Annotated in this window: 58 protein-coding genes (1 of these 58 running past the window's edge); 37 read left to right on the forward strand and 21 right to left on the reverse strand. The window is 59.9% G+C overall.

Features of this window, described 5'->3' with window-relative positions; all coding sequences use genetic code 11:
- Window positions 1-930 precede the first annotated feature (930 nt).
- Together FY528_RS09095 and FY528_RS09100 are read right to left on the reverse strand one after the other, a co-directional pair.
- The gene (locus FY528_RS09095) at window positions 931-1,350 is read right to left on the reverse strand and encodes a hypothetical protein (RefSeq protein WP_149070688.1); all 420 of its coding nucleotides are present in this window, start codon (window positions 1,348-1,350) and stop codon (window positions 931-933) included.
- A gap of 222 nt (window positions 1,351-1,572) precedes the next feature.
- Window positions 1,573-3,057, reverse strand: coding sequence for a serine hydrolase (locus FY528_RS09100; RefSeq protein WP_262383956.1), 1,485 nt, complete (start codon window positions 3,055-3,057; stop codon window positions 1,573-1,575).
- Window positions 3,058-3,494: 437 nt separating this feature from the next.
- Between FY528_RS09100 and FY528_RS09105 the strand changes: the two genes are divergently transcribed.
- Window positions 3,495-3,893: a hypothetical protein gene (locus FY528_RS09105; RefSeq protein ID WP_149070689.1), complete on the forward strand. Its 399-nt coding sequence runs from the start codon at window positions 3,495-3,497 to the stop codon at window positions 3,891-3,893.
- 73 nt (window positions 3,894-3,966) lie between these two features.
- On the opposite strand, the gene FY528_RS09110 is transcribed toward FY528_RS09105, so the two are convergent.
- Both FY528_RS09110 and FY528_RS09115 read right to left on the reverse strand, forming a co-directional pair.
- The gene (locus tag FY528_RS09110; RefSeq protein WP_149070690.1) at window positions 3,967-4,473 is read right to left on the reverse strand and encodes a DinB family protein; all 507 of its coding nucleotides are present in this window, start codon (window positions 4,471-4,473) and stop codon (window positions 3,967-3,969) included.
- An 18-nt stretch (window positions 4,474-4,491) separates the two neighbouring features.
- Window positions 4,492-5,736: a tetratricopeptide repeat protein gene (locus tag FY528_RS09115; RefSeq protein ID WP_149070691.1), complete on the reverse strand. Its 1,245-nt coding sequence runs from the start codon at window positions 5,734-5,736 to the stop codon at window positions 4,492-4,494.
- A gap of 192 nt (window positions 5,737-5,928) precedes the next feature.
- Between FY528_RS09115 and FY528_RS09120 the strand changes: the two genes are divergently transcribed.
- Window positions 5,929-7,467, forward strand: coding sequence for an aldehyde dehydrogenase family protein (locus FY528_RS09120; protein ID WP_149070692.1), 1,539 nt, complete (start codon window positions 5,929-5,931; stop codon window positions 7,465-7,467).
- 126 nt (window positions 7,468-7,593) lie between these two features.
- Here the strand turns inward: FY528_RS09120 and FY528_RS09125 are convergent, their stop codons facing one another.
- Window positions 7,594-8,643, reverse strand: a complete 1,050-nt coding sequence (locus tag FY528_RS09125) for a CUB domain-containing protein (protein ID WP_149070693.1) — start codon at window positions 8,641-8,643, stop codon at window positions 7,594-7,596.
- Window positions 8,644-8,974: 331 nt separating this feature from the next.
- On the opposite strand from FY528_RS09125, the gene FY528_RS09130 reads away from it, so the two are divergent.
- From FY528_RS09130 to FY528_RS09145, 4 genes are all read left to right on the forward strand, one after another.
- Window positions 8,975-9,463 carry a hypothetical protein gene (locus tag FY528_RS09130; protein WP_149070694.1) on the forward strand — a complete coding sequence of 163 codons (489 nt, stop codon included), beginning with the start codon at window positions 8,975-8,977 and terminating at the stop codon, window positions 9,461-9,463.
- A 57-nt stretch (window positions 9,464-9,520) separates the two neighbouring features.
- Window positions 9,521-10,720, forward strand: a complete 1,200-nt coding sequence (locus FY528_RS09135) for a pyridoxal phosphate-dependent aminotransferase (RefSeq protein ID WP_149070695.1) — start codon at window positions 9,521-9,523, stop codon at window positions 10,718-10,720.
- A gap of 110 nt (window positions 10,721-10,830) precedes the next feature.
- Entirely contained in the window at window positions 10,831-11,487 is a 657-nt protein-coding gene (locus tag FY528_RS09140; protein ID WP_149070696.1) for a cytochrome b/b6 domain-containing protein, read from the forward strand.
- 195 nt (window positions 11,488-11,682) lie between these two features.
- Entirely contained in the window at window positions 11,683-12,192 is a 510-nt protein-coding gene (locus tag FY528_RS09145) for a hypothetical protein (RefSeq protein WP_149070697.1), read from the forward strand.
- Between the two features lie 82 nt (window positions 12,193-12,274).
- Here the strand turns inward: FY528_RS09145 and FY528_RS09150 are convergent, their stop codons facing one another.
- Entirely contained in the window at window positions 12,275-13,321 is a 1,047-nt protein-coding gene (locus FY528_RS09150) for an NAD(P)-dependent alcohol dehydrogenase (RefSeq protein WP_149070698.1), read from the reverse strand.
- Window positions 13,322-13,438: 117 nt separating this feature from the next.
- Between FY528_RS09150 and FY528_RS09155 the strand changes: the two genes are divergently transcribed.
- Window positions 13,439-14,986: a glycosyltransferase family 39 protein gene (locus tag FY528_RS09155; protein WP_149070699.1), complete on the forward strand. Its 1,548-nt coding sequence runs from the start codon at window positions 13,439-13,441 to the stop codon at window positions 14,984-14,986.
- A gap of 4 nt (window positions 14,987-14,990) precedes the next feature.
- On the opposite strand, the gene FY528_RS09160 is transcribed toward FY528_RS09155, so the two are convergent.
- Both FY528_RS09160 and FY528_RS09165 read right to left on the reverse strand, forming a co-directional pair.
- The gene (locus FY528_RS09160) at window positions 14,991-15,719 is read right to left on the reverse strand and encodes a DUF1990 domain-containing protein (protein WP_149070700.1); all 729 of its coding nucleotides are present in this window, start codon (window positions 15,717-15,719) and stop codon (window positions 14,991-14,993) included.
- Window positions 15,703-16,281, reverse strand: a complete 579-nt coding sequence (locus FY528_RS09165) for a DUF1990 family protein (protein ID WP_149070701.1) — start codon at window positions 16,279-16,281, stop codon at window positions 15,703-15,705. Before FY528_RS09165 ends, FY528_RS09160 begins: the two co-directional genes overlap by 17 nt.
- Before the next feature lie 220 nt (window positions 16,282-16,501).
- Between FY528_RS09165 and nfi the strand changes: the two genes are divergently transcribed.
- The gene (nfi, locus tag FY528_RS09170; protein ID WP_149070702.1) at window positions 16,502-17,188 is read left to right on the forward strand and encodes a deoxyribonuclease V; all 687 of its coding nucleotides are present in this window, start codon (window positions 16,502-16,504) and stop codon (window positions 17,186-17,188) included.
- 293 nt (window positions 17,189-17,481) lie between these two features.
- Window positions 17,482-17,877 (forward strand): hypothetical protein, encoded by a 396-nt coding sequence (locus FY528_RS09175; RefSeq protein WP_149070703.1) that lies wholly within the window; start codon window positions 17,482-17,484, stop codon window positions 17,875-17,877.
- Here FY528_RS09175 and FY528_RS09180 read toward each other — a convergent pair.
- Window positions 17,854-18,771: a glutamate--tRNA ligase family protein gene (locus FY528_RS09180; protein WP_149070704.1), complete on the reverse strand. Its 918-nt coding sequence runs from the start codon at window positions 18,769-18,771 to the stop codon at window positions 17,854-17,856. The two genes, FY528_RS09175 and FY528_RS09180, sit on opposite strands and share 24 nt — an antisense overlap.
- Window positions 18,772-18,888: 117 nt before the next feature.
- Between FY528_RS09180 and FY528_RS09185 the strand changes: the two genes are divergently transcribed.
- From FY528_RS09185 to FY528_RS09210, 6 genes are all read left to right on the forward strand, one after another.
- Window positions 18,889-20,208 (forward strand): serine hydrolase domain-containing protein, encoded by a 1,320-nt coding sequence (locus tag FY528_RS09185; RefSeq protein WP_149070705.1) that lies wholly within the window; start codon window positions 18,889-18,891, stop codon window positions 20,206-20,208.
- A gap of 208 nt (window positions 20,209-20,416) precedes the next feature.
- Window positions 20,417-21,130, forward strand: coding sequence for a pirin family protein (locus FY528_RS09190; RefSeq protein WP_149070706.1), 714 nt, complete (start codon window positions 20,417-20,419; stop codon window positions 21,128-21,130).
- A 114-nt stretch (window positions 21,131-21,244) separates the two neighbouring features.
- Window positions 21,245-21,823, forward strand: coding sequence for a nitroreductase family protein (locus FY528_RS09195; RefSeq protein ID WP_149070707.1), 579 nt, complete (start codon window positions 21,245-21,247; stop codon window positions 21,821-21,823).
- Window positions 21,824-21,828: 5 nt separating this feature from the next.
- Window positions 21,829-22,539, forward strand: a complete 711-nt coding sequence (locus FY528_RS09200) for a pirin family protein (RefSeq protein ID WP_149070708.1) — start codon at window positions 21,829-21,831, stop codon at window positions 22,537-22,539.
- Between the two features lie 520 nt (window positions 22,540-23,059).
- Complete coding sequence (locus tag FY528_RS09205; protein WP_149070709.1) at window positions 23,060-23,608, forward strand: hypothetical protein; 549 nt, start codon at window positions 23,060-23,062, stop codon at window positions 23,606-23,608.
- A gap of 295 nt (window positions 23,609-23,903) precedes the next feature.
- On the forward strand, window positions 23,904-26,033 hold the full coding sequence (locus tag FY528_RS09210; RefSeq protein ID WP_149070710.1) for a prolyl oligopeptidase family serine peptidase: 2,130 nt from the start codon (window positions 23,904-23,906) through the stop codon (window positions 26,031-26,033).
- A gap of 86 nt (window positions 26,034-26,119) precedes the next feature.
- Here the strand turns inward: FY528_RS09210 and FY528_RS09215 are convergent, their stop codons facing one another.
- The 4 genes from FY528_RS09215 to FY528_RS09230 form a co-directional block, all read right to left on the reverse strand.
- A complete protein-coding gene (locus tag FY528_RS09215; RefSeq protein WP_149070711.1) occupies window positions 26,120-26,755 on the reverse strand; it encodes an HAD family hydrolase in 636 nt (211 codons plus the stop codon).
- Window positions 26,756-26,836: 81 nt separating this feature from the next.
- Complete coding sequence (locus FY528_RS09220) at window positions 26,837-27,883, reverse strand: methyltransferase domain-containing protein (protein WP_149070712.1); 1,047 nt, start codon at window positions 27,881-27,883, stop codon at window positions 26,837-26,839.
- Between the two features lie 103 nt (window positions 27,884-27,986).
- Window positions 27,987-28,364 carry a DUF3037 domain-containing protein gene (locus FY528_RS09225; protein ID WP_149070713.1) on the reverse strand — a complete coding sequence of 126 codons (378 nt, stop codon included), beginning with the start codon at window positions 28,362-28,364 and terminating at the stop codon, window positions 27,987-27,989.
- A complete protein-coding gene (locus tag FY528_RS09230) occupies window positions 28,351-29,142 on the reverse strand; it encodes a HipA family kinase (protein WP_149070714.1) in 792 nt (263 codons plus the stop codon). The genes FY528_RS09225 and FY528_RS09230 overlap by 14 nt, the downstream gene beginning before the upstream one ends.
- A gap of 123 nt (window positions 29,143-29,265) precedes the next feature.
- Between FY528_RS09230 and FY528_RS09235 the strand changes: the two genes are divergently transcribed.
- Window positions 29,266-30,219: a 1-phosphofructokinase family hexose kinase gene (locus FY528_RS09235; protein WP_149070715.1), complete on the forward strand. Its 954-nt coding sequence runs from the start codon at window positions 29,266-29,268 to the stop codon at window positions 30,217-30,219.
- A gap of 172 nt (window positions 30,220-30,391) precedes the next feature.
- Here FY528_RS09235 and FY528_RS09240 read toward each other — a convergent pair whose 3' ends face one another.
- Entirely contained in the window at window positions 30,392-31,126 is a 735-nt protein-coding gene (locus FY528_RS09240) for a DUF72 domain-containing protein (protein ID WP_149070716.1), read from the reverse strand.
- Window positions 31,127-31,393: 267 nt separating this feature from the next.
- On the opposite strand from FY528_RS09240, the gene FY528_RS09245 reads away from it, so the two are divergent.
- Entirely contained in the window at window positions 31,394-32,317 is a 924-nt protein-coding gene (locus FY528_RS09245; protein ID WP_149070717.1) for a manganese catalase family protein, read from the forward strand.
- Between the two features lie 106 nt (window positions 32,318-32,423).
- On the opposite strand, the gene FY528_RS09250 is transcribed toward FY528_RS09245, so the two are convergent.
- From FY528_RS09250 to FY528_RS09260, 3 genes are read right to left on the reverse strand one after another with little or no spacing between them, the layout of a single operon-like run.
- Window positions 32,424-33,155 carry a DUF72 domain-containing protein gene (locus FY528_RS09250; protein WP_197748839.1) on the reverse strand — a complete coding sequence of 244 codons (732 nt, stop codon included), beginning with the start codon at window positions 33,153-33,155 and terminating at the stop codon, window positions 32,424-32,426.
- An 18-nt stretch (window positions 33,156-33,173) separates the two neighbouring features.
- On the reverse strand, window positions 33,174-33,677 hold the full coding sequence (locus FY528_RS09255; protein ID WP_149070718.1) for a DUF2243 domain-containing protein: 504 nt from the start codon (window positions 33,675-33,677) through the stop codon (window positions 33,174-33,176).
- Window positions 33,670-33,903 carry a hypothetical protein gene (locus FY528_RS09260; RefSeq protein ID WP_149070719.1) on the reverse strand — a complete coding sequence of 78 codons (234 nt, stop codon included), beginning with the start codon at window positions 33,901-33,903 and terminating at the stop codon, window positions 33,670-33,672. The genes FY528_RS09255 and FY528_RS09260 overlap by 8 nt, the downstream gene beginning before the upstream one ends.
- Window positions 33,904-34,239: 336 nt before the next feature.
- Here FY528_RS09260 and FY528_RS09265 point away from each other — a divergent pair, with 336 nt between their 5' ends.
- The 13 genes from FY528_RS09265 to FY528_RS09320 all read left to right on the forward strand — a co-directional run bounded on the left by FY528_RS09265 (window position 34,240) and on the right by FY528_RS09320 (window position 45,656).
- Window positions 34,240-34,815: a hypothetical protein gene (locus FY528_RS09265; RefSeq protein ID WP_149070720.1), complete on the forward strand. Its 576-nt coding sequence runs from the start codon at window positions 34,240-34,242 to the stop codon at window positions 34,813-34,815.
- 52 nt (window positions 34,816-34,867) lie between these two features.
- A complete protein-coding gene (locus FY528_RS09270; protein WP_149070721.1) occupies window positions 34,868-35,416 on the forward strand; it encodes a hypothetical protein in 549 nt (182 codons plus the stop codon).
- A 246-nt stretch (window positions 35,417-35,662) separates the two neighbouring features.
- Window positions 35,663-36,412, forward strand: a complete 750-nt coding sequence (gene bla, locus FY528_RS09275; RefSeq protein ID WP_373281613.1) for a subclass B1 metallo-beta-lactamase — start codon at window positions 35,663-35,665, stop codon at window positions 36,410-36,412.
- 158 nt (window positions 36,413-36,570) lie between these two features.
- Window positions 36,571-37,509 carry a DUF808 domain-containing protein gene (locus tag FY528_RS09280; RefSeq protein ID WP_149070723.1) on the forward strand — a complete coding sequence of 313 codons (939 nt, stop codon included), beginning with the start codon at window positions 36,571-36,573 and terminating at the stop codon, window positions 37,507-37,509.
- Between the two features lie 672 nt (window positions 37,510-38,181).
- Window positions 38,182-38,877: a hypothetical protein gene (locus FY528_RS09285; RefSeq protein WP_149070724.1), complete on the forward strand. Its 696-nt coding sequence runs from the start codon at window positions 38,182-38,184 to the stop codon at window positions 38,875-38,877.
- 118 nt (window positions 38,878-38,995) lie between these two features.
- Window positions 38,996-39,235 carry a hypothetical protein gene (locus FY528_RS09290; RefSeq protein WP_149070725.1) on the forward strand — a complete coding sequence of 80 codons (240 nt, stop codon included), beginning with the start codon at window positions 38,996-38,998 and terminating at the stop codon, window positions 39,233-39,235.
- Window positions 39,232-39,690: a type II toxin-antitoxin system VapC family toxin gene (locus FY528_RS09295; protein WP_149070726.1), complete on the forward strand. Its 459-nt coding sequence runs from the start codon at window positions 39,232-39,234 to the stop codon at window positions 39,688-39,690. The genes FY528_RS09290 and FY528_RS09295 overlap by 4 nt, the downstream gene beginning before the upstream one ends.
- A 110-nt stretch (window positions 39,691-39,800) precedes the next feature.
- Window positions 39,801-40,574 (forward strand): hypothetical protein, encoded by a 774-nt coding sequence (locus tag FY528_RS09300; protein WP_149070727.1) that lies wholly within the window; start codon window positions 39,801-39,803, stop codon window positions 40,572-40,574.
- A gap of 124 nt (window positions 40,575-40,698) precedes the next feature.
- Complete coding sequence (locus tag FY528_RS21225; protein WP_187632060.1) at window positions 40,699-40,863, forward strand: hypothetical protein; 165 nt, start codon at window positions 40,699-40,701, stop codon at window positions 40,861-40,863.
- Window positions 40,853-41,425 carry a hypothetical protein gene (locus FY528_RS09305; RefSeq protein WP_149070728.1) on the forward strand — a complete coding sequence of 191 codons (573 nt, stop codon included), beginning with the start codon at window positions 40,853-40,855 and terminating at the stop codon, window positions 41,423-41,425. Before FY528_RS21225 ends, FY528_RS09305 begins: the two co-directional genes overlap by 11 nt.
- Before the next feature lie 139 nt (window positions 41,426-41,564).
- Window positions 41,565-44,180, forward strand: a complete 2,616-nt coding sequence (clpB, locus tag FY528_RS09310; protein WP_149070729.1) for an ATP-dependent chaperone ClpB — start codon at window positions 41,565-41,567, stop codon at window positions 44,178-44,180.
- 235 nt (window positions 44,181-44,415) lie between these two features.
- Complete coding sequence (locus FY528_RS09315) at window positions 44,416-44,607, forward strand: hypothetical protein (RefSeq protein WP_149070730.1); 192 nt, start codon at window positions 44,416-44,418, stop codon at window positions 44,605-44,607.
- A 263-nt stretch (window positions 44,608-44,870) separates the two neighbouring features.
- The gene (locus FY528_RS09320; protein ID WP_149070731.1) at window positions 44,871-45,656 is read left to right on the forward strand and encodes a hypothetical protein; all 786 of its coding nucleotides are present in this window, start codon (window positions 44,871-44,873) and stop codon (window positions 45,654-45,656) included.
- A 200-nt stretch (window positions 45,657-45,856) separates the two neighbouring features.
- On the opposite strand, the gene FY528_RS09325 is transcribed toward FY528_RS09320, so the two are convergent.
- The 4 genes from FY528_RS09325 to FY528_RS09340 form a co-directional block, all read right to left on the reverse strand.
- Window positions 45,857-46,840, reverse strand: a complete 984-nt coding sequence (locus tag FY528_RS09325) for an L-threonylcarbamoyladenylate synthase (RefSeq protein ID WP_149070732.1) — start codon at window positions 46,838-46,840, stop codon at window positions 45,857-45,859.
- A 143-nt stretch (window positions 46,841-46,983) separates the two neighbouring features.
- The gene (locus FY528_RS09330) at window positions 46,984-47,352 is read right to left on the reverse strand and encodes a hypothetical protein (RefSeq protein ID WP_187632061.1); all 369 of its coding nucleotides are present in this window, start codon (window positions 47,350-47,352) and stop codon (window positions 46,984-46,986) included.
- 147 nt (window positions 47,353-47,499) lie between these two features.
- The gene (locus FY528_RS09335; protein ID WP_149070734.1) at window positions 47,500-47,904 is read right to left on the reverse strand and encodes a hypothetical protein; all 405 of its coding nucleotides are present in this window, start codon (window positions 47,902-47,904) and stop codon (window positions 47,500-47,502) included.
- A 177-nt stretch (window positions 47,905-48,081) separates the two neighbouring features.
- Window positions 48,082-48,975 (reverse strand): hypothetical protein, encoded by an 894-nt coding sequence (locus tag FY528_RS09340; protein ID WP_187632062.1) that lies wholly within the window; start codon window positions 48,973-48,975, stop codon window positions 48,082-48,084.
- Window positions 48,976-49,082: 107 nt separating this feature from the next.
- Here FY528_RS09340 and FY528_RS09345 point away from each other — a divergent pair, with 107 nt between their 5' ends.
- The 7 genes from FY528_RS09345 to FY528_RS09375 form a co-directional block, all read left to right on the forward strand.
- Entirely contained in the window at window positions 49,083-49,688 is a 606-nt protein-coding gene (locus tag FY528_RS09345) for a HupE/UreJ family protein (protein ID WP_149070736.1), read from the forward strand.
- Between the two features lie 350 nt (window positions 49,689-50,038).
- Window positions 50,039-52,396, forward strand: a complete 2,358-nt coding sequence (locus FY528_RS09350) for a M1 family metallopeptidase (protein WP_149070737.1) — start codon at window positions 50,039-50,041, stop codon at window positions 52,394-52,396.
- A gap of 80 nt (window positions 52,397-52,476) precedes the next feature.
- Window positions 52,477-53,220 (forward strand): substrate-binding domain-containing protein, encoded by a 744-nt coding sequence (locus tag FY528_RS21430; RefSeq protein WP_149070738.1) that lies wholly within the window; start codon window positions 52,477-52,479, stop codon window positions 53,218-53,220.
- A gap of 54 nt (window positions 53,221-53,274) precedes the next feature.
- Window positions 53,275-53,649 (forward strand): PH domain-containing protein, encoded by a 375-nt coding sequence (locus tag FY528_RS09360; RefSeq protein WP_149070739.1) that lies wholly within the window; start codon window positions 53,275-53,277, stop codon window positions 53,647-53,649.
- A gap of 76 nt (window positions 53,650-53,725) precedes the next feature.
- Window positions 53,726-54,379: a beta/alpha barrel domain-containing protein gene (locus FY528_RS09365; RefSeq protein ID WP_149070740.1), complete on the forward strand. Its 654-nt coding sequence runs from the start codon at window positions 53,726-53,728 to the stop codon at window positions 54,377-54,379.
- Between the two features lie 86 nt (window positions 54,380-54,465).
- The gene (locus tag FY528_RS09370) at window positions 54,466-54,867 is read left to right on the forward strand and encodes a hypothetical protein (protein WP_149070741.1); all 402 of its coding nucleotides are present in this window, start codon (window positions 54,466-54,468) and stop codon (window positions 54,865-54,867) included.
- Between the two features lie 106 nt (window positions 54,868-54,973).
- A protein-coding gene (locus FY528_RS09375; protein WP_149070742.1) for an urease accessory protein UreD crosses the window boundary here: on the forward strand, window positions 54,974-55,010 show its 5' portion. It continues 821 nt past the right edge of the window; the window shows 37 of its 858 coding nt (coding positions 1-37); it begins with the start codon at window positions 54,974-54,976; its stop codon lies beyond the right edge, outside the window.

A 55,010-nucleotide genomic window follows, 5' to 3' on the forward strand; every position in this document is an offset into this window, starting at 1 on the left:
ACCCTAGAAGAAGGCGGGGATTGTCATATTAGGCAGGCTCGAACGCCTGATATAAGGAAGAATCTTACTCCGCCTTCTTCCTTCTCAGCAACCCAAGGTAAAGGGCAATGCGAACATAGGATAGGAGGAGGTGGTGGAGGTAGCACAGGTGGCAGCTGCATAAACAACTGCTCTGTAATACGCCAAACAAGTATAGGTGCGGCTGAAATGAGATTGGGCCTAGAACTTGTTGCTATGTGTGGCCCTGCTGTATACGAAGCGTTTAAACTTGGAGGCTGTTTTGGAGGGCCATTAGGTGCTGCTGGGGCTACTGTATGTACTGCCGCTCTTTGCGGTGGAGTTACATATTACTTGTATGTACAAGAGATAACAAAAGTCGAAGCTGAATATCGGAATTGCCTGATATCATGCCCAAAATAATATATTCGTATATGCATAGCATCACAAGAGCCAACTTGCATAGAGTAGCAAAAATCTTAAAACTCATCGGGCTAATAGGTGTTGCCAATTTATTAGCTAACACCAATTTTATTTCTCATGACTATATTTATCTATTGCCGATATTTATAGGCTATATTCTGGATGCAATAATTGCTGATAATAACAAATTTTTTTATTTAGCGCTATCAATACTTATGCTGCTAGGATATATGGCTATCATTTTTATGTATAAGATTTATTAACCAACATATTCAATACAAACAGACCCAACAAACCAGCTGCATTTTGCCCTATCTGGCGCGAGTTTAGCGCAGCGTAACTCGTGCCGACGCATGACGTGGAGGCTGTACCTCGACTGCCGCAACGCGGCAAAACCAGTAACCGCACCGTCCGGAAGGCCTTGTTCTGGCGGGCAAGTTGAAAACTCGCGTCATGTGTCGGCACGAGTTACGCTCCGCTAAACTCGCGCCAGTACCTGAAGTACCCGCCTCACCCCGGCCGGTTGGCAATAGCCGCCAGCCCGGCCAGCGTACTGGCGACGAACCGGCGGGTACTATCCGTAACCGGGGTCAGGCGAGTAAGTACCTTTTGCCAGCTTTCGAGCTGCTCCTCGGGCGTGAGAGCGTAGCGCCAGCGGGGCTGCCCATCTTCCCATTCCAAGTCCATCCGCACGCCCTCGCGGGCCCAGATGTAGTTGAGCACTATCTCGTCGGTCGGCCGGTGCAGCACGCTGGTGCCATCATCGCCCACGGCTACGAAAAGAAAGGCGCCGTGGTAGTAGCACAACACCCGGTAGCCTTCTTTATCGGAAGACGACAGGCCGTAGAGGCCGTAGCCGCCGGATCTGAAACGCTCCAGCAGCAAGCTTTTGCATTCGGCAACGGTAATGGGAAGCTCAGATATGGGCATCGGTAGAACGAGTAGCTGTGGGCAACTGGGCACATCTGTAAAGACATTAAAACCTCGTTTCCGTCATGCTGATCGGAGTCGAAGCATCTCTACCGCTTCGTTGCCACGTTATTGATTAGCCAGAGGTAAAGATGCTTCGACAAGCTCAGCAGGACATTTTCCGGGGGCGCACTTATTCCACTGGTGCCACAGTTATCCGGAGTCGCCCCTGGAAAGAGTTGGCTACAGGGTTTTCTTCAGGTACGCGGCGGCAGCGGTGTTCTTGGGATTCAGGGCTAGGGCGCGCTTGTAGTTTTTAGCAGCTAGGTCCTTCTGGCCCAGTTCGGCGTAGGTTTCGGCCAGGCTGTCGTAGGTATTGGTGCTCTGCGGGTACAGGCTTACGTTCAGCTTGAACACCTCCAGGGCCTCCTTAGCCAGCTGCTGGCGGAGGAGAAAGTAACCCCAGCCATTCACATCATCCTCGGGCAGTTGATAGGTGGGGTTCTGTTTTTGCTTTTGCTTTACGAGGGTTGCTGCCTGGGCAAAGCCGCGCTGGCGCAGCTCGGTATGCAGAGCGCGAATAGTGGGTGGCAAGCCAAAGCCCGCCACAGCTTTCATATCGGGCAGGTAGTAGCCTGCCAGCTCATCCACGAAACCATCCGGGTTGGCACCCTGCAGGTTGGTCAGCACCACAATGGTCAGGTCGTCTTCGGGGTACATAAACACGGCGGAGCGGCCGCCGCCCACCGGGGCTATGGCCGGATGTTCGGGGCGTAATACCACGGGGCTGCCGAGGGCGTAGCCATTCAGGAAGCGGCTAAAGCCGCGCGGTTGGCCGTTGTTGAGCAGGCCGGGCGTCCAGAGCGTGGTGAGGCTGGCGGGCTGCAGGAGCTTGCCTTGTTGCAGCGCTACGGTCCAGCGGGCTACTTCCTCGGCCGTAGAGCTCATGCCGGCGGCCGTGCGCAAGGAAGGCGCAAACACCTCAAACACGTTCCGCAGTTCTTTGGAGCGCCCCATTACCCCATTCACACTATGGAAAAACGTATAGCCCCGGGCCGCGTGCGGCAGCACGTCGTGGGCGTCGCCGGTAGTAGTCTGGGGCATGCCTACCACGTTCAGCTGACGCTCCTGAATGAATTGGGTGAAGGGCTGCCCGCTTAGCTTGGTCAGTAGCTGGCCCAGAAGCAGGTAGCTGGTTTGGTTGTAGGCAAACTTCTCTCCGGGCTGGAAGTCCATGGGCTGGGCCTGCACTTTCGTCCAGGCCGCCTGCTCATCATCTTCAGTTACCATAGCATCGTTGGCCATGATGTCGGGCAGGCCGGAGGTGTGCGTCAGCAGTTGACGCACCGTAGCAGGCTGCCAGGCCGCGGGCAGCCCCGGGAGGTAGCGCGAAATGGGAGCGGCCAAATCTACTTTGCCGGCTTCTACCAGCTGCATCACGGCCACGCCCACAAAGGCTTTGGTGATGGAGTTGATGGGAAAGCGCGTGCGGCTGGTTACCGGAATCGAGTCCTGGATATTGGCCAGCCCATACTGGGCCGACTTGATGATTTTGCCCTGCCGCACCACCGCCAGCTGCAGGCCGGGAATGCGCAGCTGCCGCATTTTGGCCGCCAGAAAAAGGTCCACGCTGTCGGGCGCCGTGGCGGCGTTGGCCGGGAAACAGCTAGCCAGGCATAGGAGCATTCCCAGCAGGTGGGAAAAGAGAATACGGTTCTTGTTTTTCATAGCAGAAAGAGAGGAAGAGGCAGCGCTACCAAGCAAAGTTGAGCGGTAGATGCGCCAAGTTCCTATATAGTTGGCTACAGATAAGCTTTCTTCCATGTTTTCCAGGAATTATGCACCTAGCCTATTGATAATCAGCTCGTCTTTCTACCTGTTGCAGGGCGCTGAATAGTGGTCAAGGACCAGGCCGATTGCCCTCCTGCACGTCACATTCTTTCCTGATCAGGATTCGTTTTTCCGCCCTATCTCTTCGCTGGCACTGGATTTTCATCCGACAGGGTCGGAAGACCGCTTTGTCCCGGGCAGGGCGTAATCCTGACATAGCCCTAAGTAGATGTCACAAATTCAGGCGGTTCTGCCTTTCCTTTCGTTCCTGTATAAGGTAGACTTGCTCCTGCCGATACCGCCGGGCGTTGGCTTCCCCCTTACCCCTGCTCCCCATGCGCACCGTATCCTTCACCGCCGCCCCTCGCTTTCCACAACCTGCCGCCCTCTCCCTGGTCCTAAAAGACAGCTACCTGAAAGCCCTGGGCTTCGAACCGCTGCGCACCGACCTGCCCGTGCACCAGCTGGCCTCGGCGCAGCCGCTGAGCTACGTGGCCACTACCGATGTGCGCTACCGGCACCCGCACCGCGCTGCCGATGGCACCAGCCTTTACGTCTATGCCTGGCTGCACGAATCGGGGTACCTACTGGCTACCAGCGCCAGCATCAACGACGAAGACCAGATCTTGGTCGAGCTGCCCTCCAACGACTTCCGGCAGCTGCAGCGCCATACGCTTGAGTTCTACGCGTGCCGCGGCGGCGTAGAAACGCCTGCCAAGCCCCAGGCCGCCTAGCCTCGCCCGCCAACAGCCGCCGGCCCCACCAGTACTGCTCTACAATCGGGCGGGCATTGGTGGGGCCGGCTGTTTAGCCCTGTACTATGCGGGCCGTTACCAATAGCTGGCCCACGTGGCGGGTGGTGTGCTCGGCCGCATGCGTGAGCAAGCCGACCACGGTGCTCGGAAGCTGGGCGCGGCCTACGGGTCGGTAGTCCGTAAGGCTCTGCTCGGGTGTGCTCCGCAGCTGTTCTAAAAAGGCCGCTACCTGATGGTGAAAGTGCTGCAGGAGCGCGGCCGTGCTGCCTGGGGTGGTGGGCACGTCGTTTTCGGCAGCCAGATACGCCAGCTGGTCCGGTGTTAACGTTTCCCGCCGGGCATAGGTAGCCAGCCTATCGAGCACGCCCGCCAAGTGCCGCAGGTGAAAGCCTACCGACGCTACACCCGCTGGCTGAACCGCGAGCAGGTGGTCGGGGAAAGCGGCCAGGGCGGCATCGAGTTCTTCTTGGGCTTGCAGGAGGGCGTGGGCTATAGGCTGCAAAAGAGCCGGCACATCGGGTAGCGGCCCCCGCAGCCATACTTCGGGCAAAGCTGACATAATGAGTAATTAGGCTTATTACTTGCCCCGGCTGGCTTTCAGGTAGGCCTGGGCTTCCCGAAACAGCTCGGAGCGGCGCTCCGCCGACTCGTGCAGCACCTGATAGTAGCTGCGGGCCGTTTTCTTGTCGCCTTCCTTGGCCGCCATCCGGGCCAGGTAGGCGTTGGCCAGCAGGTAGAAGCCGCTTTCCGTTTCACCGGTGGTTTCAGCAAACACGATGCTGCGCTGGTAGTAGTCCTGGGCCGCCGTGGGGTTGTGTTCCATGAACTGGGCAATGTAGCCGAGGAAGAAGCTGGCGTAGCGCCCACTGATGGACTCGTAGCCCGGCATGCCCTTGTTCAGCTTTTCCAGGATCTGCCGGCTCACGCGCTGGCACTCCACAAAGTCCCCCTGGTTGTAGCACACCAGGGCGTAGTAGCGCTGGAAGTACGCATTGTCGGGGTAGCTGTTGGCCAGCTCCCGAGCCACTTGCAGGCTGGCTTTGGGGTTTTTCTCTTCCGTGTAGAGCAGCCGCATCAGAAAGAACTTGGCCTCGGTGCTGGTGTAGAACCCGTTGCGGGCCACGGTGCGCAGCTGCTGCATACCTAGCTGGCGGTTTCCCTTGGGAAAAAACAGCAGCACCGGTCGCAGCAAGGGGTAGTTCTCGGAAATCCAGACGGCGTAGTAGTTGATAAGCCCCTGCCCGAACAGGAAGTCGGCGCTGAGGCCGTTGGCTTCCTTACTCTTATCGAGGTAGTCGAGGGCGTACTTGCTGTTGAGGGTAGCTTTGCGCCAGTTTTTACGCTCGGCGTGCAGGCGCGCCTCGAAGCCATAGGCGGCAGCCAGGAAAAAGCTGGCTTCGTAGTTTTTGTTGTCCTGGTCGTAGAGCCGTTCCCCGTGCACAATGGCCGTGTCGAGGTAGGCCAGCATCAGCTTGTCGTACTGCTTGTTCTGAAAGTTGCTGGGCATGATTTTCCAGCACGTGCTCAGGCCCAGCAGAAAGTAGGGCATGGGGTGGTTGGGGTAGCGGCGGCGCAGGGAGCGAAACTGCCGCTCGGCCTTGTCGAACTTGAAGTTGTAGAGGTTTTCCACCGCCCCGCCCAGCTCAATCTGGATGTCTTTGTCCAGCAAAAGCCACCCTTTCGTGTCCACGGCGCTGGGCGCAATTTCTACGTCTCCGAGCTCAATATTGCGAATGGGCGGCAGTGAGTCGGGCTGCTGGGCCCGCACTAGTCCGGGCAAACCCAGGCATAGAAATAGTAAAACCAGGAAATAACGGTGCATAGAGAGGCGGAGGAAGCCGCGAAAGATACCGCGAAAATAGCGTTTTATGCTGGCCGTCAGCATAGGCAGCCTATGTATACGGGCCGATAGACATTGTAGGGCGTCTCAAAAAAGGGCGGGTTTATCCGTTGCAAAGTCCTACTTTGACGCCCACTAAAACGCCTTCTCTTCCGTTCCAACAGTTAAACTCCTATGTCCAAAATTGTTTCTCCGCAGGTAGAATTCGGTTTTCTGCTGCAGCAAATGAAAGCCGCAACGCCCGAAGTATTCTCACCGGACGGCAAATTCCTGAACCTGCTCGAAGGCCGCTGGCAGGAGTTTGGTACCCCGCGCGAGTTCACCTCCCCCATCGATGGTTCCCAGCTGGGCTGGATGCCCATGCTCAACCGCGACGCCGCCCTGCGGGCCGTGCACGCCGCCAAACAGGAGGCCAGCGCCTGGGCCGCTACCGACCTGGATGAGCGCAAGCGCCGGGTGCAGGACTGCCTCGACCAGCTGCGCCCCCAGGTAGACCTGATTGGCAAGCTGCTGATGTGGGAAATCGGCAAAACCTACAAGCTGGGCTTCACTGACATTGACCGTGCTATTGAGGGCGTGCAGTGGTACGTCGATAATATCGAAGGCATGCTGGGCCAGCGCAAGCCCCTGGGCCTGGTCAGCAACATTGCCTCCTGGAACTACCCTATGTCGGTGCTGCTGCACGCGGTGCTGGTGCAGGCCCTGTGCGGCAACGCTGTTATTGCCAAAACGCCCACCGACGGCGGCTTTATTTCCCTGAGTCTGGCCTTTGCCATTGCCCGCCGCTGCGGCCTGCCCGTGACCTTGGTGAGCGGCCCCGGTGGGGAGCTGAGCGACGTGCTGGTGAAAAACGATGCCATCGACTGCCTGAGCTTTGTGGGCGGGCGCTACAACGGCCGCAACATTGCCGACGCCCTGGCCCAACACCAGAAGCGCTACATGCTGGAAATGGAAGGCGTAAACACCTACGGCATCTGGGACTACTCCGACTGGAATGCCCTGGGCGACCAGCTCAAGAAAGGCTACGACTACGGCAAGCAGCGCTGCACGGCCTACGTGCGCTTCGTGGTGCAGCGCAGCCTGTTTCCGCAGTTTCTGGAAACCTACTGGGAAGCCATCCGCAGCCTGAAAGTGGGCAACCCCACGCTGGTAGACCACCCCGACGACAAGCTGCCCGACCTGGCGTTTGGCCCCGTCATCAACCGCCAGCAGGCCGAAGACCTGGACCGCCTCTACGCCGATGCCCTCAAAACCGGCGCAACGCCCATCTTCCAGGGCAAGCTCGATGACGCGCTGTTCCTGCCCGACCAGGACCGCTCGGCCTACCGCGCCCCCCGGGCCCTGGTCAACCTGCCGCGCCAGAGTGAGCTGTACTTCAAGGAGCCCTTCGGCCCCATCGACAGCATCGTGCTCGTAGACCGCGTGGAAGAGCTGGTGGGCGAAATGAACATTTCCAACGGGGCCCTGGTAGCCGCCGTCGCCTCCGACGATGAGAAGTGGGCCGCCCGCACGGCCCGCGAGGTGCGCGCCTTCAAAGTAGGCATCAACAAGCTCCGCTCCCGCGGCGACCGGGAAGAGGTATTCGGCGGGCTGGGCGAGTCGTGGAAAGGCGCCTTTGTGGGCGGCAAGCTGCTGTTAGAAGCTGTAACGGAGGGCCCCGCTCCCGTGCTCGGCAACTACGAAGAGGCCACGCTGCTGCCCGAGAAGCCGTAAGCAACTCTGACTTCCCAATTCCCGTTCCGGGTTTTGCGTTACCTCCACGGGGCGCGAAACCCGGAACGGCTTTTTAGAAGACTACCGGTCGTAACCAGCCATTGCTGGCATTGCAGCCTGAGCGCGCTAGTTCACGCGTATCCAGTGCAGCCGAAACGAGGACGCGCTGCTGCGGGCGTTGCGCACGTAGAAGCGGGTGATGTTGTTACTGAGGTGTTCGTAGCTGTGCGAGACGTACTCACCGCCGCCGCCGCCAGTCTGGTCCACCACAATCATCAGCGTAGGCTGGTAGCCCAGGTTGTGGGTCCAGTCGAAGGTGCCGATGGCGCCGGCCGGAATGCTCACCAAGTTGGAGCTGTAGGTATCCTGGCGCACCGAGCCGTTGACGTGCAGGCGGGTTTGGGGCGAGGCGGTGCCAATGCCCACGTTGCCGTTGTTGCTGACGCGCAGGCCCTCGTTGCCCCCATCGTTGGAGAGCCAGCGGCCATTCAAACGCAGGTTTTGAGTGGCAGTGTGGTTGCCCAGGTTGTCGCCCGGCAGCACGACGGAGCCCCCATCGGTCAGGCTCAGGGTGGAGCCCTGCAGGCTGAGCTGCTGGGTGAGGGCGGCGGTGTTTTGCAAGCTACCATCGGGGAAGCGCACCCCGCCCTGGCTGCTGTAGATGGTGCCGGCCACCTGCAGCTTTTCCAAGGGCTGCGTGGTGCCTACTCCCACGTTGCCGGTGTAGGTACTGGCCGGCACCGGCACGCAGCTCAGCGTAGCGGCAAAGCCCGCGCGCTCCACGCTGGCGTCGCTGGTAAAGCGTAGCGTGAGAGCCCCGAGCACGTTGGTGGCCGTGTAGGTCTGGTTCAGGCCCTCAAGGCCGCTTAGCCGGGCCAGCAAGGGAGTGCTGGTGCTGATGCCATCGTAGATTTCGAGGAAGTCGTAGTCTTTTTCGGTCTGAAATAGGGTGAAATTCAGGCTGACGCGGCCGGTTGCGGCCGTTGGCCGCAGCGTGAGCGTGCTGTTCTGACTAGCGCCGTAGCCATTGATTGTCCCACCAGCGTCGTATACAGTGCCGGCGCAGCCGGTGGAAGTGCTGGTGGCAGTTCCAGCCGACATCAGGATGGTTTGGGCCCGAAGCACGGCGGGCCGGCCGAGCACAAGCAGGGTCAGGATGAGGTATAAGTGTTTCATAGCGGGTAGTTGGAGCGGTTGATGGAGCTAAAATAAGACCTACGCTGGTAAATCCGCGACGGCGCCCGACGCGGCCGTCAGCGCAGGGGCGCTCTGGTCTCCGTTACCCTTCGTTCAACTCGAAGAGCGCGGTCCGCCTGCGTTGCCTGCCATTTACGTAGCGCATAGCAGCGTAGCGTGCCTGAGCGCATAGCCCCAGCCAGGGACCTTATTCCGGGGGCTCCTTTCTCAGCCAGCCCGAGTTGCAACCTTCGGCGGAGGGAATGACTCTCCACTGAGAACGGGCCGGGAGGCCCGGCCATCCCCTGCTCTTTTTCCACCCTTTATTCTTATGCGTTATTCGTTAGCAGCCAGCATGTTGCTGATGGCCGGCCTGTTGTCGGGCTGCTGCTGGGACTGCATCGGCAACGACGGCAACGAGTACCTGTCCCTGGCTTTCTCCACGGATTCGCTGAGCGGCAAGGGCTTCCGGCGCGCCGAGTTGCGCTCCGTGTACGTGGTGCGGTACTCCGATCAGGCGCTGGCCAATCCGCTCGACACGCTCCGCCAACCCACTACCCTGTCGCTCTACTGGCCCCAGGGCATGCTTTCCCTGCTGCCCGTGTCTACCACCGAGGCCGCCGCTTCTGCCAACTGGGCTTTCCCGCAGAGCTACCGCGTAGCCGTGCCCGCCGCCAGCAAGACCTACGACATCAACGCCCTGGAAGTAGATGTTTCGGAAAGCGAATGCGGCTGCACCCAGGCCACGCTGCAGCGTTTTGAGCTGAACGGGAAGCCTACGGAGCCGGGGTTGAGCAAGGTGGTTATCCTGGAGAAATAGTAGAAACGCCCTTTATTGGTTTGGGCGCGCAACCAAACGGGGTGTACATTTAGCCCCATGTTGCAAGCTTCTCAGCGCGGCCGGGCTATGCCACTTTCGCCCTACCGCCGCCTTTCGCCCTATGCTGATGCCGCCAAGGCCCGCGGCCTGCATGTCTACCACCTCAACATCGGCCAGCCCGATATTGAAACGCCTCCGGCCATGATGGCGGCGGTTCAGCAAGCGGATATCCGGGTGCTGGAGTACAGCCACGGCGCGGGTACGCTCAGCTACCGCCAGAAGCTGGCGACCTACTACCAGCGGGCCGATATTGCCGTCACGCCCGACGAAATCATCGTGACCACCGGGGGCTCAGAGGCCATTCTGTTTGCCCTGCTCAGCTGCCTGAACCCCGGCGACGAAGTGCTGGTACCCGAGCCGTACTACGGCGCCTACACTGCCTTTTCCATCGCCGCGGGCGTCACGCTGGTCCCCGTGCTTTCCTACATTGAAACGGGGTTTGCGCTGCCGTCCCTGGCGGAGCTGGAAGCCCACCTCACCGAGCGCACCCGCGCCGTGCTTATCTGCAACCCCAACAACCCCACCGGCTACGTGTACAGCCGCACGGAGCTGGAGCAGCTCCTCGACCTGTGCCAGCGCCACCAGCTGTTTCTGCTGTCGGATGAGGCCTACCGGGAGTTTTGCTACGACGCGCCCTACGTAAGTGCCCTGCACCTGGGCCCGGCCGCCCACGAGTACGTGGTGTTGCTGGATACCATTTCCAAGCGCTACAGCGCCTGCGGAGCCCGCCTGGGCGCCCTGGTCACCAAAAACCAGACGATTCGGGACGCCGCGTTCCGGTTCGCGCAGATGCGCATCAGCCCGCCCGGCCTGGCTCAGCTCATGGGCGAAGCCGCCGCCGACCTGCCCGAGTCGTACTTCGACCACACCAAAGCCGAGTACCAGGCCCGCCGCGACCGGCTGGTGGAGCGCCTGCGCGCTATGCCCGGCGTAGTGTGTCCGCGTCCGGGAGGTGCGTTCTACGTGCTGTGCCGCCTGCCGGTAGACGATGCCGCCCGCTTTTCCCAGTGGCTGCTGGAAGATTTCAACCACGAGGGCCAGACACTGATGATGTCGCCGGCCGTGGGCTTCTACGCTACCCCGGGCGCAGGCATCGATGAAGTTCGGCTGGCCTACGTGCTCAACCTCCAGGCCCTGGATGCGGCCATGGATTGCCTGGAGCACGGCCTGCGCGTGTATCCTGGTCGACGCAATTAAGCCCTCAAGCGGTTCTTTGCCGATTCTCGCGGAGTAAGTCGTAGCTTTTGCCCACGATTTCTTCCGGGTTTATTTCCTGCCTTACGCCCTACGCTCATCTTGCTTCCTTTATGCCTCAGACAACTGAAACCACGCCCGTAAAAAAGTACTCCGCCGGGCTGCGCATCTGGCACTGGTCCAACTACCTCGTGATTTCGGGGCTGCTCAGCACCATTCTGTTTCTGCGCGTCATCATCAACATGCGGGGGCTGTTCCCGAAAATGCAGCAGGTGCTACAGGAGCAGGGTATTTCGGCCACCGAGCAGCAGCTGCGCGGAGTAGGCCGTCTGGTAAGTCACCGTATCTGGGGCTGGCACATCTACCTGGGCGTGGCGCTGGCTGTACTGCTGGGGTGGCGCATCATAGCGGAGCTGGTGGCACCGGCCATGCAGCGGTTCAGGGCGCGACTCCAACGCGCTGCCCAGGCGCCGGCCGAGGGCACTGGTTTCCGGCTTCGCAAGTCGACAGCGGTGAAGTACTCGTACCTGATTTTCTACCTACTGCTTACCGTGATGGTGGTTACCGGCCTGCTGCTCGTGTATGCCGACGACGTGGAAGCCCTGCACAAGCTGGAGCATGATATCAAGGAAATCCACAACGTGAACATGTACCTGATTCTGGCCTTCATTGTGGTGCATATTGTAGGCGTCGTCTGGGCCGAGCTGCACAAGGACCGCGGCATCACCTCCGACATGCTCCACGGCGGCACCCTAGCCGACAAGGAGTAGCTTGGCCGTACTTAACGCTGGTAGTTCCTGCGTATCTTAAACCCGTTGAAGCGCTTCGGCTGTTTCAACGGGTTTTTCTTTCGCTGTCTTCTAATCTAGCAGGCCCTGGGCTATGCTTACCCACAACCGTAGCGGCACTGTTCTTGCCCAGGCGGCGGGGTCGTTTTGTTTACGTTTCGTTTGTGTGTTTGCTGTATGCGTACCTCCTGGCTGTTAACGGGCTTTCTGAGCTTTTGCGGAATAAGCTTACTGGCGAGCAGCACCCCAGCTGCCCGTCCCCCGCAGTACCTCACCCTGCGCCGCAACGGCGCGGCCCTGCCTACGGACTCTATCAGTTCCCGCTTCGAGGTTTCGCCGAATGAAAGCCGGGTGCTTACCCTTACCATTGTACCCGCCGAGGCCCCCGACGACCCTGGCCTGACCATTATGGTGGATGAGTTTAAGCCGGTGCCGGCCGTGTATCGGTTCAAGGAAATCCTCAGTGGCCATATCCGCGAGGCTTCCTACCGGGTTGGCAATGTGGCCGCCGAATCCAAGGCCTGCGCCCTCAACGATGGCGAAGTGCGCGTAACGGCCGTGGATACGGCTCATCATTTGTTAACGGGCACCTACCGGGCGGTGCTTTGCCAAACCAACGTAGCCCGCGCGGCGGCGCGGCGCCTGGTGCTAGAGGGCACCTTTGCTTTTCCTTACGAGGTGCGGTAGCCCGCAGCATCCATTCGATAAACTCAAAGCGGCCCACTCCCTCAGGGAATGGGCCGCTTTCTTGTTGCCTAATAGCAACTGGTTACTTCAGCGTGGCCAAGTCGATAACGAAGCGGTACTTCACGTCACTCTTCAGCATCCGCTCGTAGGCCTCGTTGATGTAGCTCATCGGAATGACTTCCACGTCCGAAACAATGTTGTGCTGGGCGCAGAAGTCGAGCATTTCCTGGGTTTCCTGGATGCCGCCGATGAGGGAGCCGGCAATGCGGCGGCGCTTGCCAATGAGCTGGAAGGCGTGCAGCTGCGGGGCTTCCGGGGGCACGCCGAGCAGGATCATGGTACCGTCGCGGCGCAGCAGGCTCACGTACTGGCTCAGGTCCAGCGGAGCCGACACGGTGTTCAGGATGAAGTCGAAGTAGTTGCTGACGCTTTTGAGGGCGGATTTGTCTTTCGTCACTACAAACTTATGCGCCCCCAGCGCCCGGGCATCGGCTTCCTTGTCGGGGGAGGTGCTGAGCACGGTTACCTCGGCACCCATGGCGGCGGCCAGCTTCACGGCCATGTGGCCCAGCCCGCCCAGGCCCATGACGCCCACCCGGTGTCCCGGTCCAACCTTCCACTGACGCAGCGGCGAGTAGGTGGTGATGCCGGCGCACAGCAGCGGAGCCACCCCGGCCAGGGGCAGCGTATCGGGCACGCGTAGGGTATAGGCCTCGTCCACCACAATCTGGGTGGAGTAGCCACCGTACGTGGGTGCGCCCGTGCCCCGCTCGCGGCCGCCGTAAGTGCCTACCATGCCCACCTCGCAGTACTGCTCCAGGCCCTCCTGGCAGCTGGGGCAGGTACGGCAGGAATCTACCATGCAGCCTACGCCAGCTAAGTCGCCTACCCGGAAGTTTTTCACGTGGGCGCCCACCTGCGTTACGCGGCCTACAATTTCGTGGCCGGGCACCATGGGGAAGATGGAGCCGCCCCACTCGTCGCGCACCTGGTGCAGGTCAGAGTGGCAGACTCCACAAAACAGGATTTCAATCTGCACGTCGTGGGCGCCCACTTCACGCCGCTCGAACTGGAACGGCGCCAGGGGGCTGCTGGCCGCGGGGGCGGCGTATGCTTTGGTTGTACTCATCATAGAAAGGCTCAAAAAACGAACTGTAATAACTCCGATGCGGGGGGAAGGTTGTGCGGCCGGGTCGCTTATCTTGCTGCCCCTTACTCCCGAGGTCGTTATTCCCTAATTCTACCAATGCCCTCTTCTCCCCCTAAGTCCCCGTTCTACGGGGGCTGGCTGCTCGGGCTAGCTGCGCTTCGCCTCGCCGCTCAGTCTTTGCTCATTCACCCGGCCTACCAGTTACACCGCGACGAGTATCTGCACCTGGACCAGGCCAACCATTTGGCCTGGGGCTACATCTCCCTGCCCCCGCTTACCTCGTGGGTGGCGTGGCTGGTGCAGGCCCTGGGCGGGGGCGAGTACTGGGTGCATTTTTTTCCGGCTTTCTTCGGGGTGCTGACGCTGGTGCTGGTATGGGCGCTGGTGCACGAGCTGGGTGGGGGCTTCTACGCCAAGCTGCTGGCCGCCGGGGCCGTCCTGCTCTCGGCCTTGCTGCGCATCAACCTGCTGTTTCAGCCCAACTCGTTTGATGTCTTGGCCTGGACGGCGGCCACCTATTGCCTGGTGCGCTACCTGCACACCACGCGCCTGGCCTGGATGCTGGCCCTAGGAGCCGTGCTGGGCCTGGGCATGCTTAACAAGTACAACGTCGTGTTTTGGGCGGCCGGCATGCTGCCGGCCTTGCTGCTGTCGGAGCACCGCCAGCGGGTGTTTGGGCGGCGGGCCATCTACCTGGCGGCGGGGCTGGCGTTGCTGATTTTCCTGCCGAACCTGCTCTGGCAGGTGCAGCACCATTTCCCGGTGGTGTGGCACATGCAAGAGCTGAAGCGCACCCAACTGGTGAATGTAGAGGCTTCGGATTTCCTGAAAAGCCAGCTGCTGTTTTTCCTGAATAGCTTCTGGCTGCTGGTTGCGGCTGGCGTGGGCCTGGCCCGCTGGCCCGCGCTGCGGCCTTACCGGTTTCTGGGCTGGAGCGTGCTCCTGACGCTGGCTATTTTTCTGGGGCTGCACGCCAAAGACTACTACGCCATTGGGCTGTATCCGCCGCTGCTGGCGGTAGGCGCCGTGTATATGGAACACCTGCTGCGGGCCGGGCGCTGGCGCTACCTACGGCCGGTGCTGCCGCTGGTGCAGCTGCTGCTCATTGTGCCCATGCTGCGGGTAGGGTTTCCGCTGCAGCCGCCCGCCGCCCTGCAGGCCCGGGCCGCCGACTTTGAGGCGCTGGGTTTGCTGCGCTGGGAAGACGGGCAGAACCACCCCCTGCCCCAGGACTTTGCCGATATGCTGGGCTGGCGCGAAATGACGGACAAGGCCGTAGCCGCCTACCAGCTCCTCCCCGATTCCCTCCGGGCGCATACCCTGGTGCTCTGCGACAACTACGGCCAGACGGGCGCCCTCAACTACTACAGCCGCGGCAGGCTCCCCCTGGCCGTTTCGTTTAATGCCGATTACGTGTACTGGTTTCCGGATCTGAGCACCATCCGGGCCTTTGTGCTGGTAACCGAGGATGGGGGCCCCGATAAAGAAGATGAGCAGCATTTCCAGCGGGTACAGCGCCTGACGACCGTTGAGGAGCCCCTGGCCCGGGAGCATGGCACCCAAATCAACCTCCTGACGGGACCAGACCAAGCCATTATCCAAAAGCTAAAGCTGCGCCTGCAGGACCGGCAGCAACTGCGGTAGGGCTTTACTGGGCTTTGTCTAGCTGCTCCTGGGCGGCTTTGCTTTCGGAGGCTGCCTGCACGGGCGTGGCGGGCGCCGTCGGCGTGGTTTGGCCGGTGCGCATGATTTCGGCTACCTGCTCCTGCAGGCGGCGCATAGACTCGCGGGCGAAGCGCTTTTGCAGCATCCGGCCAAAGAGCTTAAAGCCAATCCAGTAGAATGGGTTGCGGATCTGGCCCACCTGGGAAAAGGCGTGAATCCGGAACAGGACGCGCCCGGTGGCCAGCAACTTATGGATGGTGAAGTCAATCTGCCCCCGCTCGAAGTGCCCTTCCAGGGTGCGGTAGTTGTAGCCCCACACCTGCTCCTCCCCATCGGGTGAAGCGCGCCGCTCATCCGTAACCCCGCCCACGCGCACGCCAAACCAGAACGAGAAGCCCAGAAACTGCGCCCGCAGCACCATCAGCCGCTTTTCCAGGGGCTGATCCGGCACGAAGATGCCCGTAATCAGGTTGGGGGGGGGGAAGGAGTAGCGCCGCAGTACCTCCTGGGCGGCGGCCCAGCTGCCGTGTGGCGCGGGCGGGCCGGGGGCCTCCTGAGGAAGTTCTACCTCGTAGTCGTCGATGCGCCAGCCGTTTTCGGCGGTGTACTCACTCACGCGGGTGAGGTCGAAGTTCACCGCCGAGTTTTCATAGGCCTGAAGCCGGGCTTGCTGCTGCTCCCACAGCGCCGGTGCCTTAGATGGTGCGCTCATGGTGGTCGGTGTGCTGCCCGTTTCCGTCCTGTTCCACTGTTTCTACCTGCACAGGCCCGGTGGGGGTGCCGCCGCTGGCCTCCGCCGCGCGCTGGCAGAACGTCACCCAGGTTTGCTCCTGCACTTGCTTACCTACCCCGATGGTACTGTAGGCAAAAGCCACCAGCCCGTCGCGGGAGCGGGCCCAGGAGTGAATTTCAAAACGCAGCGTATCAGGTTTGGTGGGCAGGTTGCGGGCCGAGAACCGGATGCGGCCGGCCTCGGGGTGCCCTTCCAAGGTAATCAGCTCAAAGTGTTGATCAGCTACTTCCGTCACGCGTACTTCGCCATTCCAGGGACCCAGAATCTTGATGTGAAATTCGTCGCCGACGGCCAGACTGTGCGCCTCCCCTTTTTCCTTGTGGAAATCAGCCAGCAGATCGGGCGAAAACTTCTCTAGGTCGCATTTAATGTCGTGAAACAGCTCCTTAGCTGATTTCTTGGAGTGCTCGATATCAATAAAATAGCGCCGCTCTATGTGCGGGCCGGCACCGGTATGGGCAGGTTGTTCGGGTTTGGGCATAGCAGCCCGCCGGAGGCAGCATAGGAGCAACCCGGCAGGATGTGTCTTAACGCAGAGAAACCCAGCCGGGTTAGGCAATGGGTGAGTCGGTAGCTGGGGGACTAGGCGAAGAGCCGGATCAGTAGATCAGGGAATGACCTGCCAGATGGATAAAGGTGTCAGCCCCGCCGTATAACGCTCATTTACTCATTCGCTCATCTCCCCCTACCCTCTTTCATCCATGGCCTATTACCGTCCTTACCACCCGCCCGCCGACCCAATTATAGTCCGTGACCTCACGCGCCAGCAGGACGAGCTGCGCACCCACGTACAGCTGCAGCCGCTGGCCGCCGAGCCTACGCTTGTAGCTGGCTGCGACTCTTCATTTCCCACCCCCGAAACGGTGCTGTCCGTTTTTGTGGTTTTGCGGTTTCCTTCTTTGGAGGTTGTGGAGAAAGTGTACCACACCAGCCCCGTGACGCTGCCTTACATACCGGGGCTGCTGGCTTTCCGCGAAGCGCCTAACTTGCTGCTGGCCTACGAAAAGCTGCAGCACCGGCCCGACGTGATTATGGTGGATGGGCACGGCATTGCGCACCCGCGCCGTATGGGCATTGCCGCGCACCTGGGCGTGATGCTCAACCGCCCAACGTTTGGCGTTGCCAAGCAAAAGCTGACCGGCGTGTACCAGGAGCCCGCCCTCCAGAAAGGCAGCATCACGCCCTTGACCGATAAAAGTGGGGAGCTGCTGGGCGAGGTTATTCGCAGCAAGGACAAGGTGAACCCGCTGTTTGTGTCGCCGGGCCACCTCTGCGACCAGGCCACGGCCACGCGCCTCACGCTGGCCTGCCTGCGCGGCTATAAGCTGCCCGAGCCCACGCGCCTGGCCGATCATTGGGCTGAGGAATTCAAAAAGGAGCTGCGCTGATGAAGACCCTGGCTTTCATCCTGGGTGGCTTGGTTCTTCTCGGTGGCGCTGGATGTCACTCAGACACTCATACCCAACAAGCTGTTGAGGCTCCGGCGACGCTTCCGGCACCCTCCAAGGCCTCTACTTCCGTTCCGCCTCCGAAGAACAATACGCCGCCCGCTGCTGCCGACACCTCTTTTCTGGCCAGCTGGAAGCAGTTCAACCAAGCCCTAAAGCAGCAGGATACCGTCGCACTTCAGACCCTGATTGATCCAACCGCGGGGCTCTGGATTCTTGAGCAGCCCGGGGCCATGCCGCTTCTCTCCCGTGTTTCCCGCGTCACGGCCTTTCGGCGCGAGTACCAGCAGTTGCCACTTCTCTCAATAGCCCGGCAGCTCATGGACTGCCCTGCTCCCGTTTCCGTGGCGCAATTTCCCCGGTTCGACTGCGGTGCCCAGGGCGAAGGCCGCAGTGGCTTTGCGCAGGAAGGCTGTTTTGCTGGCCCCGGAGCGGCCTTCCAAACGCTGGACGTGTGGCCCTACGCGACGTTACGAGGCGGAACGGCCGCACAAGGCAAAGCCGCCCAACAACGGGTGCTGCGCACCGTTTTGCAAACCAATACGGGCTTTCGGTTTCACTTTGGCCGCGGGGCTGATGGCCGCTGGCGGCTGCTTTACCTGGATTTACGCGTTCCGTGCAGTGCTTAGCGCCGACTGCAGGCTAATCAGCGACGAAGCCGCTGCTACTGGCAACCCCAGCAGCTGAGCCACCACCCGGTATACCACCACTGGCCCGCCGGCCTCGGCCATGATACCCCGCTGGCTTGAGGCTTGCGTTGATTTGGAGAGCTTGACCCCATCGGCGCCAGAAATGAGGGTATGATGCCCAAATTGCACCCGGCGAAAGGCCTCCATCCCGGGCAGGTACTGCGCTAGCCACAGTTGGGCGGCTGTGCTTGGCAGCAAGTCCAGCCCGCGCACAATCAGCGTTACGCCCAGGCGCACATCGTCTATTATCGACGCTAGCTGGTACGCGGGCCAGCCGTCCTTCTTGCGGATGACAAAATCGCCCAGCTCCCGGGCCAGGCCTACTTGCACGGGCCCCTGCCATAAGTCATCGAAACAAACCAGCGTCTCCTCCGGAACCCGGACGCGCCAGGCCACGTCCGCGACGGCGGCTTCCACCTGGGCACCCCGGCAAGTACCAGGGTAGCGGCCATCTGTGGACGTGCGGGCCAACCCGGTGCGGGAGCAGCGGCACGCATACACCATTGTGGGGTTTGCAGCCAATGTCGCTTGCAACACGGCAGTGTAGTCACTTAAATAATGGCGCTGGGAATAGTGCTGCTCAAAATCGTCGAGGCCGGTGGGGCCAAAGTCGTAGTCGAGGCCCAGCCAGTCGATGGTGCGGAAGATATTTTCCAGGTACTGCGGCCGCACCCGGGCCCGGTCCAGGTCGTCGATGCGCAGGTGCAGGGTGCCGCCGGCCTGCCGCACCAGCAGCCAGGTAAGGGTGAAGTTCACGGCGTTGCCTAGGTGCAGAAATCCGCTGGGCGTAGGGGCCAGGCGCGAAACAACGGAAGCAGGCAACGGTGAAAGCATAACTCAAGCCCGCAAATATACTACGGACCAGGCGGCGGAAATCCGCTGAAATATTGGCGTTAAACTATTCTTCCGCCTTGCCGTCCAAGCCCCCGCCTGTAACTTCCCGGTCTGCTTATGAGATACGCGCTACTCTACCTGTTGCTATTGATAGGGGCTTCTTTTGCTCATGCCCAGCAGCCCCTTTATTTCCCACCGCTTGCGGGGGCGACCTGGGCTACGACTTCCCCGCAAAGCCTGGGCTGGTGCCAGCCCCGCCTCGACTCGCTCCTGAATTTTCTGGGGCGCAAGGGCACCAAGTCGTTTATCATCCTCAAAGACGGCCGCGTGGTTGTAGAGCAGTACTACGGCACCTACACGCAGGATTCGGTCTGGTACTGGGCTTCGGCCAGCAAGGCCCTGACGGCTACGCTGGTGGGCATAGCGCACCAGCAAGGCTTGGTGAGTTTGGACGACAGCGTATCCCGCTACCTCGGCCGCGCCTGGACGTCGACTACCTCCGCTCAGGAGCGCCAGATTACCGTGCGCCACCTGCTAACCATGACTTCCGGCTTAGACGATACCCCGCCACTACCCTGCGACAACGAGACTACTGACCCGGCCTGCCTGCTTTATCTGGCGCCGGCCGGCAGCCGCTGGGCCTATCATACCGGGGCATACCGCCGGCTGCTGGACGTGTTAGCCAAAGCCAGCAGCCTACCCATCAACCAGTACACCAGCCAAAAGCTGACGGAGCGGATTGGGATGCGGGGCCTGTGGGTGAATGGGGTGTACTACAGCCGCGCCCGCGACATGGCCCGCTTTGGGCTGCTCACCTTGGCAAATGGCCAGTGGAATAGCCTGCCGGTGCTTACCGATGCTGCTTACCGCCAGCAGATGCTGACGCCTTCCCAGGCGTTTAACCAGGCGTACGGTTACCTCTGGTGGCTAAACGGCCAAACCTCTTATAAACTCCCCGGCCCCCAGCAAACCGTTTTGCCAGGGGCGCTTATTCCGTCTGCTCCCGCCGACCTGGTAGCCGCCCTCGGCAAAAACGACCAGAAAATCTACGTGGTGCCCAGTCTGGGGCTGGTGGTTGTGCGCCAGGGAAATTCGGCCGGCAACCCCCGTTTGGCGCTTTCTTCCTTCGATACCGAACTGTGGCGCTATATATCGGCCCTGAACTGTACGGCCACGGCCAGCACCCCGCCGGCTGCGGCACCTGGCTGGCACCTGGCGCCCAACCCAGCTACCGGCACTACGCTTGTCCGCTGGACTACGCCCCCACCTGCTGGCAGCTACCTGCAGCTTTGCACCTTGCTGGGCCAGGAGTTGCGCCGCGTTCCTGCTAGCTCCGCTACCCTATCCCTGCAAGACGTTGCGCCCGGCCTCTACATCGTCGGCTGCTTTGGGCCCGATGGCCGTAGTCTGGGCAGGCAGCGCCTACTGGTGCAATAGCTGCTTCGAAGGGTATTGCCTTTTCCTAATAAATCTTATGCGCCCACTTGCTTGTTGGTTTGGCTTGTCCAGTCGATTATAGCAGTTAGTCATTCTCTTTTCTAAATATTATTTCAGGTGAAAAGGAAACATTTTTTCGAAACCTATGTATGTACATATATTCGCATTCAGTTCACCCCGAACTGATGTTGGAATTTGTACTACTCCCATGAAAACGGTTCTTCACGCGGCTTCCAGCCGCGGCCACGCCAGCCACGGTTGGCTTAATTCTTACCACTCGTTCAGCTTTGCGGGCTACCAGAATCCCGAGCGGGTGCACTTCGGGGCTTTGCGCGTGCTCAACGACGACACCGTGGCAGCGGGCATGGGCTTCGGCACCCACCCGCACGACAACATGGAAATCATCAGCATTCCGTTGGAGGGCACCCTGGAGCACAAAGACAGCGCCGGCAACCACGGCATCATCCGCCAGGGCGACGTGCAGGTGATGAGTGCCGGGACGGACATTGCGCACAGCGAGAAAAACCACAGCCACACCGAGCAGGTGAAGTTTCTCCAGATCTGGGTGTTCCCCAACAAGCGCAACGTAACGCCCCGCTACGACCAACAGACTTTTCAGGCGGCCGACCGCGCCAATCAGTTTCAGCAAATCCTGTCGCCCGCACCCGATGATGCCGGCGTCTGGATTCACCAGGATGCGTGGTTTCACCTCGCCGATTTCTCGGCTGGCCACTCGGCCGAGTATGCCCTGAAAAAAACCGGCAACGGGGTGTACGTGTTCGTGCTGGAAGGCGACGTGACGGTAAACGGCCAGACTCTGCACTCCCGCGACGGACTGGGCGTTTGGGACACCGATATCCTGGCTTTCCAGGCTGACTCGGCCGCCCGCCTCCTGCTCATGGAAGTTCCCATGAATTTCTAATTCATTTTCCCCTCGGCCACGCTGCTTGCGTATGCGTGGTCAAGCGGGTCTTTTCTATTTCTTACTCGCCAGCCCCGGCTGCCTGTGCGCCGCTGGCCTTTGCCTTGTCTTGCCATGAAACACGCCCTCACCACCTACCCTGTCCAGGAAACCATTCGGAAGCGGTGGAGCCCACGCGCTTTTGCCAGCTACCCGGTAGCGCCCGAAACCCTGCAACAAGTATTTGAGGCTGCCTCCTGGGCCGCCAGCGCCATGAACGCCCAGCCCTGGCGCTACATCTATGCCCACCACGCCGACCAGGAAACCTTTCAGAAGATGGTTGACTGCCTGCTGCCCGGCAACCAGCCCTGGGCCAAGCACGCGCCGGTGCTGATTCTGGCGCTGGCGCAGACCCAGTTCGACAATGGCAACCCCAACCCGGCTGCCCTGCACGATTTAGGCATGGCCAATGCCAACCTGATGCTGGAAGCTACGGCCCTGGGCCTGCATGGCCACTTCATGGGAGGCTTTGACCCGGCGAAAACCAAGGCTACCTTCGAGCTGCCCGACGCCCTACAGCCCGTGGCCTTCCTGGCCCTTGGCTACCTTGGCGCGGCGGAGCAGCTGGAAGAGCCTTTCCGCAGCCGCGAACAGGCTCCGCGGCTGCGCAAATCCGTAGCCGAAGTAGCCTTCCACAAAGAGCTAGCAGCCTGATTACCATGAACCACCGCATCATCCGGGCCGCCGAACGGGGGCTGAAAGACATTGGCTGGCTGCAAAGCAACTTCACGTTTTCCTTCAGCAGCTACGCTAACCCCGAACGGAGCGGGTTCGGCTTGTTGCGGGTGTTCAATGATGATTTCGTGCAGAAAGGTGGGGGCTTCGGCCTGCATGCGCACCAGAACATGGAAATCATTTCGGTGCTGCTGGCCGGGCGCATGAATCACAAGGATTCTTTAGGCTACTCGGAGGTAATTGAGCCGGGTGGCGTGCAGATTATGAGTGCCGGCAGCGGCCTGCGCCATGAGGAATACAACGTGGGCGACGACGAAGTAAACTTCCTGCAGATCTGGATTGAGCCCAAGCTAGGCAACATCACCCCGCGCTACCAGCGGCGGCAGTTTCCGGAAGAGAAGCGCCGCAACCAGCTGGTCACCATCGTCAGCAACGAGGAGGGCACGGCGCATTGCTGGATCAATCAGAACGCGCGCCTATCTCTCGGCTACTTCGAGGCCGGCCATGAACTACGCTATGACCTCAAGCCGCTGAATAAAGCAGTATTCATTTTCGTAATCGACGGCAGCGTGCAAGTAAACGGGCAGTCGGTGGACAAGCGTGACAGTATCGGCCTATGGAATACCGATACTGTGGCTGTGAAATGCCTAACGGAAGCGCGCTTTATTGTGATTGAAGCGCCCATTAATCACTAAGTTGAGGACGCGGCAGAGGCCGGCCATAGTATAGATAAGTAGTACGCTGCCTTGGTCTCATCGCCAAGGCAGCTTTTTTGCCCCGTTAGTAACAACTTGCCCCCTTCCGCACCGTTTGAGGACGTGTTTATCCGCTTGCCTCCGCTTCCGCCTTCTACCAAAGTCCATTTCGTCTCATTGCGTGACTGAAGATGGAGGGTCTTACATAAAACCTTAGGTACCAGAAGCATTTGGATAGTAAGCCCGATTTGCTCCTTTGACTAGCAGTTCATCCTGCTATAGTACCAGATGGGTTTAATATCTGAAGCAATCTAATACCTCTTATAAGCATACACTGGCAACAAACTGAATATTAGCGTGATATAATATAAACATTCGCTAATTCCATGTTAATATTTCTATATATGTCCGCTAGCGCGTTATTTTAAAAAATATTTTTCGAAATTACAACCCCATTTTTAGGATCACGTTATAATCCATATCATGCCAATCAGGGCATTTCACTATACATCTTACCATCATGAAAGCTTTACCCTTTTTCCCGACCACTCTTGCGCTCGGCGCATCCCTGTTTTTCGCCAGCTGCTCCAAAGAGTCCGACAACATACAGCCCCTTGCCGCTACCCAGGAAAGTTCTATTCGTGGTGGAAACGGCAATGGTAGCACAAATGGTAACGGAGCCATTGGCGAAGCCCGTCCTCTCCCCTGCGACACGTATAACTACCACATGGTTTACAATGGCAACGGGAATGGCACCTGGATCCAAGACGTGGTGCGCACCGAATACATGACACGTAAGCTATTGAACCTCAACTATGAGGTATTCATGCAACAAACTAAGTACACCATTACTCCCTCCGGAAAGGAAACTTCTGTATGGGAAGGCACTTTGACAGAAAAAGCTGATATTCCGACCGCACAAACTACTTTCCTCTCGGAAGCGTGGTCAGAATGCGGCAAGCACTACGCGTCAGAGTGCAAAAAATTTGCTAATGGCAAGATTATGCTCACCCTGGTACATGACCCTGCAAACCAAGCGTCAGCTTCAAGCCAGGGCCAGGGTAACTAGGTCAGTATCAGCCTAACCAAGGTGCCACTAGGCAGTGTAGAAAAATCCTATATTTCAAAGTATAGGATCTTTCTACACTGCCTAGTGGCGCTTTTTTGTACGATACTGCTAGTTGGGCAGCTGGCACGCAACCCACGGAAGAATATACCCGCTGGCTGCTTTTACAAAGAGTACCGGTCTTGGGACAACCTGATTATGGTCAGGCAACAGGTAGATGTTTTCGGCTTGAAGGAGGAGAATCTGCGGAATGCGCCATAATTTGAGCATCCATCCCTTTCACCCGTCCACCTACTCCATGAAACACGTTAGTACGGCGCTGGCGGCGCTGCTGGCCGGCACCTCAGCCCTGGCTCAAAACGCCATTAAGCCCCTTTCTTACCCTCAGACGCGCAAGGTCGACACCGTCAACACCTACTTCGGCACGAAGGTGGCCGACCCCTACCGCTGGCTGGAAGACGATCAGTCGGCCGACACGAAAAGCTGGGTACAGGAACAGAATAAGGTAACGCAGCAGTACCTCAGCCAGATTCCGTACCGCGACGCCATCCGCAAGCGCCTGGAAACGCTGTGGAACTACGAGAAATACAGCGCCCCCTTCAAGGAAGGCAAGTACACCTACTTCTACAAAAACACGGGGCTGCAAAGCCAATCGGTGCTGTACCGGCAGGCGGGCACCGGTGCACCGGAAGTGTTTCTTGACCCCAACCAGTTTGCCAAGGACGGCACTACCTCGCTGGCCGGCATCAACTTCACCAAGGACGGCTCCCTGGCCGCCTACCAGATATCGGAGGGCGGCTCCGACTGGCGCAAGGTGATTGTGCTGCAAACCGCCGACAAAAAGCAGGTAGGCGACACCTTACGCGACGTGAAGTTCTCGGGCCTGGCCTGGCAGGGCAACGACGGGTTCTACTACAGCTCCTACGACAAGCCCCAGGCCGGCAGTCAGCTGGCCGGCAAAACGCAGTACCACAAGCTCTACTACCACAAGCTCGGCACGCCCCAGAGCACCGATAAGTTAATTTTTGGAGGCGAAAAGACCCCGCGCCGCTACGTGGGGGCCTCGCTCACGGAAGACGAGCGTTTCCTGATTATCACGGCCGCCAACACCACGACCGGCAACGAGCTGTATCTCCAGGACCTGAGCAAGTCCGGCAGTGCCATTATGCAGGTCGTGGACAACGAGAAAAGCAGCGTGGATGTGGTGGACAATGTGGGCAGCAAGCTCTATATCGCCACCAACCTGAACGCACCCAACAACCGCCTAGTAACGGTAGACGCAGCGAAGCCCCAGCCCGCGAACTGGAAAGACCTGATTCCGGAAACCAAAAACGTGCTGACGGTGAGCACCGGCGGCGGCAAGATCTTCGCCAACTACCTCAAAGATGCCACCACGCTCATTGAGCAGTATGATATGAACGGCAAGAAAGAGCGCGCCATTCAGCTGCCTTCGGTGGGCACGGCCTGGGGCTTCGGCACCAAGAAGGAAGAAAAGGAAACGTACTACACCTTTACGTCTTACATCTACCCGCCCACCATCTTCCGGTACGATATTGCCACCGGCAAATCGGAGGTGTACAAGAAAACCAACGTGCAGTTCGACCCCAGCCAGTACGAGTCGAAGCAGGTGTATTACACGTCCAAGGACGGCACCAAGGTGCCTATGATCATCACCCACAAGAAAGGGCTGGCGCTGAACGGCAAAAACCCCACGCTGCTTTATGCCTACGGCGGTTTCAACGCCAGCCTCACGCCCAGCTTCGGCACTTCCACCATTGTGCTGCTCGAAAACGGCGGAGTGTATGCTGTGGCCAACCTGCGCGGGGGCGGCGAGTACGGCGAGAAATGGCACCTGGCCGGCACCAAGCTGCAAAAGCAGAACGTATTCGACGACTTTATTGCCGCCAGCGAATATCTGATCAAAAGCAAGTACACCTCCAAGGACTACCTCGCTATTTCGGGCGGTTCCAACGGTGGCCTGTTGGTGGGCGCCGTGATGGCGCAGCGGCCTGAACTCTTTAAAGTAGCTTTCCCGGCCGTGGGCGTGATGGACATGCTCCGCTACAACCAGTTCACGGCCGGCGCTGGCTGGGCCTACGACTACGGCACGGCCCAGGACTCCAAGCCCATGTTTGAGTACCTCTACAAGTATTCGCCTTACCACGCCCTCAAGCCTGCCAGCTACCCCGCCACCCTAGTCACCACCGCCGACCACGACGACCGGGTGGTACCCGCGCATTCATTTAAGTTTGCGTCCCGCCTGCAGGAAATGCAGAAAGGCGGCGCGCCGGCTCTTATCCGCATCGAAACCAAAGCCGGCCACGGCGCGGGCCGCTCCACCGCTCAGGTTATCAGCGAGCAGACCGACAAGTGGGCCTTCCTGTTCCAGAACATGGGCCTGACGCCTTACCAGACTCCAGCCAACTAACCCAGGCTACTGGTTCTCAGCAAACGAGCCGGCTTCTGTGGAGGCCGGCTCGTTTTGTTTACAGATTACAGGAGGTTCCAAACCGCTTATAGCAGCTTCAACAAATCGGCTGGTTGGCTGATGCGCTGGGGAGCCTCCGCGGCGGGGACCTGGCCAAAGCCGTACTCGGCGAAGATAAACGGCACCCCAGCCAGCTGGCTGGCTTCAAAGTCACTGCGCGTGTCGCCCACGTACACGGGCGCTTGTAGGTGGAAGTTGGTTACTACCTCTTTGATATTCTCAGCTTTCGGCAGGCCTTTAGTACCGAAGCACTGGTGCCCCTCGAAATACGGCTCTAGCTGGGTGTGTTGAAAAAAGGCCTCGATGTAGCCCGTCTGGCAGTTACTCACGATAAATAGGCGGTAGCGCGCCGCCAGGTTGCGCACCGTATCGGCCAGGCCGGGATACGGGGTGCCGCCGAATTGCCGGGCGTGGTGCAGCTCTTGTTCAGCGCAGATGGCCTTGAACTCGTCGCGCTTCTCGGCGGGCAAAGAGGGGAACAGCTTGTCGTACACAGCGCTGAACGGCTGCCCAGTTACGGCTTCCACGTCGGCAACCGTCACGGTATCCGAAATATAGTCGACACTGCCGGCCGCTTGCTGGAAGGCTTGCGTAACGGCTTTGGTGGCATTCCACAGGGTACCGTCGAGGTCGAAAATGATACTGTCTATAGGGTGAGACATATGCTAGAAAACAGTAAAATACCCGGTTTCACCAGTGCGGAAAAGCTGATAGAATGAATGCTGGAGCGACGTATACGCTTCTCAGCAACCACAGGAAGCAGCAGCCTCACCAGCAACTGCGGCGGCTGGGGCGGGGCCGCAGGGAAACAGGCCAAAATGCTGCTCTTTGCTGCCGAGCACCCGGAAGTGGGCGCCGTAGCGGGTCTGGGAAAGCATATCGGCCGTGTTACCGCACACCAGCACCGGCCGGCCGGTTTCGAAGGTATGGTGGTCGTCGAGCACGAAGCGGTGCGGCTCCCCGGGCACGGTGCCCAGGTAGGTGGCCACCTGCCCGAAGTCTTCGCACTGGTCTTCGAGGTCGAGCTTGAAGGCGCGTACCGTAAGCGAGTAGAACTTAATGTTGCCCACCTTCTGCTCAATCTCCTCGTTATCAATGGAGAGCTGGCGCTTGGCTGTGAGGCGGTAGTCGTGCACGCCCAGCTGGCGCAGCAGGCGGCGGAAGTCCTCGATGTACATAGCCCCGCTCAGGCACTCCCCGTACAGCACCGGGTCCTGACGCAGGCTTTCGGGCACGCGGCGGTCGGCAAACACGTCGGCAATGTATAGCTCCCCGCCGGGCTTTAGCACCCGGAATATCTCGCGGTAGGTAGCCGTTTTGTCGGTGCTCAGGTTCAGCACGCAGTTGCTTACTACCAGGTCTACGCTGTTGTCGTCGAGGTCGGCGGTGCGCAGATCTTCGATGTAGCCTTTGCGGAACTCAACGTTGGGCCGCTGGTAGCCGAACGTGCGGGTGTGGGCGTCTACGTGGCGGCGGGCCACGGCCAACTGCTCCTCGGTCATATCTACCCCAATCACATGTCCCTGCTCCCCTACCAGCTTCGAGAGCAGGAAGGCGTCGCGGCCCGAGCCGGAGCCCAGGTCGAGCACGGTGCAGCCTTCAATGGCGGCCGGAATGCACACCCCGCAGCCGTAATACTTTTCCAGCACTTCGCTTTCCAGCGTCGCCAGAATCTTTTTGTGCGCGGCCGGGATGTCGTCGGTGCAGCAGGCGTTGGTTTTTAGGTCCTGGCTGGTGCGCAGCTCGGTACCGTAGTAGTCCTGCACTTGCTGCTGAATGTCGTTTTCCATGATGAATGGCGAATAAGCGAAAGAAGCGTTGCCGGGCAACGTACGTAAAGAAGACACGCGCGGGGTAGAGACGTAAGCTGTTGCTGCTCTTCAGCGTATCGGCTTACTCTACTAGTTGGGCGTAGAGTCGGGCCAGGGTGGCAGCGGGGTCTTCACACAAACCAGGGTGCACGGGCGAAGTTTGCACCAGCGTGCTGCGCGTGGCCGTGAGCCAGCGGAACCGCGAAGCCACCGGCAGCTGCCCGATGGGTCCGCCGTGCCGCCGTCCCTGGCAGATTCGCTCGAAAGAGCGCAGCCGCTCGGTCAAATCATCCACGTCCAGCTCACAATGAGTGAAGGCGCGCAGCCGGGCCTCGGGCACGCAGTAGCGGCACTCCAGAAAGCCCTGGGAAGCGCAGTACACGATGACACCCACATTGAGAAATTCTTCGCGCTCTACCCGCGGCACAATGCGCAGCACGGCGTACTCAAACAAGTGCATGGCGGGCGGTTGTAGCTTCCTGAACAAAGATTTCGGACGCAGCCAGGCGGTTTTCCAGGAACTGCACGTAGTTGGCGCGCTGCTGCTCGGGCGTGAGGTCGGGCTCCTGCAGCCACTCGTCGGGCACCAGGGCCACGATGGCGCGCAGGCGTTCTGGGGTGAGGCGGGTGTGCCCTTCGGCATCGGCCCACGCCAGCTCGGCAGCCTGGGGCAGCAGCACGTGGTCTTTCACCTGGGCAAACGGCCGGTTTTTGACCTCGGCCCAGCCCGGCCCGATGTGGTGCACGTACAGGGCCGCACCGTGGTCGATAAGCCACAGCTCCCGGTGCCACATCAGCAGGTTGGTGTTGCGGGCGGTGCGGTCCACGTTCAGGGTCAGGCAGTCGAGCCACACAATGAGCGAGGCTAGTTGCGGCTCGATGGTCTTGACAAGCGGGTCGAACGTAATGGCCCCGCTGAGGTAGTGCAGGGCCAGGTTCCGGCCGGTGCTGGCACGCAGCAGGTCCTGGATTTCCTCGTCGGGCTCGGTGCGGCCAAAGGCTTCGTTGAGCTCGATGAACACCAGCTCGGGCACGCGCAACCCCAAAGCCCGGGCCAGCTCGCCCACAATCAGCTCGGCTACCAGCGCCTTCAGGCCCTGGCCGGCACCCCGAAACTTCACCACGTACAGAAAATTGTCGTCGGCCTCCACCAGGGCGGGCAACGAGCCGCCTTCGCGCAGGGGCGTCACGTAGCGCGTCACGTTTACGGTGCGCAGCTCAGGAATATCAACCGGCATAGAGCGGAGAACAAGTGTAGCCGCAAAAAACGCACAATTCCGCCAGTTGTTCGGAAGCCGCCCCGCAACCCCACCGCCAAACCGCAGTACATTCACCGATACAACCCTGATTTTCTTGCGCGCATGGCTTCCATCGTAACGCTCACGCTGAACCCCACTGTGGACAAAAGCACCACGGCCGACCAGATCATTCCCGACCAGAAGCTGCGGTGCGCGGCGCCCAAGTTCGAGCCCGGCGGGGGTGGCATCAACGTGTCGCGGGCCCTTAAGCGCCTCGGGGCCGACTCGGTGGCGGTGTTTCCGGTGGGCGGCCCCAGCGGCCAGCTGCTGCGGGAGCTCCTCACCCAGGAGCAGATCCAGCAGCAGCCGGTGGAAACAGTAAGCCGCACCCGCGAGAATTTCATCGTGGTGGACGCCCGCACTGGCCAGCAATACCGCTTCGGCATGCCCGGCACCGAGCTTTCGGAGCAAGAGCAGCAGCAGGTGCTGACCACACTACGCAACCTGCCCACCGTGCCCGATTTCCTGGTTATCAGCGGCAGCCTGCCGCCCGGCGTGGAGCCGGAGTTTTTGGTGCGCATTGTGCGGGCCGCTAAGCAAATGGGCATCAAAGTAGTGGTTGATACCTCGGGGCCGGCCCTGCACCGCGTGCTGGAAGAAGGCGTGTACCTGGCCAAGCCCAACGTGGGCGAGCTAAGCAAAATGGCCGGCGTGGAGGAGCTGGATAACGAAGCCGTAGCTGAAACCGCCCAGCGCCTGGTGCGCGAGGGCAAAGCCGAAATCCTGGTGGTGTCGCTCGGCCCCCAGGGCGCCTGCGTGGTCACCCGGGACTCCACCCACCACGTGCCCGCCCCCGCCGTGAAAAAGCGCAGCACCGTGGGCGCCGGCGACTCGATGGTAGCCGGTCTGGTTTACGGCCTGTCCACGGGCCTGTCGGTACGCGAAACGGCCCGTCTGGGCGTGGCCTGCGGCACGGCAGCCACGATGAACCCCGGAACCGAGCTGTTCCGCAAAGCCGACGTGGACAAGCTTTATCAGTGGCTCTTGCAGCAGGCCCAGCCCGGGGTAGCAGCGTAGCGGCTAGGTTCTAAGGAAAGTCAGGAAACAGCCCACATGCCGAGCAGGTGGCACATCAAGCCAGTAGCCGAGGCCTCTTGCGCACTAACGTTGCCAAAGTAGCTGTCTGCTGCGGCTCCGCTCAGCATGACGTTCTTTTAGGGCCTTCCTCAAACCCCGTGAGGGCAACTTTTTACTTCTCCCCTACCAGTGCCTGCAGTTGCCGGGCATTCACCACGCCGGCGCCCCCGATGCCGTTGTTGAAGTACACGTAGGCCTCCCGTACGCTGGATTCTGCCTGAATCTGCTGAGCTACGCCAGCCAGGAATTCCTCAGAGTATGCCGACGTATAGAGCACCGGCACCCCGTGCAGGCGGTAGTACACCTGCGGCGTGTTTACTACCACCTCATTGGGCAGGGCGGCGGGGTAGCTCTGGCCCACGAAGCTGATGCCGTGCCGGGCCAGGGTGCGGAAGATTTCTCCCGTCCACCAGCTCGGATGCCGGAACTCCAGCACGTTGTGAAAATCGGGGTCGAGGTGTTCCAGGATGCGGCCCAGCAACTCCTCGGTGTAGGTGGCCTTGGGTGGGAGCTGAAACAGTACAGGCCCCAGCTTTTCGCGCAGTCCTTCGCGCACCGTGCCGTAGAAATCGGCCAGAATGGGGCCACATTCCGCGTTGAACTTCTTATAGTGCGTCACGGGGCGCGGGGCCTTCACGGCAAACCGGAAGTCGGTGGGGCTTTGCTCATACCAGCCCTCAAACACCTTCAGTTCCGGCATCCGGTAGAAGGTCACGTTCACTTCCAGGGTGTTGAACTGGGTGCAGTAGTAGGCAAACCACTTGCGCGGTGGCAGCCCCTCGGGGTAGAGTACGCCCTTCCAGTCGCGGTACGAGAAGCCAGAGCAGCCAATGTAGTAGGTGGGCATAGCAGGTAGCGTAGGTGTGAGGCTTCTACGCAGGCGGCGCCCGGCAGGCACGGTCGATGCCCTATTTGTTGGCCATTGGCGACCCAGAAAAGCCGGTCATAGATGCGTCTGTTACCGTCGAGCCGCCAAATTCTGCACGCGACCGGGCCTGTTGGCCTGCGTATGCTTTTCTGTATCAGACCTGAATAGTGCAGTTGGCGCCCCCACGTGGCGTATCCGGGCTTGGCCCCTCCCCCGACCTTCTTTCACCTTCTTACTTTCTTTCCGATGATTCTTCGTCTCGATGAGTTGGCGCTTGATTTGCCAAAACCCAAAAATCCCTCGGCCAACGATGCTGCCGCTATTCAGGAGCTGCTGGGCGGCAAATTCGGCGAAATGAGCACGCTGATGAACTACACGTTCCAGTCGTTCAACTTCCGGGGGCGCGACCGGCTTCGGCCCTTTTACGCCCTCACGTCGGCCATTGCGGCCGAGGAGTATTCGCACATCGAGGCCGTCAGCTACGCCATCAACCTGCTGCTCACCGGCGTGACGGAGCGCGGCAAAGACCCTAAGTCGGGCCCCCTCTCCGATGCCGTGGATGCCCGCAATACCTACCACTTTCTGGCCAGCGGCCAAGCCGCCCTACCCTTCGACTCGATGGGCAACCCCTGGACGGGGCAGTACGTGAACAGCTCCGGCAACCTGCGCCTCGACCTGCTGCACAACTTCTTCCTGGAGTGCGGAGCCCGAGCCAACAAAATCAAGGCCTACGAAATGGTAACCGACCCCTGCGCCCGCACCATGGTAGGCTACCTGCTGGTGCGCGGTGGTCTGCACGTGTACGCCTACGCCAAGGCCCTGGAGGTTATTACCGGCGTCGATGTGAAGAAAATCATGCCGGTGCCGCCGCTGTCCAATGCCAAGTTTCCCGAGGCCCGCAAGTTTATGGAGCACGGCCTGCACCGCCAGCTTTACACCTTCTCGCCCAACGCTTACGCCGAGGCAGGCCTGATCTGGAACGGCGTGCATCCCGAAGACGGCTCCCCACTGGAAGTGGTGCAGGGTGCTATTCAGGGGGTGCCCTACCCCGTGCTGGAGCAAGAGCCCCAGCTTTCCTCGCCCGGCGAAGACGACTTCGACCCCGAGATGTTCAAGGACATTGCCAAGAAGCTCGGCCTCGCCGATGAGTGGAAGCAGCGCCACGGCTAGGCTCTTGGATTTATATCCATCAACACGAAAGCGGGCCGGCTCCAAGGAGCCGGCCCGCTTTCGTGTTGATGGAGCGAACCGCACTATCTTTTCGAGCCGCACAGCCTTATTGCCCCACCAGGGCCCGCAGTTGCTTGGCATTGCCGATGGCGGAGGCGTCGATGTCGTTGTTGAAGTAGCAGTACATTTCCTGCAGCGGTGCTCCGGGCTCTTGTACGTCCTGCACCAACCGGCGCAGAAACCCCTCGGAGTAGGGCGAGCGGTACAGGTCGGGGGCCCCGTGCAGGCGGTAGTAGCCCACGGGCGCGGTGCGCACCAGTTCGTCGGGCAGCAGGGGGTGGCTTTGACCGCAGAAACTCACGCCGCGGGCAGCCAGGGCCTGGTACACTTTCCCCGTCCACCAGCTGGGGTGGCGGAACTCCAGCACGTTGCGAAAGGCCGGGTCCAGGCTGTCGAGGATACGGGCCAGCCGCTCCTCGGTATAGGCAGCCTTGGGCGGGAGCTGAAACAGCACGGGCCCCAGCTTCTCGCGCAGCCCTTCCTGCAGGGTGCCGTAGAAATCAGCCAGCAGCCCGGCCGTATCATGGAACTGCTTGTAGTGCGTAATCAGGCGCGGGGCCTTCACGGCAAACCGGAAACCCGGTGGGCTGGCCGCGTACCAGCCTTCCGCAAACGAAAGCTGCGGAAACCGGTAAAACGTCACGTTTAGCTCCAGGGTGCTGAAGTGCTGGCTGTAGAACTCAAACCACCGCCGCTGGGGCAGCTTTTCGGGGTAGAATGCGCCCTTCCAGTGGCGGTAGTGGTAGCCAGAGCAGCCAATAAACCAGTCAGGCAGCATAATAGATGCAGTAGAGGGTTAAGTCCTACGCGTGCCGCGCACCGCCGTGTCGTGGCGGCCGGCCCGCACCAGCCCGTAGCCAGCCAGCAGCAGCAGCGCCCCAAACCCCAGGAAGGCCATATCCCAGGGCAGTTTGTCAGCGGCGTACTCATTCACGTGGTGCAAGCCCAGCAGGGCGTGGTCAATGAGCCCCTCTACCACGTTGAACAAGCCCCAGCCCAGCAGCAACCCACCCCCCAGCGTACGACCCGACCACGGCACGTCGGCCCGGCTCCCGGCCGCCCACAGCAGGCGCAGTCCTACCGCCGTCAGCACCCACACAGCCGCGTGAAATACCCCGTCCCAGTACATATTCACCTTGGCATTAATCAGGTTGTCGGGTGGGAGCTGGTTCGAGAGCATGTTGTGCCACTGCAGGATCTGGTGCAGCACAATGCCATCCACGAAACCGCCCAGGCCCGCCCCAAGTAACAACCCGGCCGCTACCAGGGGCGCGCGGTGCAGCGTGATAGAGTCAGTCATGCGGGGCGGGGGTAAACGTGAAACGACGGCGAATGGCGGGAGCGAAAAACACGCCTACTCCTACCAGCAGCAACACGCCCACCGGCAGCAGCAGCATGCCAAGTTGCTGGGCGTAGCCAGGGCCGTGAATGGCCGCCTGCACCCGCGGCCGGCACACCGGGCAGGCAGAGGTACTGGCTGGCAGCAGGACCAGGAAAAGCCCGCAAAAATTCAGGAACAGCTTCATTGGCAGATAGCCCAGCCAGTAACAGCGGTGCAGCCAGTGAAACGCAGCCGGGCAGTGGGGAGTTAACGTCGAGGTTAATCCACCCCAGGCGTCGCACCCAATTCTGCCACGTCATCGGGGTCGGCAAACGTAGCCTGAGCGGGTCGTTGTGGCGGCACGCATTTCTCTTATCCGGAAGCAGCTGTAGCGAAGAGCAATATTTTATTTGCATATAACTTTGAAATACAAAGTTCTTTTACATCCTTTGCATCGATCCGGGTCCACTGCTTAAAGCAGTTGGCTACCATGTAGTTGCCCAGACACTTGTTTTCAACCTCCTTTCTTATTTCTACCATCATGTCTCTCACCAAAAGCCTTGTTCGGGTTGCGCTGGCTACGGCCTTGCTGCTCCTCATCCCGCTGGTGGCTATGCAGTACACCACCGAAGTAAACTGGACTCCATCTGACTTTGTGTTTGGCGGCGTGGTGCTATTCGGAGCGGGTTTCACGTTTGTGCTCATTGCCCGCATGGGCAACAATGGCACCTACCGGTTAGGTGCCGGCGTAGCCGTCTTGGCCGGGTTGCTGCTCGTGTGGGCCAATGCCGCCGTGGGGCTTGTGGGGAGCAACGACAACCCCGCCAACCTCTTGTATGGCGCAGTACTGGGCGTGGCCGTCATTGGGGGGGTGGTGACCCGCTTCCAGCCCCGGGGCCTGTCGAACGCCATGTTTGCGGCGGCGCTTACGTATCTGGTCGTTACTGCCATTGCCATGTTTGTGTGGCCGCCGGCCCCCGGCACCGAGGAGCCCTCGGCCTACTTCGTGAACGTATTGGTTGCTAATGGCGTGTTCGCGGCGCTGTGGGCGGTAGCCGGGCTGCTGTTCCGCCGGGCCAGCAACACCGACGCGTCCTCTACCCCGCGCCTGGCCTAGCCCAACCACGCCCCCAACTACTTATCTTCTCAAACTCTTTCGCTTCCCTGCCATGACCCTCCATAAAAATCTACTGCGCCTGGCCCTGGCTGTTGCGCTGCTTTTACTTATTCCCCTCGTAGCCATGCAGTTCAATACCGGCGTCAACTGGAGCGTAGCTGATTTTGTCGTGGCTGGTGTACTGCTGCTGGGCACAGGGCTCGTGTTTCTGCTAGTAGCCAGCCGCACCCGCCCCCGCGCCTACAAGCTGGCGGTAGGGATAGCAGTAGCGGCGGCCCTGCTGCTCGTGTGGGGCAACCTGGCGGTGGGCTTTATCGGCAATGAAGACAACCCCGCCAACCTGCTGTACGGCGGGGTACTAGTGGTGGGCTTTATCGGCGCCGTAGTGGCTCAGCTTCGGCCACAGGGCATGGCGCGGGCGTTGTTTGCCACGGCGCTGGCGCACGTTGCCGTGCCGTTCGTGGCTATGCTCATCTGGCGGCCTGAATTAACAATGGGGGTATTGTGGGTAGTGGTGCTGAATACCCTGTTTGCGGGCTTGTGGGTGGCCTCGGCCCTACTGTTCCGCCGTGCTGGCGCGACGGAACAGCAGGCCGCCTAAGTACCCGCTGCTACCAGCACCTAAAGGCGGCTGCGCAGCTACTCCCCACAGCTGGGGCAGTAGCCGCGCAGCCGCCTTCATGCATGGCGGTGCCGCCGGCCTGCTGTGCAGTAGCGCAGCAAAACGGTAGGTCCAAACCGGGTGACTGGCCGTTTGGATGCGTTGGGCAACCAAGACCCCTGGAACTGGCACCACGCCCCGAAGTATCTTGGGGCCGCCAACCAGGCTTTCCGCTTATTTCCGCTCATGAACTTCCTGCTCGTTCTTTCCCTTCTGGCCGCCGTTGCCAGCTCCGGCCCTCACCTGCCCCGGGCTTCCGGCTCCGAAAAAATAGTGTACCAGTCCGCCACCCTGACCATCACCCAGGTAGCGCCCAACAGCTACGTGCATACTTCTTTTCTGCAAACCCAGACCTTCGGCAAAGTGCCCTGCAACGGCCTGGTGGTGAAAAGCGGCGAGGAAACCGTGGTGTTCGATACGCCCACTGGCGACAAAGAATCCGGGGAGCTGATTGCCTGGATAAACGGGGAGCTGCACTGCCGGGTGAAGGCCGTGGTGCCCACCCACTTTCACGAAGACTGCGTGGGCGGCCTCCCCGAGTTTAAGCGTCAGCACATTCCCTCCTACGCCCACAAAAAGACTATTGCCTACGCCCGGCAGCACCAGTTCCACGTGCCCCAGCGCGGCTTCAACGGCCGCCTCACCCTCAAGGTAGGCTCGGCCCGGGTGTACGTCACCTTTTTTGGGGAAGGCCACACCCGCGACAATGTAGTCGGCTATTTCCCCGCCGACGAAGTACTGTTTGGGGGCTGCCTGATCAAGGAGCTGCAGGCGGGCAAGGGCAACCTGGCCGATGCCAACGTGCCGGCGTGGCCCGCCACGGTGACCCGGGTAAAGCAGGCCTACCCCACCGTGCAGGTGGTAGTACCCGGGCACGGCGCCGTGGGTGGCCCCGACCTGCTCGACTACACCATCCGGCTTTTTCAGCAGCCCTGATGCTGCGGCCGCTCCTGGCCGGCCCACCTGATCTACGTCCCGCCGCTCCGCCGTGCGCGGCCCGGTTGCCGAAATCAGCCCTAACTTGCCGCGCAGCTATTCGGCGCCAAAACGCGTACTCAGCTGAAAACAAGATTTACGTCACAACCACAGACTACATGGCATCAGGGTTTTTCGCGCTATTGGACGACATTTCCGCTTTGGTAAAAGTAAGCGCCGCCAGCTTAGACGACGTGCCCGCTCAGATTGCCAAGACCACCGGCAAAGTTTCCGGCATTGTTATCGACGATACCGCCGTGACGCCCAAGTACGTGGTGGGCCTCGACCCCTCCCGGGAGCTGTCCATTATTTACCGGATAGCCAAAAAGTCCCTGATCAACAAGCTGTTTATTCTAAGTCCCGCCGCCCTGGTGCTCGGGTATTTTGCGCCCTGGGCCATTACGCCCATTCTCATGCTGGGCGGCGCCTACTTATGCTTCGAGGGGTATGAAAAGGTGCATGGCATGTTCAGCAAGCACCCCGAGGTAACGGCCGAAACCGAGCAGCTAAAAACCATTACCCCCGAGGAGCTGGAGCAGGAGCGGGTGGCCGGGGCCGTGCGCACCGACATCATCCTGTCGGCCGAAATCATGGCCATTGCCTACAGCCAGGTCACCGACCAGCCCCTCACCAACCAGATTGCCGTGATGCTGGCCGTGGCCGTGTTCATCACCGTGGCCGTGTACGGCTTTGTGGGCCTCATCGTGAAGGCCGACGACATCGGCGTCCACCTGGCCCAGGACAAATTTCACCCCGGCACCCAGAAATTCGGGCGCGGCCTCGTCAAATTCATGCCCCACTTCCTGAACCTCCTCAGCTACGTGGGCACCGCCGCCATGCTCTGGGTCGGTGCCGAAATCATTGCCCACGGCATCCCGTTCACGGCCCATCTGCTCCACGAGCTGGAAGTGTCGCTAGCCCACCTGCCCATCGTGGCCTGGCTGGCCAAAGCCCTGAGCTGCGCCCTGGGCGGCTTGCTCATTGGCTTCGTAGTGGAGAAGCTGGTGCACGTGGCCAAGAAGCTATTCGGCAAAGGCAAACAGGAACAGGCGGCCTAAGCAATTTCTGGTAGCTTCTTCGCGCTGCACTGGCTGCTGGCGAAACCTGGGCTAAGTCCGCACCCAGGCAGCCAGGCTATGCGCCGCAACCAACAACAAACACCGTAGGCAGTAAAAAACAACGGCTGTCCTGCTGAGCGCAGCCGAGCCAGCGGAAGCCCCATGCCAGTTGGGCAGAGGCTGCCCGCGTCCTGACGTTGAACGCGCCTGCCGTGCAAACCGCCGCGCTTTCCCGCTTACCGCCTACGGCTGCCCATTGCTCGCCAAAAGCCCGCCGCACGAATAGCAAAACGCCCGCCACCGGATTCCCAAAGTCCCGGCTGCCGCGCCAATCGTTCCGGGGTATGTTTCACGGTTCCGGCTTCGGTTTCAGGCGCTCCGGCCTATGTTTCATTGGTTCCGGCCTTTGTTTCAAGTGTTCCGGGTTATGGTTCACTCGTTCCGGCCCCGGCGCCGGTCGTTCCGGGGTATGTTTCACCGGTTCCGGGTGCGGACACGGCCGTCCCGGCCCCGGTTTCAGGCGTTCCGGCTCCAGCACCGGGTTTTCCCGGTCGGTGCTTTGAAATAGCGCCGCAATCCGCTATTCTTATTCCATTATCGCGCCGCTACCTTATTCGCCTATTGCCGTCTGTCGCATTCTTCATTTCTCATCCTTTATTCTTCCTTTTCCTTATGCTTACCGCCCGACAAGACAACCGCCTCACGGCCGCCGAAAACGTGTCTGCCGCCCTGGCTGAGGCCGCCCCTACCTACACCGCCGACAAGGCCCTGCAGAAAATCCGCACCGACCTCGACGCCCTGCTCGCCACCCTCAAGCCCCTGCGCCAGCAGGGCCTGCGCACCGCCAGCCAAGGCGCCTCCAAGACCAAAAGCCAGCGCCGCCACCTGCTAGCCACCGCCGCGGCCGAAGTAGCCGGCGACGTGTACAGCTACGCCACCGACCAGCAAAACCGCACCCTGCAAACCAGCGCCGACTACAACTACTCCACCCTCAGCAAGCTGCGCGCTACCGCCCTGGCCGATCTGGCCCAGCACATCTACGACGAGGCCACCACCCACAAAACCGCCCTCGCCGACTACGGCCTCACCCCCGCCCGCCTCACCGAGCTGCAAACGGCCCTCACCAGCTTCAACGGCGGCAAAAACGACCCGCGCCAGCAAATCAGCGAAGGCAAAGCCACCCGCCTCGCCATCAAAGACCAGTTCGCCCAGCTCGCCACCCTACTCGAAGACCGCCTCGAACGCAGCCTGCGCAAATACGCCCGCTCCGCCCCCGCCTTCTACCAGCGCATCCAGGCCGCCCGCATCGTAGTAGACCGCCCCGGCAGCCACCCAGGCGGCGAAGAGACGCCGGAGCAGCCGGGGTAACGTACAACAGAATCAATACTCCCGCCCGCTGCCCCTGCCGCTGAAGAAACGGGAGCTTCTGTGTAACTTACCTTCAGAAGCGGTATCGTTTCACTTCGTCATTCAGCATCTTTCCGTTATGACTACCACCCTCGTTTTAGAGCCAACCAACGATTCTGACCTGCATTTGCTGCTGAGTCTGGCGCAGCGACTGGGCGTAAAAGCCACGGCTTCACCCGCCGCCAAGTTGTCCTTGGAAGAACGGGAGCGTAAGTTCTTTGCCCTGTTTGGGGCTTGGGAATCGGATGAAACTGGGGACGAAATCAACGAGATGTTGCAGAAGTCTCGCCAGAGCAACCGCCCTGACATCGAGCTATGAGCGCTGGCTATTTGCTCGATACCAACATCTGTGTCCATTTTTTACGAGGAGAGCACCGGCTCGACGAGAAGCTGGCCGCAGTCGGTTTGGTACAGTGCTTCGTGTCCGAAATCACTATTGCGGAACTGCTATTCGGCGCGGCCAACAGTGCTCCATCTTGGCAAGCCCGTCAACGTAAGCAAGTAGCGGAGTTTCGGGAGTTATTTGCCGAGCAGGTGCTCCCCATCGGGCCTGCGCTGGAAATATTTGCCGACCAGAAAGCCGCCTTGCGGCGAAGTGGCCGGCCAGTCGATGACTTTGATTTGCTCATCGGCAGCACCGCCCTGGCACACGGCCTCACCCTCGCCACCCGCAACACCCGCCACTTCGTAGAGCTCACGGGCATCCGGCTGGAGAACTGGATTGATGCGCCGCTTAGCCAAAAAGAACTAGACGAGGCAGCTAATGCTTTTTAATTACACGTAAGTCAAGTCAGTTTCACATGAAGATGCACTCACTAAACTCTAAAATTAGTTTCGGTCATCACAAAGGACGTACCATTGGGCACATATATACCGGAAGCCCCATGCTTATAGCCCTTTACGCTCAGAACCTTTTGATTGAATCTACAAAATTGATACTTAGAAAGGAATCTTACCTCGAAAATAGCGACGTTATAGCGTTTAATTTTGAAAACATAGACAAAAGCACTTTACAAGATTTTCTAAATTCACTCTCTATTCATAATATAACATACACATCTGAAATACATGAAAACAACAGACTTACAGTAACAGCATTTAATCCAGACCATACTATTAACAAAACATTTTCAAAATTAGGTTTTGATATAGTAAAAGAATATCTCACTCAGGATTTATCGCCACAAGAAGTTAGCTCAGGAATATATACCCGAGCCTTGAATTCAATTAATACCACAGATAACGCATGCCAATATCATCAAGCATTAAGAAAAGTTGAATTGTATGAAGCAAATCCACTATACATATTTTGGTGTATCAAAAATATCAAGTCATTCTACTTGGATGGAAACAAGGACAATATTCCTTTAGTTACCAATCTACCATGCTTTTATCTAAACTCATTTACAGCCTCGTATTCTTCTGAAGATTCAGCCATTTTCAATCCATTGATTGAAGCCACAAAAATGGCTATATATAAGAATACGATAGAAGAAAATTATAAAAAACTTCTAAAATATGATTCGCAGGATTTCACCTACCAAGACAATAATGATACAGATGATGTATATAAGCAGGCATTTGATGAACTAACCGATGGTCAATATGGGGAGTATGGAGGATATAACGACAGTATAAATGATCATATTGGTTTGTGATATACACAGACTTCGAAGTACCGCAACTACCCACCGGATTCATACCACGTCACTCGCCCATCTTACATCTATTGAACCATTCACCATACCTTCGCAGTATTACAACTGCTTAATCCTCTGCATTATGGAAACTACCAACCTCCCCCCCCAGCCAGCCTCATTGCCCAAGCTCACCAAAGAGCAGCGGCTGGCCCAGGCCCGCGCATACGCCAGCCAACTCAAGTTCGACACGTTGAGCGAGGAAGATTTAGTTCGGCTGCGCCGCAATGCCTACAAATATGCTATTTGAGCGCGATTTAGGCGAAGGCTACCCGTTCCATTACCGCAAAGGGCCGTCCCACAAAGACGGCCCTTTGGTTTGCACCCATTACTACACGTTTCGCACCCGCAAAAACAAACGCTACGTGGTGGAGGCCGAGCAGTATCAACACCACGTGTACGTGCTCAAGTATTACCCGCTGGCGCTAAAAGCTTCGTCCAATCGGTTCCGGCTGCTGGTAAACGACGGCGACGCGTTCCGCATTCTTACTACCTGCACGCAGATTTTCCTGGATATCTGCCGCCGCGCCCCTTTTGCTTCAGCCGGTTTCGTGGGCGAAGCTCTGTTGGGTGAGGGTCGAGCTACGACCAAGCGGTTCCGGGTATACCTCAATATGGTCACGGCTTTCGTGGGCCCAACGCGGTTTATTCACCACCCTATGCCCAAAATCAGCGCCTACTTCCTGGAAAACAAAGCCAACCCGGAACCGCAGTTGCTGACGCAGGTAGAGCAAATGTTCCGGGAGCTATACATTGTTCCGGAAGCGTTGGAACAGCCAAAACCGGACTTTTTACGTGGTACGGCAGGATAGAATCGGAAAATTTGGCTGTTTCCCACAAGGCAAATACCTATTTAACCGCCAAAACGTCAGTAAGACCCCTCTCGCACCCCGTTTGCTAGTCACTGCGTAGAGCTTCCAACCCGAAGCCACCTACTAAGACCTAGCAGCTATGAACTTCAATAACTTCACCATCAAGGCCCAGGAGGCCGTGCAGAAGGCCACCGAAATTGCCGGCGGCCATCAGCAGCAGGCCATCGAAACGGGCCACCTCCTGAAAGCCCTCTTTCAGGTGGATGAAAACGTGACCGGCTTCCTCGCCAAGAAGCTCGGCGCCAACCTCAATATCCTCACCCCCCGCCTCGATGCCCAGGTAGAAGCCTACCCCAAGGTAAGCGGCGGCTCCCCCTACCTCGCCAACGAGGCCGCCAACGCCGTGCAGCGCGCCAACAACTTCCTCAAGGAGTTCGGCGACGAGTACGTAGCCGTAGAGCACCTGCTGCTGGCCCTCGTCGATGGCCGCGACGCCACCGCTACCCTGCTCAAGGACACGGGCTTCAACACCAAAGACCTCAAAGCCGCCATCAAAGAGCTGCGGGGCGGCCGCAAAGTCACCTCGCAATCGGCCGAGGACCAGTACCAGAGCCTGAACCGCTACGCCCGCAACCTCAACGAGCAGGTGCGCACCGGCAAGATGGACCCGGTTATCGGCCGCGACGAGGAAATCCGCCGCGTGCTCCAGATTCTCTCGCGCCGCACCAAAAACAACCCCGTGCTGCTCGGGGAGCCCGGCGTGGGCAAAACCGCCATCGTGGAGGGCCTGGCCCAGCGCATCGTGGCCGGCGACGTGCCCGAGAACCTCAAGGACAAGGTCATCATGTCCCTGGACATGGGTTTGCTCATCGCCGGCGCCAAGTACAAAGGCGAGTTCGAGGAGCGCCTCAAGTCCGTCATCAAGGAAGTCACCGACTCCGAAGGCCAGATCATCCTGTTCATCGACGAGATGCACACCCTGATCGGGGCCGGCGCGGGCGGCGAGGGCGCCATGGACGCGGCCAACCTGCTCAAGCCCGCCCTGGCCCGCGGCGAGCTGCACGCCATCGGCGCCACCACCCTCAAGGAGTACCAGAAGTACATCGAGAAGGACAAGGCCCTGGAGCGCCGCTTCCAGGCCGTGATGGTGGACGAGCCCACCATTGAGGACGCCATCAGCATCATGCGCGGCATCAAGGAGAAGTACGAGCTCCACCACGGGGTGCGCATCACCGACGACGCCGTCATTGCCGCCGTGGAGCTGTCGAGCCGCTACATCACCGACCGCTTCCTGCCCGACAAGGCCATCGACCTGATGGACGAAGCCGCCGCCAAGCTCCGCATCGAGCTGAACTCCATGCCCGTGGAGCTCGACGAGGTGCAGCGCCGCATCATGCAGCTGGAGATTGAGCGCGAAGCCATCCGCCGCGAGGAAAACAAGGACCGCGAGGCCGTGCTCAACAAGGAGCTGGCCGAGCTGTCGGAAAAGCGCGACTCCCTGAAAGCCCGCTGGCAGGGCGAAAAGGACGTGCTGACCAACATCCAGACGGTGAAGGAAAGCATTGACCGCTTCAAGGTGGAAGCCGAGCAGGCCGAGCGCCAGGGCGACTACGGCCGCGTGGCCGAGCTGCGCTACGGCAAAATTCAGGAAGCCGAAGCTCAGCTCAAAACCCTGCAGGAGCAGGCCAACGCCAACAAGGACGGCGGCTCTATGCTGCAGGAAGTGGTAACCCACGAGGACATTGCCGAAGTAGTAGCCAAGTGGACCGGCATCCCGGTGAGCAAAATGCTGCAGTCGGACCGCGAGAAGCTGCTCAACCTCGAAGCCGAGCTGGGCAAGCGCGTAGCCGGTCAGCAGGAAGCCATTGCGGCCATCAGCGACGCCGTGCGCCGCTCCCGCGCCGGCTTGCAGGACCCCAAGCGCCCCATCGGCTCGTTTATCTTCCTCGGCACGACGGGCGTCGGTAAGACGGAGCTGGCCAAAGCCCTGGCCGAGTACCTGTTCAACGACGAGAACAGCATGGTCCGCATCGACATGAGCGAGTACCAGGAGCGCCATGCCGTGTCGCGCCTGATCGGGGCGCCTCCCGGCTACGTGGGTTATGACGAAGGCGGGCAGCTTACCGAGGCCGTGCGCCGCAAGCCCTACTCGGTCATCCTGCTCGATGAAATCGAGAAGGCCCACCCGGACGTGTTCAACATCCTGCTGCAGGTGCTCGACGACGGCCGCCTTACCGACAATAAGGGTCGGGTGGCGAACTTCAAGAACACCATCATCATCATGACCTCGAACACCGGCGCCGACATCATTCAGCGCAATTTCAAGGAGCTGAACGAGTACAACCACGAAGAAGTGGTGGACCGCACCCGCGAGGAAGTGGTGGAGCGCCTGAAGCAGCACATGCGCCCCGAGTTCCTGAACCGCATCGACGAAATCGTGATGTTCCAGCCCCTCAAGCGCAAGGAAATCCGCCGCATCGTCGACATCCAGTTCAAGCAGATTCAGCAGCGCCTGGAAGAAGCCGGCATCCGCCTGGAAGCCACCGACGAGGTGCTCGACTTCCTCGGCGAGCAGGGCTTCGACCCGCAGTTCGGTGCCCGCCCGCTCAAGCGCGTGCTGCAGCGGGTAATCCTGAACGAGCTGTCCAAGGAAATCCTGAGCGGCAAAGTGTCGAAGGATGCCGTGGTGGAAGCCGTGCTCGAAGACGGGCAAGTGCATTTCAACAACGTGGACGTGGAAATCCCCGGCGTGTAACCTCATAAATGGCTGATAAAAAGCCCTGCTAGTACCCATACTGGCAGGGCTTTTTTCTTACTCACTAAGGCCACCAATCAAAAATGGTCGTCATGCTGAGTGGAGTCGAAGCATCTCTACCGCTTCGCCTGCCCCGATTCAACGAAGCGGTAGAGATGCTTCGACTCCGCTCAGCATGACGTTCTAAAGGTGCCAGCCACTTTTTGCACTTGCTCCCCACACAGCTTACGCCTCTATGGAAAAGCTCAAGAAGTTCCTGCGCCTGCTCGGCCTGATTGCCATGCTGCTGCTGGCTGCCGCGGGCGTAGGCCTCACGGGTGCCGCCCCCATTCACCAGAAGCGGGAGCGGTTCATCGATACCCAACCCCAAACGGAGCAGGTAGATAAGAAGGAAAACGAGGAAAGCCAGGAGCTCGGGCAGGAATAGAACGTCCTGCTTCATCTAGCGTCCACGAAGTCGAAGCATGTCTGTCGCTACTGATGCCGCACGTCAGGCCCCTAGCCGCTTTAAGGCCTTTGCGTACTACTGCGCCGCTCAAAATTTCCTAAGCCTTGCCGATGCGGCCTCGTAAGTTGCCGCGGCAAAAGCAGCTCGTAACCGGCAGCCCAAATAGCCAGCTGTATGGGAGCTGATTTTGCCGCGCTGGCTGGTTTGCGGCGCGGCGCTGTCTTCCGCTTGCCGCTAGCAACATGAAACGCATCCACCTGTTTGAGTTTGAAGACTTCGCTTGGTTTCCTAACACCCTGCGCATCGGCCTGACGCGGCTGATTGTGGTTATGCACAAGCTGCTGGGCTCGTCGGCGGACTTGCAGCAGCTGCTCGGGCGGGCCTTGGCGCACTCGGAAAGGGCGGCCATCGTGGACCTTTGCTCGGGCAGCGGCGGACCCATGCTGGAAGCGTTCCAGGCGCTGAAGCAAGAGCCCGGCCGGCAGCACCTGCAGCTCACCCTCACGGACCTGTACCCCAATCTGGAGCTGGCGGCTCGCATCAACGGTCAGAAAGCCGGCATCCGCTACGAAACCCGCTCCATTGATGCCACCCGCGTAGATGCGGAGCTGCGCGGTGTGCGCACCATGATCTGCAGCCTGCACCACATGCGGCCGGAGGTAGCGCGCGGCATTCTGCAAGACGCGCGGGACCAGCACCAGCCCATCTGCGTGTACGAAATCAGCGACAACAGCTTCCCGATTAGCCTGTGGTGGTTGGCCTTGCTGCCCAACTTCCTGATGGTCCTGTTCATCACGCCCTTTGCGCGGCCCCTCACGCTCCGGCAGCTGTTTTTCACTTATATAGTTCCGGTTATCCCCCTTTGCTTTGCCTGGGACGGCGCCGTTTCCAACGCCCGCACCTATACACTAGCGGATATGGCTATACTGCTCGAAGGACTGCAAGCAACCGACTACACCTGGAAAACCGGCCGCATCGCGGGCAAAGCAAAAAAGCTCTACCTGCTGGGCCTGCCCAAAGCGCACTAACTTACCTCAGGGGACTCAGCTCCTATGCGCCAGCAGCGGCCACGGTTTATAGATACCAAGCCCTAGGCGGTATAAGTTGACAAGAAGGAGAACACGGAAGTAAGGACTAAGTCAAAAGTGTAATAGACTCCGCTGCCTTAAAACCAAAGCCCCGCCGGCACACTGCCAGCGGGGCTTTGGTTTTGTTCTATGGTAACCGGCTACCGTGCGGCGGCTTTCTCCAGCCGCTCGTTGAGGGCTACGCCCAAGCCGGTCTGCGGTAGCCGCTCGGCCAGCAGTTGGCGCAAACCCAGCCCATCAAGGCGGTGCAGGGCGGCGTAGAGCCCGTGGGCGGCTTCGGCCAGGTCGCCGCGGCCGGGGCTCAGCACCACTTGTTGGTTTAAGGGCAGGCCCGGTACCGGGTCGCGCAGGGTGAGGGCACCAGTAACAGTGGGGTCGAAGGCCGGCACCTCCACCAGGCCGGGGCCGAAAAGCTGCAAGGGCGTGTGGGGCGAGTAGTGGAAGGGCAGCAAGCCCGGACTGGCCACCCGCTGCGCCTTCTCAGCCGACGTGCGCAGGCGGGTTTCCGGCACCACCGCCTGGAGCATTTCCAGGGAAATAGCCCCGGGTCGGTATACCACCGGCTCGCCTGCGGGCCCGAAGCCCACCACCGTGCTTTCAATACCCGCCTGGCAGGCCCCCCCATCGAGGATGTAGGGAATGCGGCCACCCAGCTGGCGCAGCACGTGCTCGGGCAAGGTTGGGCTGATGTAGCCGAAGGGGTTGGCGGAGGGAGCCGCTACCGGAAAGTCGAGCCGGACCAGCAGCTCCCGCAGCAGCGGATGCGCCGGAATGCGCACCGCCACGTCGGGCAGGCCGGCCGTCACCATGTCGGGCACCACAGCCAGCTCGCGGGGCAGCAGCAGCGTGAGCGGGCCGGGGCTGAAGGCGGCCAGCAAGGTGTGAGCGGCAGCGGGCACGGCCTCGGGCCGCACATAGCCAGCCAAGTGGGCGGCGCTGGCAAAGTGCAGGATCAGCGGGTTGCTGAGCGGGCGGCCCTTGGCCTCAAAAATGCGGCGCAGGCTCTCCTCCCGCAGGCCGTTGCCGGCCAGTCCGTACACCGTTTCGGTGGGAATGGCCACCAGCTCGCCCGCCCGCAACAAGGCGGCGGCGTGGTTTAGGTCGGTGCCCAGCAAAGTTTCCATAACACAGCTAAAACGGCCCCGTGTAGCTGGGGCGCGGACCAAAGGTACGGCAGCGCGGGCAAGCCTCTGGCAGGCGGTGGCACAAGCTCGCAGGCAAGACCTTGCCGGGGCACCCCGCTGCCCCGCCGGCATTTCGGAGAAGACTACTTGAGAAAGTATTTCTTCCGGAGCCTTGTACGCACGTAGGGCGGCAGAATACCCGCTTTATCGTAGAGGACCACCGTCTGCTCCTCGTTGGCCTTGCTAAATCGAGCCAGCTTACCGATACCGATGCCCGCCGGAACGCCGCCAAACAGCCCAATACCGACAATGGTACCGCCAGTATTGCTGGATAGGCTGCCGGAGCTGCTGCTGGCAGCCGCTACCGTGGCAATGCGCACGGCAAAAAGCCCCCCGATAGTCGTCCAGATCCAGCCCCCGGTGCGGTGCTTCGCAAACAGGTGATGAAGGGCTTGCACGGTGTCGGCATGAGTGGCTGCGGGGCGCGGGGCCGGCGCGGCATGCGGCGGCAAGGGCGAAGGTTGCGGCGGCGAAGAACTACCTGCGCTCTGCCCGTAGGTAGTTAAACAGATAGCGCCCCCAACGAGCGTCAAAAGACTCTTGTGCATCGAAAGTAGGATGGTGAAAACGGGAAGGCTGGTGAGTGACTCAGATAGAGCCTATGGCTGGAAGTGCCGGTGCCGCAGCCGGCGACGGATTCTCTTCGGCAGCGGCTTACCCTGCAGGTAGTCGTTCTGCACAGCGTGTTCCTGCGCGGAACTCCACTTCCTACTCTTGGCCACACTAAAGCTGGTGAGCATCGCGCCGCCGAGCAAAACGGGCGTGGTCCCACCTTGCGGGGTGTTGAATAAGATAGCCGCTCCCACACCCAGCGCGATAAGCCCAGGAATCCGTAGCAGCCTGGCTCCGGCCCGGCGCTGGCTAAACAATTTGCCCACAGCATGAGCCGAATCGGCTGCCACCGGTGCACTCACCACGGCATAATCGGGAATGGCCACTTGCTGCGCACGGCCGGGCACCAGCAGCCCCAGCAGACAGGCTAGTAAGATCAGATAACAACGCATAGTTAGTAGCATGATAGCGGCGTAGAAAGCAAGAGCCCTACGCTGAAGCAGCAATAGCCGACAAATTGGCGGCACAAGGTAGAGGGCCGCTGCCAGGAAACCTGAAGCGTAGGAACGCCCGGTCAACAACTTTGAGCAGGTTAGCCTCACGATTGAAGCCTAACCCTACTCCGCCCCCTATCCACGGCGGCGGGCTTCTCTGCGGGCCAGCCGGGCTTTCCACTTGCCGGCTTTGGCAAAGTGGCGCGGCTGCAGCTGCGCCCGGTACTGCGCCGGAATTGGCGCCCCCGCAGCGCAGGCAGCGTGCAGGGCGTTGAGCTTTTCGTAGCTATAGGTAGTGTGCCGGACCAGCATATACGTAAGTCCTACCCCAGCCAGCCCCAGCCCGGCCGCCACCGCGCCGCCCGAAGCCGGCGTTTCTTCCCAACTACCCGTGACTGGATTGTATTCGCGGGTGCCGCTGCTCATCAGCCGCAAGCCCGGCAAGGCCAGGGCCAGCGGCCATTCCCCATTCACCCGCTTCATCATGAACAGCGCCGTAATGGCATCCAGCGTGTCCTGCCGGGCGCTGGCCGCAACCGGCCCGGGCGTGAGCGGATCGGCGCTTCGCCGCAGGCTATCTGGGCCGGTACCAGGGGCCGGCAGCGGGTTTTCTTCCTTAGCTATTCCGGGTATAGGCCGGTAGCGGCCCCGCAGACGGCGGCTAACGTAAGCTGGCAGATGGCCGGTTTGCGCCAGTTCGCGCAGGACGGCTGTTTCGTTTTTCCGTTTGAACCGCACACTCTTCCCTATGCCAACGCCCACCAACGCCGCCCCGCCGATAACCCCCGGCGTCCAGACGCCGGCGCTGGTTGATTGTTGCGCCGGCAGAATTGCCGCCAGCATGCCCACCGTGCCTACTAGCGGCCAGGCAAGGCCTCCCGTACGCCGGCTTTTAAACAATTCGTGTACTGCCTGGGCCGTATCGGCCCGGGTTGGGCGGGGTTCGGTTGGGTAAGCCGATGGCAGCGTGGGCGTGAGGGCCTGGGGGTGGCCTTCCAGGACCAAGCCGAGCAGGAGCAGGCTCAGCATAAAATATCTACACATATATCAACCGGAATACGAACTACTTTATTTGGCGCAAATTATTCGAAAAAGGCCGAAAAACAGCATTTGCCCGCGCGGTGTACTTTTGCCACATGGCCTCCACGTTCACCACCTACCTCCAGCTCGGCTTTTTCCACATCTTCAACCTGCAGGCCTACGACCACCTCGTGTTTCTGCTGGCCTTGTGCGCGCCCTACGTGCTGCAGGACTGGCGCCGCGTGGTGGCCCTGGTCACCAGCTTCACCCTGGGGCACTCCCTCACCCTGGCCCTGGCCACGCTCAATGTGGTGCAGTACTCGCCCCAGGTAATTGAGGTCCTGATTCCGGTAACCATTCTGCTTACGTGCGTAGTGAACTTGGCGCGGGCCGGGCGCGCCACGAGCCGCCCTACACCTATTCGCCAGTCGCCCACCCTGATTTTCACTTCCGCCAATGGCCTGGCAGCCACCTTCGGGCTGATTCACGGCCTTGGGTTTTCCAGCTACCTGCGCGAGCTGCTGGGCCGCCAGAGCCGCCCGGTGCTGGAGCTGCTGGCCTTCAACGTGGGCGTAGAGCTGGGCCAGCTGCTGATTGTGGGCCTGATTTTGCTGCTCGGAGCCCTGCTGCTGCGCGGCCTCGGCGTGGCCCGCCGCGACTGGCTTTTGGTGGTCAGTGGCGCGGCGCTGGGCATTGCGCTGGTGCTGCTGGTCAATAGGTGAATGGGAGGATGGCGAGCAGGGGGTACATCAGGCCCATACCGAAGCCCTCGTCTCGGGCAATGTGCCTGACCCGCTTCTCTACCAGTAAGCTCTTAGCTCGTTGCGCGTGTGTAGGGGCTCGTCACATCCGGGGGTTAGGCACGTTTGCTTCGGACGCTGGCTTGATGCGCCACATGCCTCGCAATGGCAGGAGCGTCATTAGCACTTCAGCACATTCTCCACATTAGCACATTCTCTTATTCACCCATCACCCCGCCCGTGCAACTTCTGGCACTTTACCGGTGACTTTACCTGTTGTCTGCCCGTTTTGCTGTACTTTTTCGCCTCGCTCCACGCATTTACGCTCTTCAATGCTTAAACACTTGTTACGCTCGGCCGCCGTGGCCGTGCTGGCTGCCGGTCCGCTGGCAGCGCAAACTACCAATTCCGGCACCGATAAGTTTGCCCAGCTGGGCCCGGAACTGCCCACCCCCAATACCTACCGCACCGCCTCCGGCGCGCCCGGTAGCCAGTACTGGCAGCAGCGCGCCGACTACAACATCCAGGTAAAGCTCGACGACGAGAAGCAGGCCATTACCGGCTCGGAGGACATTACCTACACCAACCTCTCGCCCGACGTACTCACGTACCTGTGGGTGCAGCTCGACCAGAACATCCTGGACAAAACGTCCATCACGCAGGCCACGGAGGTGGGTGAGCTGTCGGACAAGATGTCGTTCCGGGGGCTGGAGTACCTGATGAACTCGGACTTCGACGGGGGCTTCAAGATTTCGGAGGTGAAGCTGAAAGGCGGCAAGGCGCTTCCCCACGTCATCAACCACACCATGATGCGCATCGACCTGCCCACGCCCTTGCGGCCCAAGCAAGCCGTGACGTTCAGCATCAAGTGGAGCTACAACATCAACGACCAGCTGAAAATCAACCAGCGCAGCGGCTACGAGTATTTCCCCGAGGACAAGAACTACCTCTACGAAATTGCCCAGTTCTACCCGCGCATGGCCGTGTACTCCGACTTCCAGGGCTGGCAGCACAAGCAGTTCCTCGGCAACGGAGAGTTTGCCCTGCCCTTCGGTGACTACCGCGTGAGCATCACCGCCCCCGCCGACCACGTGGTGGGCGCCACGGGCGTGCTGCAGAACCCCGGCGACGTGCTGAGCGCCACCCAGCGCCAGCGCCTCGAAAAAGCCAAGAACACCAAAACTCCGGTGCTCATCGTGACCGAGCAGGAAGCCGAAGCCGCCGAGCAGAAGCGCGCCAAAGGCACCAAAACCTGGACCTACGCCGCCAAGAACGTGCGCGACTTTGCCTGGGCCTCCTCGCGCAAGTTTATCTGGGATGCCATGCAGATCAAGCAGGCCGGCAAGCCGGTGATGTGCATGAGCTACTACCCCAAGGAAGGCAACCCGCTATGGGGCAAGTACTCTACTGAGGTGGTGGCGCACACCATCAAAACCTACTCCAAGTTCACCATCGACTACGAGTACCCGGTGGCTATTTCGGTGCACGGCCCGGTGGGTGGCATGGAGTATCCCATGTTGTGCTTCAACGGTGGCCGCCCAGAGAAAGACGGCACCTACTCGGCCAACACCAAGTACGGCATGATTTCCGTGATTATTCACGAGGTAGGCCACAACTTCTTCCCCATGATCATCAACTCCGATGAGCGGCAGTGGACGTGGATGGATGAGGGCCTGAACACCTTCGTGCAGTACCTCACCGAGCAGGAATGGGAGCGTAACTACCCTTCCCGCCGCGGCGAGCCGAAGCTGATTGTGGACTACATGCGCACCGGCAAAAATGTGCAGACGCCCATCATGACCAACTCGGAATCGGTGCTGCAGTTTGGGCCCAATGCCTACGCCAAGCCCGCGACCGGCCTCAACATCCTGCGCGAAACCATCCTGGGCCGTCAGCTCTTCGACTACGCTTTCAAGGAGTACGCACGCCGCTGGGCCTACAAGCACCCCGAGCCCGCCGACTTCTTCCGCACCATGGAAGACGCCTCCGGCACCGACCTCGACTGGTTCTGGCGCGGCTGGTTCTACACCACCGACCACACCGACCTGGCCATTGAGGGCGTGAAGTGGTACACCATCGACTCAAAAAACCCGGAAATCGAAAACGCCCGCAAGCGGGAGCTGCTGAATGCCGCGCCCAAAACCCTTTCGGAGCAGCGCAACCTGCAGGACATCAAGCGCACGTTGGTGGACGATAAGCCCCAGCTCAACGACTTCTACAACGCCTACGATCCGCTGGCCGCTACCGAAGCCGACAAAAAGCGCTACCAGGACTACGTGGCCAAGCTCACGCCCGAGCAGCAGCAGCGCCTCAACAGCGGCCTGCACTTCTACGAGGTGAGCCTGAAAAACCTGGGCGGCCTGACCATGCCCGTGGTGGTGCAGATGACCTACGAGGATGGCAAACAGGAAGTGGTGAACATTCCGGCCGAAATCTGGCGCAAAAACAATGCGCAGGTAACGAAGGTGTTCATCACCGAAAAGCCCGTGGTGAGCTTCGTGCTGGACCCCTTCCTGGAAACCGCCGACACGGACTTGAGCAACAACGCCTACCCGAACCGGACCGCGCCCTCGCGCTTCGAGCTGTTTGAGCAGCAGCAGCGCCAGCAGCAGAATCCCATGCAGCAGCAAACTTCCATGCAGAAACTGGAGCAGAAGCCGGCCGGCACCAGCTCCGGCGGCACCAACTAATTCCGTCTTTTCTGCTAGCTTTCAACAGCCGGGCCGCTTGGTCCGGCTGTTTTTGTTATCTGGCCCGTGAACCTGACGGCATGCCCGACTTTCATTTCTACAACCAGCACAATTATTGGCCACTGTATACTACTATCCAGCAATACTATCCGCTGGGTTTGCACCACACGCCCGATAGGTCAGGGTTTGCGGAAAGCTACCCGGGGCAGATTGCGCTTGAGCAGATCATATCGGAGCGACTCAGCGACTATCCCGCGTTCAGGCGACGCTGGAAACCTTTTCAGGAACACTTAAGGGAGCAGACGAAAAAGCCGGTTCATCAGGAGGAGGGTGTTTACCCATCTTACCAAGGCTATATACCCATCCGGAAACGAGCGGCAAATATAGGTACGCATCGAAAGACACTACATTTTGCCATAAGCTTGCTGGGTCCCTATTTCACTATATATGCCCTTGATACTTCCAGCGTGGAGTTGTCCGAAACCTGGCATCTTATGGGGAATCCTGCCCCCAAAACCACCTTGTTACCGCATGAGGCAATTCACGCGGTAACGGTTTCACCGTACGAGGAGTACACAGAGCTCTTCCATACCCTGGAGGCGGCCATCTTGGGTTGGTTTCCTGAGTATCGTTTGGTGCCATTCTCAATTGGTTGTATGAGTCTGGCAGGTTTAATAGTGGAAGGATGTAAAACCCAACCGGCACCTATTCACGCGGCGCTTTTTCACCCGAATATTCCCACGCAAGCACTTTCTACGCCCCAGTGCCGTGGAGACCAATGGTATGGTTCCTCGCGGTGGCGAATAGCCGTATCTGCATCATAACGCCTGACTTCATTTTCTCTGTATCTTCTCTGTTTCACCACCTCACCATTACTTATGGGACTTCTCGACGGCCTCCTCGGCAACGCTTCCGAAAACGACGCGCAACAGATTCAGCAGGAACTGAACCGCATTCTGGCCGTCGATGAGCGGGTGGAAAAAGCCTACGCCATCCTGCGCGACCAGATCATCTTCACCAATCAGCGTCTGTTGCTGGTGGATAAGCAGGGCGTAACGGGCAAGAAGCGCGAAATCATGAGTGTTCCATACCGCAGCATCGAGCGGTTCTCCATGGAAACTACCGGTCATTTCGACCTGGAATCGGAGCTCTACATCTGGGTACGCGGCATGGCCGCTCCCATCGGCCGCACCTTCCGCGACGACCAAAGCATCTACGACGTGTACCGCGCCTTGGGTGAGTATGCCCTTTAGGTTAGTTTCTGGTTGCTAGTTGCCCATATACGTAAGTGAACTAGCAACCAGAAACCATAAACTAGAAACATTCGAAATGCCTCGTTTCCCTTCCGCTCATACCCTGGCTCAGGCCCGGCAGCACCCGCTTATTCCGGTTTTTTACCACGCGCAGGAAGACTACGCCCGCCGGGTGCTGGCCGCCTGCTACGAGGCCGGTGTGCGGCTATTTGAGTTCACCAACCGCGGCCCCGAGGCCCACGCCATTTTCACGCGCCTGCAGCGCTTTGTGGAGGCCGACTACCCCGAGTTACTGCTGGGGGCGGGCACCATTTTCACGGCCGAAGAAGCCGGCCGCTTTATCGAGTCCGGCGCCGACTTCATCATTCAGCCCGTGTGCAGCCCCGATGTGGCCGCCGTGTGCCGCAGCTATGACCTGGCCTGGCTGCCCGGCGCCCAAACGCTGAATGAGGTGTACGAGGCCCACCGCCTGGGCGCTACCATCGTTAAGCTGTTTCCCTCGGCCTACCTCACGCCTGCCTACCTGCAGATTCTGCGCGGCCCGCTCCCTCACCTTCCCCTCATGGCCACCGGCGGCATTCAGCCCACTCCCGAAAGCCTGGCCGAATGGAAAAAGGCCGGCGCCACCTGCATAGGCCTGGATGCCCGCCTGCTCGACACCGCCGAGCCCGCCCGCCTCACCGCGCAGGTGCGGGACCTGCTGGCTACGTGGCCGTCGGCAGACAGCTAGCCGTGGCCCGTAAAAACGCGCAACCCGCTTGCAACCGTCGGCGGGCGTGAAGGCTCATTTGAGGGTACGTTTGACCTTTCAGAGCTATGAAAAAAATTCTTCCCTTCCTGTTTTTGGGAGTCACCTCGTTTGGGGTGCTGAGTGGTTGTGGCGAAGACGACGAAACCGCTCCGCAAACCGACTGCGTGCAGGTAACCCTGCTAGGGCAGAGCTGCAACGGCACCCTGCTTCAACTCCCCACGGATGTTCCGTTAGGCAAAACCGTTACCATTGAGGGCGTGAGCTACGCCAACGTGGTTGCCACTTACTCCGAAACGCCCGCTCTTATTCCCGAAACCAAAGTATTCTGGGCGGGACTACGCTTGGCCACCAACGGCGAGGTACCCGCCCGGGCCTGCATCGCCACCCTAGTGCAGTACGACGTCGACCAGGTAATTCTGTCGGCACCCAAATGCAAGGGCGCCAACTGGTGCGGCACAGTTAACTAGCATTTCTTTTCCATTATACCCGAGCGGCCACTTTCCCTGATTTTTCTGGGCGAAAGTGGCCGTTTGCCGTGCTGAGGGCTGCATATTTGCCGTTCAGCCCCTAGCTATGTCCGATTCGTCGTTGTGGAGTGAAGTGGAAGTGA

Source organism: Hymenobacter lutimineralis (assembly GCF_008271285.1).
Taxonomy (GTDB): Bacteria; Bacteroidota; Bacteroidia; order Cytophagales; family Hymenobacteraceae; genus Hymenobacter; species Hymenobacter lutimineralis.

Bases quoted from the DNA above. Each gene is read 5' to 3' on its own strand.
- FY528_RS09095 (WP_149070688.1), bottom strand. From the start codon at position 1,350: ATGCCCATATCTGAGCTTCCCATTACCGTTGCCGAATGCAAAAGCTTG.
- FY528_RS09100 (WP_262383956.1), bottom strand. From the start codon at position 3,057: ATGAAAAACAAGAACCGTATTCTCTTTTCCCACCTGCTGGGAATGCTC.
- FY528_RS09105 (WP_149070689.1), top strand. From the start codon at position 3,495: ATGCGCACCGTATCCTTCACCGCCGCCCCTCGCTTTCCACAACCTGCC.
- FY528_RS09110 (WP_149070690.1), bottom strand. From the start codon at position 4,473: ATGTCAGCTTTGCCCGAAGTATGGCTGCGGGGGCCGCTACCCGATGTG.
- FY528_RS09115 (WP_149070691.1), bottom strand. From the start codon at position 5,736: ATGCACCGTTATTTCCTGGTTTTACTATTTCTATGCCTGGGTTTGCCC.
- FY528_RS09120 (WP_149070692.1), top strand. From the start codon at position 5,929: ATGTCCAAAATTGTTTCTCCGCAGGTAGAATTCGGTTTTCTGCTGCAG.
- FY528_RS09125 (WP_149070693.1), bottom strand. From the start codon at position 8,643: ATGAAACACTTATACCTCATCCTGACCCTGCTTGTGCTCGGCCGGCCC.
- FY528_RS09130 (WP_149070694.1), top strand. From the start codon at position 8,975: ATGCGTTATTCGTTAGCAGCCAGCATGTTGCTGATGGCCGGCCTGTTG.
- FY528_RS09135 (WP_149070695.1), top strand. From the start codon at position 9,521: ATGTTGCAAGCTTCTCAGCGCGGCCGGGCTATGCCACTTTCGCCCTAC.
- FY528_RS09140 (WP_149070696.1), top strand. From the start codon at position 10,831: ATGCCTCAGACAACTGAAACCACGCCCGTAAAAAAGTACTCCGCCGGG.
- FY528_RS09145 (WP_149070697.1), top strand. From the start codon at position 11,683: ATGCGTACCTCCTGGCTGTTAACGGGCTTTCTGAGCTTTTGCGGAATA.
- FY528_RS09150 (WP_149070698.1), bottom strand. From the start codon at position 13,321: ATGAGTACAACCAAAGCATACGCCGCCCCCGCGGCCAGCAGCCCCCTG.
- FY528_RS09155 (WP_149070699.1), top strand. From the start codon at position 13,439: ATGCCCTCTTCTCCCCCTAAGTCCCCGTTCTACGGGGGCTGGCTGCTC.
- FY528_RS09160 (WP_149070700.1), bottom strand. From the start codon at position 15,719: ATGAGCGCACCATCTAAGGCACCGGCGCTGTGGGAGCAGCAGCAAGCC.
- FY528_RS09165 (WP_149070701.1), bottom strand. From the start codon at position 16,281: ATGCCCAAACCCGAACAACCTGCCCATACCGGTGCCGGCCCGCACATA.
- nfi (WP_149070702.1), top strand. From the start codon at position 16,502: ATGGCCTATTACCGTCCTTACCACCCGCCCGCCGACCCAATTATAGTC.
- FY528_RS09175 (WP_149070703.1), top strand. From the start codon at position 17,482: ATGCCGCTTCTCTCCCGTGTTTCCCGCGTCACGGCCTTTCGGCGCGAG.
- FY528_RS09180 (WP_149070704.1), bottom strand. From the start codon at position 18,771: ATGCTTTCACCGTTGCCTGCTTCCGTTGTTTCGCGCCTGGCCCCTACG.
- FY528_RS09185 (WP_149070705.1), top strand. From the start codon at position 18,889: ATGAGATACGCGCTACTCTACCTGTTGCTATTGATAGGGGCTTCTTTT.
- FY528_RS09190 (WP_149070706.1), top strand. From the start codon at position 20,417: ATGAAAACGGTTCTTCACGCGGCTTCCAGCCGCGGCCACGCCAGCCAC.
- FY528_RS09195 (WP_149070707.1), top strand. From the start codon at position 21,245: ATGAAACACGCCCTCACCACCTACCCTGTCCAGGAAACCATTCGGAAG.
- FY528_RS09200 (WP_149070708.1), top strand. From the start codon at position 21,829: ATGAACCACCGCATCATCCGGGCCGCCGAACGGGGGCTGAAAGACATT.
- FY528_RS09205 (WP_149070709.1), top strand. From the start codon at position 23,060: ATGAAAGCTTTACCCTTTTTCCCGACCACTCTTGCGCTCGGCGCATCC.
- FY528_RS09210 (WP_149070710.1), top strand. From the start codon at position 23,904: ATGAAACACGTTAGTACGGCGCTGGCGGCGCTGCTGGCCGGCACCTCA.
- FY528_RS09215 (WP_149070711.1), bottom strand. From the start codon at position 26,755: ATGTCTCACCCTATAGACAGTATCATTTTCGACCTCGACGGTACCCTG.
- FY528_RS09220 (WP_149070712.1), bottom strand. From the start codon at position 27,883: ATGGAAAACGACATTCAGCAGCAAGTGCAGGACTACTACGGTACCGAG.
- FY528_RS09225 (WP_149070713.1), bottom strand. From the start codon at position 28,364: ATGCACTTGTTTGAGTACGCCGTGCTGCGCATTGTGCCGCGGGTAGAG.
- FY528_RS09230 (WP_149070714.1), bottom strand. From the start codon at position 29,142: ATGCCGGTTGATATTCCTGAGCTGCGCACCGTAAACGTGACGCGCTAC.
- FY528_RS09235 (WP_149070715.1), top strand. From the start codon at position 29,266: ATGGCTTCCATCGTAACGCTCACGCTGAACCCCACTGTGGACAAAAGC.
- FY528_RS09240 (WP_149070716.1), bottom strand. From the start codon at position 31,126: ATGCCCACCTACTACATTGGCTGCTCTGGCTTCTCGTACCGCGACTGG.
- FY528_RS09245 (WP_149070717.1), top strand. From the start codon at position 31,394: ATGATTCTTCGTCTCGATGAGTTGGCGCTTGATTTGCCAAAACCCAAA.
- FY528_RS09250 (WP_197748839.1), bottom strand. From the start codon at position 33,155: ATGCTGCCTGACTGGTTTATTGGCTGCTCTGGCTACCACTACCGCCAC.
- FY528_RS09255 (WP_149070718.1), bottom strand. From the start codon at position 33,677: ATGACTGACTCTATCACGCTGCACCGCGCGCCCCTGGTAGCGGCCGGG.
- FY528_RS09260 (WP_149070719.1), bottom strand. From the start codon at position 33,903: ATGAAGCTGTTCCTGAATTTTTGCGGGCTTTTCCTGGTCCTGCTGCCA.
- FY528_RS09265 (WP_149070720.1), top strand. From the start codon at position 34,240: ATGTCTCTCACCAAAAGCCTTGTTCGGGTTGCGCTGGCTACGGCCTTG.
- FY528_RS09270 (WP_149070721.1), top strand. From the start codon at position 34,868: ATGACCCTCCATAAAAATCTACTGCGCCTGGCCCTGGCTGTTGCGCTG.
- bla (WP_373281613.1), top strand. From the start codon at position 35,663: ATGAACTTCCTGCTCGTTCTTTCCCTTCTGGCCGCCGTTGCCAGCTCC.
- FY528_RS09280 (WP_149070723.1), top strand. From the start codon at position 36,571: ATGGCATCAGGGTTTTTCGCGCTATTGGACGACATTTCCGCTTTGGTA.
- FY528_RS09285 (WP_149070724.1), top strand. From the start codon at position 38,182: ATGCTTACCGCCCGACAAGACAACCGCCTCACGGCCGCCGAAAACGTG.
- FY528_RS09290 (WP_149070725.1), top strand. From the start codon at position 38,996: ATGACTACCACCCTCGTTTTAGAGCCAACCAACGATTCTGACCTGCAT.
- FY528_RS09295 (WP_149070726.1), top strand. From the start codon at position 39,232: ATGAGCGCTGGCTATTTGCTCGATACCAACATCTGTGTCCATTTTTTA.
- FY528_RS09300 (WP_149070727.1), top strand. From the start codon at position 39,801: ATGCTTATAGCCCTTTACGCTCAGAACCTTTTGATTGAATCTACAAAA.
- FY528_RS21225 (WP_187632060.1), top strand. From the start codon at position 40,699: ATGGAAACTACCAACCTCCCCCCCCAGCCAGCCTCATTGCCCAAGCTC.
- FY528_RS09305 (WP_149070728.1), top strand. From the start codon at position 40,853: ATGCTATTTGAGCGCGATTTAGGCGAAGGCTACCCGTTCCATTACCGC.
- clpB (WP_149070729.1), top strand. From the start codon at position 41,565: ATGAACTTCAATAACTTCACCATCAAGGCCCAGGAGGCCGTGCAGAAG.
- FY528_RS09315 (WP_149070730.1), top strand. From the start codon at position 44,416: ATGGAAAAGCTCAAGAAGTTCCTGCGCCTGCTCGGCCTGATTGCCATG.
- FY528_RS09320 (WP_149070731.1), top strand. From the start codon at position 44,871: ATGAAACGCATCCACCTGTTTGAGTTTGAAGACTTCGCTTGGTTTCCT.
- FY528_RS09325 (WP_149070732.1), bottom strand. From the start codon at position 46,840: ATGGAAACTTTGCTGGGCACCGACCTAAACCACGCCGCCGCCTTGTTG.
- FY528_RS09335 (WP_149070734.1), bottom strand. From the start codon at position 47,904: ATGCGTTGTTATCTGATCTTACTAGCCTGTCTGCTGGGGCTGCTGGTG.
- FY528_RS09340 (WP_187632062.1), bottom strand. From the start codon at position 48,975: ATGCTGAGCCTGCTCCTGCTCGGCTTGGTCCTGGAAGGCCACCCCCAG.
- FY528_RS09345 (WP_149070736.1), top strand. From the start codon at position 49,083: ATGGCCTCCACGTTCACCACCTACCTCCAGCTCGGCTTTTTCCACATC.
- FY528_RS09350 (WP_149070737.1), top strand. From the start codon at position 50,039: ATGCTTAAACACTTGTTACGCTCGGCCGCCGTGGCCGTGCTGGCTGCC.
- FY528_RS21430 (WP_149070738.1), top strand. From the start codon at position 52,477: ATGCCCGACTTTCATTTCTACAACCAGCACAATTATTGGCCACTGTAT.
- FY528_RS09360 (WP_149070739.1), top strand. From the start codon at position 53,275: ATGGGACTTCTCGACGGCCTCCTCGGCAACGCTTCCGAAAACGACGCG.
- FY528_RS09365 (WP_149070740.1), top strand. From the start codon at position 53,726: ATGCCTCGTTTCCCTTCCGCTCATACCCTGGCTCAGGCCCGGCAGCAC.
- FY528_RS09370 (WP_149070741.1), top strand. From the start codon at position 54,466: ATGAAAAAAATTCTTCCCTTCCTGTTTTTGGGAGTCACCTCGTTTGGG.